Origin of the sequence: Streptomyces sp. NPDC052101 (assembly GCF_040680235.1) — a bacterium.
Lineage (GTDB): Bacteria > Actinomycetota > Actinomycetes > Streptomycetales > Streptomycetaceae > Streptomyces.
In genome coordinates this window covers 1-57,671 of record NZ_JBFAWH010000025.1, presented here as the reverse complement: position 1 = coordinate 57,671, position 57,671 = coordinate 1, and the positions used below count along the sequence as shown (strand labels likewise).

Below are 57,671 nucleotides of genomic sequence, written 5' to 3'. Positions count from 1 at the left end.
GCAGGGTGTGGCCGGGGTCCAGTTCGAGGGTGGAGACGGGGTATTCCAGCCGGCTGAACTCTGCGGACAGGCCGAGCGGCAGCCCGCCCTCGACCGGGACCCGGCAGCAGCTGCCGTCGCCGTACCGGATCAGCGGGTCGATGTGCCCGGCGCGGACCGCCTGTACGACTCCGGTGGACAGGTCGGCCTCGGCGTACAGGCAGGTGGCGAAGCGGTCGGTGTCGAGTTCGTGCAGGAAGACGGAGGCGCGGGCCATCACGGTGGCCGGGGTGTGGCCCTCGGCGGCGTAGGCGCGCAGCACGATCCGCAGCTGGCCCATGACGGCCGCGGCGTGTGTGTCATGGCCCTGTACGTCGCCGATGACCGCGCCGACCCGGCCGCCGGGCAGCGGGATCAGGTCGTACCAGTCGCCGCCGATGTCCCGGCCGAGGGTGCCGCCGGCCGTGGCGGCGCGGTAGCGGACGGCTATGTCGGCGCCGCGGACACTGGGGATGGTGCGGGGCAGCATGGCCTGCTGGAGGCTCTGGGCGAGGTCTTTCTCCTGCTCGTAGAGCATGGCCCGCTGCAGGCTCTGCGCGATGCTGCTGCCGAGCGCGATGAGAACGGCGCGTTCCTCGGTGGAGAAGCCGCGCCGGTCGCTGTACAGCAGTCCCATCGCGCCGATCGGGCGGGCCTGGGCGATCAGCGGCAGATAGGCGGCCGAGGTGATGTGCAGGTCGGTGAGGTGCGGCCAGAGGATCGGGTAGCCCTCGGCGAACTCCTCGGGGGACTCGATGAAGCGCGGAAGGAGGGTGCGGACCACCTCGCTCATCGGGTACGGCTCGTCGATGCGGGTGATCCGGGTGCCGGGCACGGAGGCGTAGGCCGGTCCCTCGGCGACGAGCCGGATCCGGCCGGCCTCGACCAGGCCCATCACCAGGCTGGCCGCCCCGAGATGGCGGATGCCGTGGGTGTCCTTGAGGGCGGCGATGACCTCCTGGACGTTGCGGGCGTGGGCGAGGGAGGCGGAGACGGCCTGGACGACGTTGGTCTGCTGGCGGAACGCCTCGTCCTGGGCGGCCCGCAGGCTGCGTGCCTCGCTGTCGGCGAGTTCCTCGGTGGCATCGCGGAGGATGCCGACGACCCGGCGCGGGCGGCCGGTGTCGTCCCGGCGGATGTAGCCCTGGGTGTGGGTCCAGCGCGAGGTGCCGTCGCGGCGGCGGATACGGAAGTAGGCGCCGTAGTTCTCGCGGCCGTCCTTGATGGCCCGGGCCACCACCGCGTCCAGCCGCGCCGCCTCGGGCCGCGGCACCCGGACGATCAGGGACTCGGGGCGTCCGTCGTACTCCTCGGGCAGCAGGTCGAACACCTGGTGCGCCTGGGCGTCCATGTGGAACAGGCCCGTGTCCAGGTCCCAGTCGAAGGTGCCCATGCGGTTGAGCGCCAGGATCGGGTCCGGGTGGGCGGGCCAGTCCTCCGGGAGTGACGTGGCACTCGCTCCCCGATCTGCCATGGGCCCACCTTGCCAGGATTCACGGGATTCTTCGACCTGATCGTTCAGTGGGATTCCGGGCGTGCGGCGGGGCGCCGTCCCACCGCTCGTCCGGGGTGTCGTCTCCCTGGCCGCCGACCCCGGTGCCGCCTCACCGGGCGTACGGTATGCCGTCCGGGATCAGTCCGCCGATGTCGGGCAGGTCGGGGGTGTCGGGCGGGCCGATCCCGTAGGGCGTGTCCGGTGGGTCGGGGGTGTCCCGGGTGAGGTCGAGGGACGGCGAGGGCCAGGGGGCGGTCGCGGCGGGGGCCGGGGGGCTTGGCCCGGCGGGCCGGCCCGGTGCCGTCGGGGTGGCGGTGCCCGCGGAGGCCGAATCCCGCGGGACCGGGGCGTCGTCGGGCGCGGTGGTGACCCAGGCGGGCGCCGGTACGACCTGGTCGTCGCGTACGTCGTGACCGATCCGGCGTTCGATCCAGGTGCGGGTCTCGACGTTGACGATGGTGATGCTGGTGACGGCGCGCGGCGCCGGTGTCACCGCGATCACCTGGCCCGGGCGGTAGCCGGACCAGGCGCTGCCCCGGGCGCCGAAGCCGCCGCTGGTCGGCTCGGGCGATGCCAGCGGATTGCCGCAGGCACAGCGCACCCGGGGCACGCCCCGGTTGTCGACCAGGACGGCGGTGCCGGCCTGGAGCACGGCCTGGTAGCCGACCGCCTCCCCGCCGCGGTAGCCGTGGCCGGTGACCCGGGTGTCGGCGCGCAGCGCGACCGGGGTCAGACCGTGCAGATAGCCGGGCAGGCCGCTGCCGGGGACGCCGGCCGCGCGGGCGAAGGCCGCGGCCCTGCCCCGGTCCGCCGTCAGACGGCCGATCTGCCGCTCGACGTCACAGCCGGCGACGCGTGCGGTGCCGCTGTAGAGGCCGGGGGTCGCGCCGGACAGGACGCGCATCGTCCGCAGGGGCGCGACGACCAGTGCGGCGGGCAGGGCCGGCCGGGAGGAGGCGGCGATGGGCGGTCCCGTGGCACCGGCGCCCGGTGTCACACGGGCGGCGGGATCGGCGGTGCCGGTGCGCGGGGGCGCGGTGGGATCGGCGCTGCCGGTGCCGGGCGCCGTCCGCGCGGTGGTCGCGGTGGTCGCGGTGACCATGGAGCCGGTGAAGGGGTCGGGGCCCTGCGCGGTGGCGGGCAGGAGGTAGACCTCCTCGCCCATCCGGGCCTCCTTGACGCCGGGGCGGGCGCAGCCGGCGACGAGGAGCGCCACCGAGAGGGCGCAGACGAGGGCGATGGAACCGGTGGGTATCCGCACCGTACACTCCGCATCACTGTGGGTGACTTCACCCTATTGTGTGCATTGCGCCCGTTTGGCTGGCAACTCGGGGGCAGTCCATGATGAAGGTGATCCCGGCGCTGTGGCCACGACGAAGGGCGCACAGGTGAACTGGTTCACCGCTCCCGACTACTGGCTGAGCCGGCTGGTCTTCCAGCGGGCTCTGGCCGCCTTGTACCTGGTCGCGTTCCTGACGGCGGCCGTGCAGTTCCGGGCGCTGCTCGGCGAGCGCGGCATGCTGCCGATCCCCCGCTTCGTGGCGCGGATACCCTTCAAGCGGGCCCCGAGCCTGTTCCATCTGCACTACTCCGACCGGTTCTTCGCGCTCTGCGCCTGGGCCGGCTGCGCGGTGTCGGCGGCGCTGCTGGCGGGCGCGGACTCCCTGCTGCCGCTGTGGGCCGGGATCCTGCTGTGGCTGGTGCCGTGGGCGCTGTATCTGTCGGTCGTCAACGTGGGCCAGACGTGGTACGCGTTCGGCTGGGAGTCGCTGCTGCTGGAGACGGGCTTCCTGGCCGCGTTCCTCGGCAACGACGAGGTGGCGCCGCCGGTCGTCGTCCTGTTCCTGCTGCGCTGGATCCTGTTCCGGGTGGAGTTCGGGGCGGGGCTGATCAAGCTGCGGGGCGACGCGTGCTGGCGGAAGCTGACCTGCCTGTACTACCACCACGAGACACAGCCCATGCCGGGCCCGCTGAGCTGGTTCTTCCACCATCTGCCGAAGCCGCTGCACCGGGTCGAGGTGGCCGCCAACCATGTCACCCAACTCGTGGTGCCGGTGCTGCTGTTCACCCCGCAGCCGATCGCCTCGGCCGCCGCCGCGCTGATGATCGTCACCCAGCTCTGGCTGGTGCTGTCCGGGAACTTCTCCTGGCTGAACTGGATCGCCATCGTGCTGGCCCTGTCCGCGCTGCGGCTTCCCGGGTCCGCGCCGTCCGTGCCGGCGGCGCCGCTGTGGTACGAGGTCCTGGTGCTGGCGGTCGCCGCACTCCTGGCCTGCCTGAGCTACCACCCGGTGACGAACATGATCTCCCGCCGCCAGATCATGAACCGCTCCTTCGACCCCCTGCACCTGGTGAACACCTACGGCGCGTTCGGCAGCGTCAGCCGGGTCCGCTACGAGGTGGTGGTCGAGGGCACGCTGGACGACCTACCGCGCGAGGACTCGGACTGGCGGGAGTACGAGTTCCGGGGCAAGCCCGGGGACACCCGGCACTGGCCGCGCCAGTTCGCCCCGTACCATCTGCGTCTGGACTGGCTGATGTGGTTCGCGGCGCTGTCCCCGGCCTATGCCGGCGACTGGTTCGGCGGCTTGGTGGAACGCCTGCTGGAGAACGACCGCGCCACGCTGCGCCTGCTGCGCCACTCCCCCTTCCCGCCGGACGCCCCGCCCCGCTACGTCCGGGCCCGCCTCTTCCGCTACCGCTACACCACCTGGCGGGAGCTGCGGGAGACGGGCGCGTGCTGGGAGCGGTCGTATGTGCGCGAGTACATGCCGCCGACCAGGCTGGCCGGGGTGGTTCAGAGGTCGTAGACGCGGGTGGCGGTGGTCTCGTACACGGCCGTACGCTCCGCCGCACCGAGGTCGGCGGTCAACTCGCCTGCGGTGTCGCGCACTTCGACATATGTGGCTGCCAGGGTGCACACCGGCCAGTCGGAGCCGAACATCAGGCGGTCCGGCCCGAAGGCCTCCAGCGCGACATCGGCGTACGGGCGCAGGTCGCCCGCGGTCCAGGAGACGGGGTCGGCCTCCGTGACCAGGCCGGAGAGCTTGCAGCAGGTGTTGGGCAGCGCGGCGAGGGCGCGGAGGCCGGCGGCCCAGGGTTCCAGGTGGCCTGAGGCGATGGGGGGCTTGGCCAAGTGGTCTAGGACGAAGGTGAGTTGGGGGAGGGATCGGGCCGCCTGCGCGGAGGCCGGGAGCTGGTGGGGCAGGACGAGGAGGTCGTAGACGAGCCCGGCCTCTGCGATCGCGGCGAGGCCCCGGTGCACGTCCGGGCGCAGCAGCCACTCCGGGTCCGGCTCGCCCTGCACCTGGTGCCGGATGCCCTTCAGGAAGGCGCCGCCGGGGAGTTCGCGCAGCCTGGCCAGTTCCTCGGCGATGTCGGGGCGGGTCAGGTCGGTCCAGCCGACGACACCCGCGACCAGGTCGTGGGCGTCGGCCAGGGCCAGGAACTCGGGGGTCTCCTCGGGCACGGTGACCGTCTGCACCAGGACGGTGCGGGTGACCCCCGCCGCCCTCGCCTCGGGCGCGAGGTCGGCGAGGGTGAAGTCGCGCCTGAGCGGGCTGTGTTCGGGGATCCAGTCCTGGTCCCTGACCGAGAGGTCCCAGACGTGGTGGTGGGCGTCGACGGTCACGGCAGCTCCCAGACGACGGGCAGCCCGGCGTCCGCGCCGGCACGCGAGTAGTCGTGGACGACGTCGAGCAGGTCGGCCATGCGGGCCTGCCAGACCACGTTGACCGGAAGCTGCTCCAGTTCGGCGAGCAGACGGGCGTAGTCCGCGCACTCCAGCAGATGGAACAGGTCGATGCCTCCCCCACGCTCGGCTGCGCTCGCGCGGGGGGACCCCCATCGCCAGATGGCCCAGGAGGTGGCGCCGGCGGCGCGGATGGCGGCGGTGAGTTCCTTCGGGACCTCCCGGTGCGCGGCCTCGTAGGCGGCGATGCGGTCGGCGCGGACCTTGGTGTGCAGGGCGACCCTCATGACGGGTCCTCCTCTCGGGGCAGCAGTCCGGACTCCCGCAGCTCTTGCCAGAACTGCGCCGGGACCGGGATCGCGAACTGGTCGGCGCAGTCGTGGACTTCGGGTGCGGAACGAAGGCCTGGCAGGACGCAGGCGACGGCCGGGTGGGCGGCGGCGAAGGCCAGGGCGGCGGCGCGCAGGGTGATGCCGTGCCGCTCGGCGACCGCCTTCATGCGCAGGGCGCGCTCCAGCAACTCCTGTGGCGCACGGGTGTAGTTGTACGTCGACTCGGGCTTCGGATCGGCCAGCAGCCCCGAGTTGAAGACGCCGCCGAGGACCACCGACACCCCGCGCCCGGCGGCCGCGGGCAGCAGCTCGGTCCCGGCGCTGCGGTCCAGCAGGGTGTAGCGGCCGGCGCACAGGACCACGTCCACATCGGTGTCGCGGACGAACCGGGTGAGCATCCCGGCCTGGTTCATGCCCGCGCCGATCGCGCCGACGACACCTTCGGCGCGCAGCTTCTCCAGGGCCGGGTAGCCCTCGCGGAAGGCCTGCTCGGCGTGGTCGTCGGGGTCGTGCAGATAGACGACGTCGACGCGGTCCAGGCCGAGGCGGGCAAGGCTCGCCTCCAGGGTGCGGCGGACACCGTCGGCGCTGAAGTCCCACACGCGCCGGTGGCTTGCGGGTACGGCGAAGCCGCTCGCCAGGTCGTCGCCGGTGCCGTCGGCGGGGTCGAGACGGCGGCCGACCTTGGTGGAGACCGTGTAGTCGGCGCGGTCGTACTGTCGCAGGGCCGCGCCGAGCCGGCGTTCGGACAGGCCGAGGCCGTAGTGCGGGGCCGTGTCGAAGTACCTGATACCGCGCTGCCAGGCGGCCCGCACCGCCTCCTTGGCCTGCTCGTCGTCCAGCGGCGTGAAGAGGTTGCCGAGCGTCGCGGCGCCGAAGCCGAGCGGGGTGACCTGGACGCCGCTGCGGCCGAGCCTCCTCACCGGACCGCCGGCCGCAGCCTGAGGCCCTGCATGCCGCCGTCGACGGCGAGGGCGGTGCCGGTGGTGGCACCGGACAGGGGGCCCGCCAAGTAGGCGATGGCGCCCGCCACTTCGGCGGCCGAGACCAGCCGGCCGGTGGGCTGGCGGGCCTCCAGCGCGGCGCGTTCGGCGGCCGGGTCAGGGGCCGCTTCCAGCAGCCGGCCGATCCACGGGGTGTCGACCGTGCCGGGGTTGACGCAGTTGACGCGGATGCCCTCGCGGACGTGGTCGGCGGCCATGGCGAGGGTCAGGGAGTACACGGCGCCCTTGGTCGCGCTGTACAGGGCGCGTTGGGGCAGCCCGGCCGTCGCCGCTATGGAGCAGGTGTTGACGATCGCCGCGCGGTCCGAGCGGCGCAGGTGCGGGAGGGCAGCGCGGGCGGCGCGGACCATGCCGAGGACATTGACGTCGAAGACATGGCGCCACTCGGCGTCGTCGTTGTCCTCGACCGTGCCCTGGGCGCCGATACCGGCGTTGTTGACGAGGATGTCCAGGCCGCCGAGGTCCTGGACGGCCTGCTCGACGGCCGCCCGTACGGAGGTGTCGTCGGTGACGTCGGCGCGGTAGGCGAGGAGCGGCTTGTCGATGTCCGCCGGATCCAGGTCGAGGACGGCGACCCGGGCTCCGCGGGCGGCGAGGAGGTCGGCGGTGGCCCGGCCGATGCCGGACGTGCCGCCGGTGACCAGGGCCCTCAGGCCCTCGAAGTCGCTCATGCGGCCTGTCCCTTCTGGGTGTCGGGGTCGGCGGCCCAGTAGGTGCCGCCGGGGAAGGTGTACCGCGCGAGGGACTCCGGGCGCAGGGCGGCGGAGAAGCCGGGCGCGGTGGGCGCCGAGTAGTGGCCGGCGCGGAGGACGACCGGGGTGACGAAGTGCTCGTGGAGGTGGTCGACGTACTCGATGACCCGGTCCTCGGTGGTGCCCGAGACGGCCAGGTAGTCGAACATCGAGAGGTGCTGGACGAGTTCGCACAGGCCGACGCCGCCCGCGTGCGGGCAGACCGGGACGCCGAACCTGGCGGCGAGCAGCAGGACGGCGAGGTTCTCGTTCACACCGGCGACGCGGGCGGCGTCGATCTGGACGATGTCGAGGGCGCCGGCCTGGAGGAGCTGCTTGAACATGATCCGGTTGTGCACGTGTTCGCCGGTGGCGACCTTGACCGGGGCCACGGCGCGGCGGATCGCGGCATGGCCGAGGACGTCGTCGGGGCTGGTGGGCTCCTCGATCCAGTACGGGCCGAACTCGGCGAGGGCCCGGGTCCAGCGGATCGCCTCGTCCACGTTCCAGCGCTGGTTGGCGTCGACGGCCAGGCGGATGCCGGGGCCGACGGCCGCGCGGGCGACCCGGCAGCGCCGGATGTCGTCGTCGAGGTCGGCGCCGACCTTCAGCTTGATCTGGGTGAACCCGTCGGCGACGGCCTGCGCGGCGAGCCGGCCGAGCTTGTCGTCGTCGTAGCCGAGCCAGCCCGGGGAGGTGGTGTAGGCGGGGTAGCCGCGCTCCAGCAGCCGGGCCCGGCGTTCGGCGGCACCCTGTCTGCCCCGCCGCAGCAGGTCGAGGGCCTCGGCGGGGGTGAGCGCGTCCGCGATGTAGCGGAAGTCGATCTGCCCGACCAGCCACTCGGGTTCGGCATCCGCGAGGAGCTGCCACAGCGGCTTGCCGGCCCGCCGGGCGGCGAGGTCCCAGACGGCGTTGACGACGGCCCCGATCGCCATGTGCATCACGCCCTTCTCGGGGCCGAGCCAGCGCAGCTGGCTGTCGCCGATCAGGTCGCGCAGGAGCGAGCCCGGGTCGGCGCACAGTTCCGCGACGTCCCGGCCCAGCACATGGTCCCGCAGCGCGTCGATCGCGGCGACCTGGACGTCGTTGCCCCGCCCGATGGTGAACACGAACCCGTGTCCCTCGTGCCCGTAGGCGGCGTCGGTGCGCAGCACGACGTAGGCCGCCGAGTAGTCGGGGTCCGGGTTCATCGCGTCGGAGCCGTCCAGCTCGCGCGAGGTGGGGAAACGGATGTCGTGGGTGTCGACCGCGGTGACGCGGGCGGGGGCCTGGGACACTGAAGTCCTTTCCGTCGGCGGATGATTGATGGAGCGTCAGTCCTGGGCGCGGCCCGTCGTCACGCGGGCGATCACGAGGGCGACGAGGATGATCCCGCCGTAGATGGCCTGGATCCAGAACGAGGGGACCTGGGCGAGGGTGAGCAGGTTCTGTACGACGCCCAGGAGGAGGACACCGGTCAGGGCGCCGAACATGGTGCCCTTGCCGCCGTCCAGGCTGATGCCGCCGATCACCGCGGCCGCGAACACCGTGAAGATCATGTTCTGGCCCTGGTTGGCGCTGATCGCGCCGACGTAGCCGGTCTGCAGCAGGCCGCCGGCCGACGCGAGTACACCGGCGACGACGTACACGCCGAGCATGACGCGGTCCACCCGGACTCCGGCCGCGCGGGCGGCGTCCGCGTTGCCGCCGATCGCGTACAGGGCGCGGCCGGTGCGGTGGTACTTCAGGACGAACCCGGTGACCGCGAAGGCGGCCGCGGCGAGCCACACCGACAGGGGCACATCGAGGAAGGTGGTGGTGGCCAGCGAGTAGAAGCTGTCGGGCATGCCGAACAGGGTCTTGCCCTTGGTGGCGCCGACCAGCAGGCCGCGCAGCACGATGAGCATGGCGAGCGTGACGATGAAGGCGTTGAGCCGGAACTTCACGACGAGGACGCCGTTGAAGGCGCCGATGACCGCGCCGACCACGGGGATCGCGAGCAGGGCGAGCCCGGCCGGGAAGCCGGTGCCCCAGCCGGACTGGCTCGCGGGCAGCACCAGCAGGGCACCGACGGCCGGAGCGATGCCGACCACCGATTCCAGGGACAGGTCGAACTTGCCGGTGATCAGCACGAGGGACTCGGCGAGGACGACCATCGCCAGCGCGGCGGAGGCACCGAGGATCGAGATCAGGTTCCGCTCGGTGAGAAAGGAGTCGTTGACCATCGCGCCGAGCACCATGAGCAGCAACAGGGCGGGGACCAGGGCCAGTTCGCGGGCCCGGCGGAGCAGGACGGTCCGGGCCGAGCGGGCGTCCTGGGTCTTCGGGTGCGCGAGCGGCGGGGCGGCCCGGGTGTCAGCCATGGTCAACTCCTTCGATGGAGGCGATCAGCTCGTGGTCGCGCCAGCCGGCCGGGTGCTCGGCGACGACACGGCCGTGGAAGAGGACGAGGACGCGGTCGCAGCGGCGCAGGTCGTCGAGTTCGTCGGAGACGACGAGGACGGCGGTGCCGTCGTCGCGGGCGCCGTCCACACGGGCGAGCAGCGACTCCTTGGACTTCACGTCGACACCGGCGGTGGGGTTGATGAGGACCAGCAGACGCGGGTCCGAGGCGAGGGCGCGGGCCATGACGACCTTCTGCGCGTTGCCGCCGGACAGGTCGGACACGGGCTGGTCGGGGCCTTCGGCGTGGATGTCGAGGCGTTCGATCAGCTCGGCGGCGAAGCGGCGTCGCGCGTCGGTGGCGACGAAACCGGCCCGGCCGAGCCGGTCCAGCACGCTCAGCGTGGCGTTGTCGCCGATGCTCATCGCGGACACCAGCCCCTGCTCGTGCCGGTCGCGCGGGACACAGCCGACACCGGCCCGCAGCACTGCCCGTACGTCGCCGAACGGCAGCCTTCTGCCGTCCAGTTCGGCGGTGCCGCCGGTCGGGGTGTGCAGTCCGGCGAAGGACTCGGCCAGCTCGGTCTTTCCGCTGCCGCTGGAGCCGGCGAGTCCGACGACCTCGCCGCGGCGCACGGTCAGGTCGACGCTCTCGTACGCCGGTGAGCTGAGCCCGTGTGCCGCCAGCAGGACGGGAGCGGCGTCGTCGACTTCCCTCGCCCGGACGGCCTGTTCGGCGATGGACTCCCCCGCCATGGCCTCCACCAGCGCGGTCCTGGGCAGCTCGGCGACGGGTGCGGTGGTGATCCAGCGGGCGTCGCGCAGCACGGTGACCGTCTGGCAGACCTCGTACACCTCCTGGAGGTGGTGCGAGATGAACAGGAAGGTGACGCCGGAGTCCTGCAGGGAGCGCATACGGGTGAAGAGCCGCTCGATCTCGCGGTTGTCGAGCTGGGCGGTGGGTTCGTCCAGCACGATGAACCGGGCACCGAAGCTCAACGCCCGTGCGATCTCCACCATTTGACGGTCCTCGACCCTCAGGTCGGCGGTGCGCGCCTCGGGGTCGACGTGCACGTCCCAGGTGTCGAGGAGTTCGGCGGCCGCGCGGCGCAGCCGGCGCCAGCTGATGATGCCGCGGCCGGTCGGCTGCCGGTTCAGGAACAGGTTCTCGGCGACCGTCAGCTCCGGTACCACCGTCGGCTTCTGGTAGACGCAGGCGACCTTGCGGCGCCAGGCGTCCCGGTCGGCGAGCGGGGGCGCGGGCTCCCCGTCGAAGCGGACGGTGCCCGAGTCCGGGGCCTGCAGGCCGGTGAGGACGCCGACGAGGGTGGACTTGCCGGCGCCGTTGCGGCCGACCAGGGCGTGGGACTCGCCCGGCCGGACGGTGAGCCGGCCGTCGGCGAGGGCGAGGGTGGGGCCGTACCGTTTGACGATGCCCTCGGCTTGCACGAGCGGTGTACTCATTTGACCGTGTTGCCCCACAGCTTGGGGTCGTCCACATTGGCCTTGGTGACCAGCGGCGCGGGCAACTGGTCCTCCAGGATGCCGCTGGGCAGCCGCACGATCGTGGAGCCGTGGTCGGTGGGCCCGGGTTCGAACGTCTTCCCGGCCATCGCCGCCTTGATGTAGTACAGGCCGTACTTGGCGTAGGCGTCGGCGGGCTGGGAGACCGTGGCGTCGATCTGGCCCTTGCGGATGGCGTCGAACTCCTGCGGGATGCCGTCGTTGGAGACGATGGTGATGTGGCCCTGCTGCCCGGCCGGCTTCAGCATGTTCTTGGACTTCAGGGTCTGCAGGGTCGGCGCGAGATAGACACCGCCCGCCTGCAGGTAGATGCCCTTGATGTCGGGGTGGGCGTTGAGGAGTGTGTCGAGTTTGGCGGCGGCGGTGTCGGACTCCCATTTGGCGGGGATCTCCAGCACCTTGAGCTTCGGGTATTTCTTCTTGACGCAGGACCGGAAGGCCTCGGAGCGGTCGCGGCCGTTGACCGAGGCGAGGTCGCCCATGATCTGCACGACCTTGCCGCTGCCCACCTGCTGTCCGAGGTAGTCGCAGGCCTTCTCGCCGTAGGCCACGTTGTCGGCGCGCACCACCATGGCGACCTTGCCCTTGTCGGGTGCGACGTCCACGGCGACCACGGGGACGCCCTTGCGTTCGGCCTGGTCGAGTCCGGCCTGGACGGCGGCGCTGTCCAGCGGGGCGACGACCAGACCCTTCACTCCCTGGTTGAGTTCGTTGTCGATGTCGGTGATCTGCTGCGACGGGTCGCTGTTGGAGTTGACCGTCTTCAGCACCTCGACGCCCTCGGACGTGGCCATCCTGGGCACGTAGTCGTTGTACGACTGCCAGAACGGCGAGGTCAGCAGCGGCAGGATCACACCGACCCTGCCGGTGCCGCCGCTGCCCGTGCTCGCGGTGTCCTTGGTGCTGCCGCAGGCGGCGAGCATGAGCGAGGCGCCGGCGGCCAGGGCCGCCACGCCGATGATCCGGGACCTGCTGCGCTTCCTGACCGTGCTGGCGGGCATCTCGCGGCTCCTCGTTGAGGGTGGTGTCGAGGGTGTTCGAGCAGACGCCGCATACTTATCAGACCACTGAGCCGAAACAACACCCTCGTGCAGCGGAAATTCCCGCGTAGCACCCATAGTGGTCGGACCACTTCGCTGGCTAGACTGCGGCGCACCCGGGGAGGAAGGAACGGCGTGGACGAGGAAGCCCCGCAGAAGGGCACGGTGACCCAGCGGGCCATCGAGGAGATCAAGGCGATGATCGCCGAGGGCCGTCTGGAGCCCGGCCAGCGGCTGCCCACCGAGCGCGATCTGGCGGCCCGGCTGGGCATCTCCCGCAGCTCGATGCGGGAGGCGATCCGCGCGCTGACGGTGATGGGCGTCCTGGAGGCCCGGCACGGCTCCGGGATCTACGTCACCGCGCTGGAGGCCGGCGATCTGCTGGAGACCTTCGGGGTGGTCGCGGACCTGTCCCGGGGCCCACGGCTGGTGGAGCTGCTTCAGGTGCGCCGGATCCTGGAGTCGACGGCGACCGCGCTGGCCGCCGCACGGATCACCGAGGACCAGCTGGCCGCCGTCGGACAGCACTTGGCGGCGATGAACGCCACCGACGACCCCGAGGAGATCCTCGCCCACGACCTCGCCTTCCACCGCGAGATCGTCGCCGCCGCGGGCAACGAGACCATGGCCGCCATCCTGGAGGGACTGTCCTCCCGCACCTTCCGCGCCCGCGTCTGGCGCGGCTACCAGGAGGAGGGCGCCTTCGCCCGCACCCGTCGCGAACACGCCGCCATCCACCGCGCCCTCACCGCCCGCGATCCGGAGGCGGCACGGGCGGCGGCGGCTGCCCATGTGGGCGAGGTCGAGGAGTGGCTGCGGGCACAGCTGGCGGAGCAGGGTGGCGAGGCACCCAGGCAGTCGCCCGCCGGGAAACCCGGGAGGTAGTGCGCACCGAGACGGGCGGGCATTCCCCGGTCCCGGTGCGCGCCGGTCAGGCAGGCCGCAGCCGGAGCGTCACCAGTTCGAACGGCCGCAGGCGTACGGTGATCCGGTCGCCGTCCCGCGTCGGCGGCTCCTTGTCGCCGGACGGCCGCTCCAGCAGGTCCGTCGCGGTGACCTCGGCGACCTCGAAGCCGGCCGTGAGGGTGGCGCGGGCCCGGCCGCCATGGGCCTCGTGGAAGCGGACCACCACGTCTCCGCTGCCGTCGTCGGCGAATTTCACCGCCGTGATCACGACGGCGTCGTGGTCGACGGTGACCAGCGGGGCGACCTCGTGGGCGCCGGTCAGGCGGCGTTCCGGCAGGTTGATCCGCCAGCCCTCGCGGACCGCGTCGGCGAGGGAGGCGCCCGGGATCAGGGCGTGCCGGAAGCGGTGGAGGCCCTGGTCGGTCTCGGGATCGGGGAAGCGCGGGGCACGCAGCAGGGACACGCGAACCGTGGTCGTCGTACCGCGATCGCCGTCGGTGCGCACGGTGCGGGTCACATCGTGGCCGTACGTCGAGTCGTTGACGACCGCCACGCCCCAGCCGGGCTCCTCAAAGTGCACGAACCGGTGGTTGCACGCCTCGAACTTGGCGGCCTCCCAGGAGGTGTTGGTGTGGGTGGGGCGGAACACATGCCCGAACTGGGTCTCGGACGCGTACCGTTCGGCGTGCAGGTCGAGCGGGAAGGCCAGCTTCAGGAACTTCTCCGTCTCGTGCCAGTCGACCTCAGTGTCGATCACCAGCCGCCGCTCGCCGGGCGGCAGGGACAGCACCTGGGTGACGCGCGAGTCGCCGAAGGAGCGGGTGACCCGCACCGACAGGCCGTCCTCGCCGGCCTGGACCGAGTCGGCGTCCGTGAGATCGGTGACGGTGTTCCGGTAGAACGCGTCCACGTCCCAGGCGTCCCACATGTTCGGGAAGTCCTGGTGGAGCTGGAGGAGGCCCGCGGCCCTGCCGGGGGCGACGGTCTCGCGGTCGGCCTGGATGTCGCGGGCGGAGACGATCAGGCCCCGGGCGTCGATCTCGACCCGCAGCAGACCGTTGCCCAGGACGAATCCGCCGACGGCACGCGGAGCCACGCTCGTCCCGTGCGGAAACCGCCGCGCTCCGGCACCGCCGGCAAGGACCCCGGCGCGGCTGTGCGGCGCCGCGTTGAAGACCAGCTCCCGGTCCCCCGCTCCGGCCAGGGCCCGCTGCGCCGCGTCGATGATCCCCTCCAGTTCCGCGGCGAGACGCTCGTACGTCGCCCGGGCCTCCCGGTGCACCCAGGCGATGGACGAGCCCGGCAGGATGTCGTGGAACTGGTGCAGCAGGACCGTCTTCCAGATGCGGTCCAACTCCTCGTAGGGATAAGGGAATTCCGTGCGTACGGTGGCCGTGGCCGCCCACAGCTCCGCCTCCCGCAGCAGGTGCTCGCTGCGCCGGTTGCCCTGCTTGGTCCTCGCCTGGCTGGTCAGGGTGGCGCGGTGCAGTTCGAGGTACAGCTCACCGACCCAGACGGGCGGCTCGGGGTACTCGGCCTCGGCCTTCTCGAAGAAGGCGCGGGGTGTCTCCCAGGCGACGGCCGGCGAGCCCTCCAGATCGCGCAGCCTGGCCGCCTTGGCGACCATCTCGCGGGTCGTGCCACCGCCTCCGTCGCCCCAGCCGGTGGGCGCGAGGGAGTGCCGGGCCCGGCCCTTGTCCTTGAAGTTGCGTTCGGCGTGGGCGAGTTCGCTGCCCTTCATGGAGCAGTTGTAGGTGTCGACGGGCGGGAAGTGGGTGAAGATCCGGGTCCCGTCGATGCCCTCCCACCAGAAGGTGTGGTGCGGGAACTTGTTCGTCTGCGACCAGGAGATCTTCTGGGTCAGCAGCCACTTGGAGCCGGCCGCCTTGATGATCTGCGGGAGTCCGGCGGCGAAGCCGAAGGTGTCGGGCAGCCAGGCCTCCTCGTTGTCGACGCCGAACTCGTCGAGGAAGAACCGCTTGCCGTGCACGAACTGACGGGCCATCGCCTCCGAGCCCGGCATGTTGGTGTCCGACTCCACCCACATCCCGCCGGCCGGCACGAACCGCCCCTCGGCGACGGCCTTCTTCACCCGCGCCCACACCTCGGGCCGGTGCTCCTTCACCCACGCCCACTGCTGCGCCTGGGACATGGCGAAGACGAACTCCGGTTCGTCCTCGATCAGCGCGGTCATGTTGGACGCCGTACGGGCCACCTTGCGCACCGTCTCCCGCAGCGGCCACAGCCAGGCCGAGTCGATGTGCGCGTGCCCGACGGCACTGATCCGGTGTGCCGAGGGCACGGCGGGGGCCGACAGCACGCCGGTGAGCCGCTGCCTCGCCCGGCCGGCCGTGCCGTTCACGTCCTGGAGGTCGACGGCGTCCAGCGCCTGTTCGACGGCGCGCAGGATGTCGTACCGGCGCGCGGAGTCCACGGGCAGCTCGGCCATCAGCTCGTCGAGCACCTCCAGGTCCATGACCAGCTGCCACACCGACTCGTCGAAGACGGCGAGATCCATGCGGGTGAGCGTGTACTGCGGCTCGTGCCCCGCGGTGTCCTTGTCGCCGAGCGGGGTGGGCCGGAAGGGGTGGTAGTCGAGGATGACGGGGTTGGAGGCGGCCTCGATGTGCAGGACCACCTCCTCCCCGCCCGCCACCGGGGCGCCGATGCGCACCCACTGGTTGCGCGGGTTCAGCCCCTTCACCGGGGTGCCGTCGGGCCGGTGGACCAGGCCCTCGCACTGGAAGCCGGGCATGTTCTCGTCGAAGCCCAGGTCGAGCAGGGCCTCGACGGTCCTCCCGGCCCACGCCTTCGGCACGGTCCCGGTCACCCGGAACCAGCTGGTGCCCCAGGGAGCCCCCCACCGTGCGCCGACCTCGATGGGCTCCGGCTGGGCGGCGAGTCCCTCCGCGACCGGTACGGGCTCGCCGGGCGCGTGCCAGACCGCGACCCGCAGCGGCACGGACTCGGGATGGACGGCGGGGCGGATGCGTTCGTCGAGGACACGCCGGAGGCGGGCTTCCACCAGAGTGCGGTCGTCATGCATACGGGGTGCTCCCTGCGGAGTTATGGGTTCCGGGTGCTTACCAGGGGTGGGTGACGGTCACGGGGGTCGAGGCGTTGTACAGCTCCCCCACGGCGCGCAGTTCGAACCGTGCGGCGCTCTCGCCCTGCTCGGGCCGCAGGCCGGCGAGGTAGCAGGCGCGCTGGCAGGTGCCGCCGAGGAAGCGGCGGGTGCCGTCGGGCAGGAGGCGGTGCAGCTCGTAGTGGCGCACGGCGCCGGGAGCGGCGTTCCAGGCGAGGCGGAGGTCACCGCCGGTCGCGGCGGTGACGCGAGCGCCCGTGGGCGCCGCGGGCGTGCCGGCGGTGTCCCGGACGGCGAGGCCGCCGAGGCGCCAGCGCACTGGGCCTTCCGTGGCCGTGAGCCGGACGCCGAGGGCGTGGACGGTGCCGGTGAGTCCGGTGAGCGGCAGTGTCACGGTCTGCCAGCCGTTGACCGAGTTCACGCACGCGTGCCTGTTGACCGAGTTCACAGCCAGATAGCTGTACGGCGGGGGCGCCCCGGCCCCGTTCGGCTCGGCCGTCGCCACGGCCGCCTCGATGTTCACAGCACCGGCTTCGGTCCGGTACGTCAGCTCGACAACCGTGTTCACACCGATCGGCAGCCGGGTCGCGTACAGATCCAGCACCACGGGTTGATCCGGTTCACCGTCCACCAGCACACTGCTCCCGCCCCGCCAGGCATCGGCGAAGTCGAAGGTCACCGTCGGCCGCTCCCCCGCCGTGCGCACGACCCAGCGGCGCGCCGGCAGCCGGTCCTGGAGCCCGAGGTGGTTCCAGGGCGTGTCCGAGGTGACGGCCCCGTCCTCGTACCAGCGCTGTCCGTGCCCCGTGTTGAACACGGTCGCGAACGGCAGCGAGGTCACCGTCGAGCGGTCCGCGACGGACACCGCCGGCGCCCGCCAGGGATCGTTCGTGTCGGGCCGGGAGGGGTCGAGCGAGCGCCCGGTCCAGAACCGGTCGTCGGCGGCGTGGAAGTCCTCGGGGGCGCGCTGGTCGGCGGGCAGGTGGTTGCGGGTCCACTCCGGCCGGTAGAAGCCGATCGAGGTGACGTGCGGCCGGCCGGCCGGCACGATCGCGTCCCAGTTCACGGACGTGTCGGACCCGTTCGACTCGACGTCGACGCCCGCCCACAGCTGATAGCGGCTGCGGCCCAGTCGGTCCGCCTTCGTACCCGAGGAGGCAAGTGTGGCCGCGCTCCAGCGGAAGTCCACGAACATGTCGTCGGCGGCCTGGAAGAACGCCTGGTTCTGGCTGTCGAGCGCACCCTGCCAGCTGACCGTGCCGTTCACGGTCATCGCGTCGTACCAGGTCACCCGCTGTCCCCGGGCCGCCGCGAGCGCCTTCAGCTCCTTGACGAAGCCGAGCACGGCCTGGCCGAGGGCCGTGGTGCCGCCGCCGGTCTCGGCGTTGACGAACCAGCCGTCGAAGCCGTACGCCGCCGCCACCGCCACCAGTTGGGCGGCGAGCGGACAGTGCCCGGAGGCGTCCTTCTGCACCAGGTCCCGGGTCCACTGGAGCTGACCGCCGTACGCCGTCGGCGGCAGGAAGATGTTGCCGAGCACCGGGACGCCGTTCCGGTGGGCCGCGTCCACGATCGGCGCGTTCGGCGCGAGGATCAGGCCCTCGCCGGCCGAGCCGCCCCAGAAGACCAGCTCGTCGAGGTAGGCCCAGTGGGTCAGGGCGTAGTAGTCGGCGGTGGCCGAGCCCTGGGAAGGGTTGCCGGAGGTGGGCCCGAAGGAGACGAGAGCCTGGACGCGGGCCTGGCCGGAGCGGGCGGTGGTGTTCGCGGGGGTCGGGGTGAAGCGGGCGGCGAGCGGCACGGACGCGGCGTTGAACGCGAGGTCGGGGTCGTCGGCCGCGCGCCAGCTCTTCAGGCTGCGCCAGGTGATGCCGGTGCCCGGGCTGCCGGAGGGGAGCGAGTCCGGGTACCAGTAGGAGGCGTACGGCGGGGTCGCCGCGGCCTTGGGGCGGGCGGCGGCGAAGGCGGGCAGCGGCGACAGGCCGGCGGCCGCGCCGGCCACGAGTACGGTGCGTCTGCTGGGGTTCACGAGCGGGTGCCTCCGTGTGGGGTGGGGAGTACCTGGTCGGGAGTGACGACGTCGGTGATGCCGCGCGCGGCGAGGTGGTCCTCGTCCTGGGCGCGGGTGTCGAGGACGGTGGTGGGGCGGGCGCCGTCGGCGACGAGCCGGAAGAAGGCCTCGAAGACGTCTCCGCCGGGGGCGCAGCGGGAGCGCAGGGCCGGATCGCCGGGTACGACGAGGGCGGTGCCGCGTGCGGCGGGGGCTTCATGGGGCCGGTGTGCCGCCTCGGCCAGCACGCGGGCGATGTCCTTGGGCTCGCGGTCGTTGGTGAACACCCCGAGCCCGTACTCCAGTTCTGGGAAGTCGGCGAGGTCACGCGCCACGTCGTGGGAGCACCACCAGGTGATGCCCCACAGGTCGGGGCAGTCGAGGGCATGGGCGACGGTCGCCTCGGCGAAGGCGGCGGCGTGCTCGGCGGGCACGAGCGGCGCGGGCGCCCCGACCTCCTGCAGCCACACCGGACGGTGGGGTGCGTCCGCCCAGGCCTTGCTCAGCTCGACGAGATAGGCGGCGTGGTGCTCGGCCGACACGGAGGTACGGCCATAGCGCTGGGCGGTGCCGTTGAACACCCAGGAGTGCACGGCGGTGACGTCGCCGAGACGGGCGGAGAGGGCGGGGGTGAAGGGCTGGTCGTCCTGGTACCAGGCGGCGTCGTAGGAGGCGTGCAGCCGGAGCCGGTCCGGGGCGCCCTCGGCGCAGGCGGCGAGCATCTCGGTGAGCCACCGCTCGGCGTCCCCTTCCGTGATCCGGTCGGGGTCGGGGTGGGGACCGGCGGCGAACTGGTTGACCTCGTTGCCGACGGTCATGCCGATGAAGTTCGGCCGGTCGGCGAGGGCGGCGGCGAGGGTGCGCAGATAGGCGGCCTGGCCGCTCAGGACGTCCGGGTCGGTGAAGAGGTTACGCCGGTGCCAGGTGCGGGTCCACGCGGGCAGGAAGTCGAAGCTGCTCAAGTGGCCCTGCAGACCGTCCACGTTGACGTCCAGGCCGCGTTCGGCGGCCGCGTCGGCGAGGGCCATGAGCTGTTCGACGGCGCGTGGGCGGATCAGGGTGCGGTTGGGCTGGAAGTAGGGCCACAGCGGGAAGACGCGGATGTGGTCGAGGCCGAGTGCGGCGATCGCGTCGAGGTCGGCCCGCACCGAGTCGAGGTCGAAGTCGAGCCAGTGGTGGAACCACCCTTCGCTCGGGGTGTAGTTGATGCCGAAGCGCACGGCTGGAGGCATGAAGTGTCCTTGTGGCGTACGGGTGTTCAGCCCTTGACGGCGCCCTCGCCGACCCCGCGGAAGAAGTACCGCTGCAGGCAGGCGAAGAGGGCGATGAGCGGGGCCACGGCGATCACGGTGCCGGCGGCGACGATGCGTTCGTCGTCGGCGAAGGTGCCGTGCAGATAGTTCAGGCCGATGGTGAGGGTGAACCTGGACGGGTCGCTGAGCACGATCAGCGGCCACAGGAAGTCGTCCCAGGCCCCCATGAAGGCGAAGATCGCGACGACGGCCACCGTGCCCTTCACCGAGGGCAGCGCGACACGCAGGAACCGCTGCCAGACGTTGGCCCCGTCGACGTACGCCGCCTCCTCGATCTCGTACGGCAGGTTGCGGAAGGCGCCCCGCATCAGCAGCACGTTCATCGCGCCGATCGCGCCGGGCAGCACGACACCGATGAGGGTGTTGTTCAGGCCGAGTTCGCGCATGGTGGTGAACTGGGCGATGACGATGCCCTCGACGGGCACCAGCATCGCGAGCACGAAGACCAGCGTGGTCACGCGCCGGCCGCGGAAGCGCAGCCGGGCCAGGGCGTATCCGGCGAGCGCCGAGCCGACGCAGTTCGTCACGACGTTGGCGGTGGCGACCTTCAGGGAGTTCAGGGCGTAGTCCCAGACGGGGATGGTGTCGGCGACCCGCGTGTAGTTGTGCAGCGTGGGATGGGCGGGCAGGAGGCTCGGCGGCGAGCTGTAGATGTCCTCGGTGGGACCCTTGAGGGAGGTGGACAGCTGCCAGAGGAACGGGCCGACGGTGAGGGCGAGGACGGCGAGCAGCAGCAGATAGCGCCAGACCAGCTCGGCGACGCGGATGCGGCGGCCCTGCTCGTCGGTGACGCGGGGCTCCCGGCGCGTCGTCACGGGCGCCTCGGGCCGCACCTTCTCCAGGACGCTCACGACTCCTCCCCGCGGTCGGCGCGCAGCACGAGCAGCATCAGCGCGACGGTGACGGCGAAGACGACGACGGACAGCGCGGAGGCATAGCCGACGCGGCCGGTCAGGCCGGTGCCGGTGCGCTGGACGAGCATGACGAGGGTGGTGTCCTCGCCGGCCGGTCCGCCGGCCGGGCCGGCCATCAGGTACACCTCGGAGAACACCTTGAACGCGGCGACCGAGGAGAGCGCGGCGACGAGCACCATCGTGGAGCGTACGGCGGGCACGGTGACCGAGAAGAAGCGGCGCACGGGGCCCGCGCCGTCCACGGAGGCGGCCTCGTGCAGTTCACGGGGCACGTTCGCCAGCGCCGCCAGGTAAATGATCATGTAGTAGCCGAGGCCCTTCCACACCGTGACGGCCATCGCGCTCAGCAGGAGCAGCCACTGGTCGCTGAGGAACCCGACCCGGCCGATCCCCACGCTCTCCAGCAGGGAGTTGACCAGTCCCCGTTCGTCCAGCAGCCACACCCAGATCAGCCCGACGACCACGATCGAGGCGACGACCGGGGTGTAGAAGGCGGAGCGGAAGAAGGTGATGCCGGGGATGTTCTTCTGCACCAGCAGCGCGAGCAGCAACGGCAGGACGACGAGGGCGGGTACGACGCCGACGATGTACAGGGTGCTGTTGCGCAGCCCGGTCCAGAACATGTCGTCGTGGAGCAGCTCGCGGAAGTTGGCGAGGCCCACGAAGTGGCCCGGCAGCAGGGTGCGGCGGTCGGTGAAGGAGTTCGCCAGGGTGGAGAGGAACGGGTAGAGCACGAAGGCACCGGTCACGAGCAGTCCGGGTGCGGCGAACAGCCAGGGACTGAAGGGGAGTTGGCGCCTGATGCGGAGGGGCGCGGCCATGTCCCCTCAGCCCTGCCGGAGCAGCCGGTTGACGGCGTTGACAGCGTTGTCGAGGGCCTGCTCGGGACTCTCCTTGCCCTGGAGCGCCTTGGCCACCTCGTTGCGCAGCGCGGTCTTCATCTGGTCGCTGAACAGCACGGGCGTGTAATTGACCGCGCTCTTCAGGGACTTGGCGGCGGCGATGCGCACCCGGGTCTCGTCGGTGCCGTCCTCCTTGGTGAAGTACGGGTCGTCCAGGGAGCCGGCGGTGCTCGGGAAGATGGCGACCTTCTTCGCGAACGACATCTGGTTCTGGGCGTCGGTGACGAAGTGCGCGAAGGCGACCGCGGCCGGGGTGTGCCTGGTGTGCGAGTTGACCATCACACCCATCACGTACATGTTGACGTGCCCGGTGCTGGTGATCTGGTCGGTGATGCCGATGTTCCTGTACAGGCTGGGCGCGTTCTTCTTGAAGTTGTCGAGGTCGAGGGCGCTGCCGGGGTTCATGGCGACGGCGCCGGTGAGGAACTTCTTGCCGGAGGACTCCGGGGTCGCGGTCAGCGCCTGTGGGTCAAGGGCCTTGGCGTCGTACAACTCCTTGTACTTGGTGAGGAGTTCGACGCCCTTGGTGTCGTTGAAGGCGAACGCGGTGCCCTGCTTGTTCATCAGGGTGACGCCGTAGCGCCCGAAGTCCTCGATGGTGGGGACGTTGGCGAGGGTGGCGACCTTGCCGCCGCTCCTGCTCGCCGTCTGCAGGGCGTCGGCGAAGAGTTCGTCGTAGGTCCTCGGCGGCTTGTCCGGGTCGAGTCCCGCCTTCTGGAAGAGGGCCTTGTTGTAGAAGAGCGGCCCGGTGTTCAGGTACCAGGGGAAGGCGTAGGTGCCGCTCATGCCCGGCACCTGGTGGCCGGCCCAGGCGCCGGGCAGGTACTCGGACCTGTACTTCGCGGCGGCCTTGTCGAGGTCCATGGCGAGTCCGGCCCTGGCGAGGGGGGCGACCAGGTCCGGGGAGACGTTCACGACGTCGGGCAGGGTGCCGCCGGCGGCGTCGGCGCTGAGCTTGTCGGGGTAGCCCTCGGCGGGCTGGTCGACCCATTTCACATGCGTGCCGGGGTACTTCTTCTCGAAATCGGCGATGAGGCCCTCGAAGTACGACTTGAAGTTCGCGCGCAGGTTCCAGGTCTGGAAGGTGATGTCACCTTCGACCTTTCCGGAGGCGTCGGTCGAGCCGCCGTCGTCCCCGCCCGAACCGCAGGCGCTCAGCGGCAGGACGAGGGCGGCAACGGCGGCGGCGAGGGCTCTGCGGGGCATGGGCACGGTGACACGGCTCCCTTGCTGTGTCGGGCTGTCGGGGTGCCAGAGACCTTGCCCGTGCCGTTCGGAGAAAGTCAATGCGGTCATCCGGACTAAAGAAAAAGGCAGTTCATTAGTGCAGGTCAGAGAGGTCCGCAAAGGAACTTGTCTCGATCACTAATGCGCTTTAGGGTCTTGACACTCAAGCGCATTAGCGAGCACTGTCAGGAAGGGAGGAGAAACGTGCCGACCAGACGGTCCCCCGCACGCCGGCCCACGATGAAGGACATCGCCCGGCGCGCCGGAGTCTCCGAGAGCGCCGTCTCCTTCGCGCTCAACGGCCGCCCCGGCGTCTCCGAGACCACCCGCGCACGGGTCCGCCGGGTCGCCGAGCAGCTCGGCTGGCAGCCCAGCACGGCCGCCCGCGCGTTGTCCGGCGAGGGCGCGGCGACGGTCGGCTTCGTGCTCGCCCGCCCCGCGCACACCCTGGGCGTCGACTCCTTCTTCCTCCAGCTCGTGTCCGGGATCCAGGAGGTGCTCGCCGAACGGCACCTGGGTCTGCTGTTCCAGGTCGTGGAGGACGTGGCCGACGAGTGTGCGGTCTATCGCCGCTGGTGGGCGGAGCACCGGGTCGACGGCGTGCTGGTGGTCGACCCGCGCGCCGACGACCCCCGCCCCGACCTCCTCGACGAACTCGGCCTGCCCGCCGTGGTGATCGGCGGCGCGCCCGACGAACGCCATCCCGAGGTGTCGGCGGTCTGGGCGGACGACGCGGGCGCGATGGCCTCGGTGGTCGACGAGTTGACCGCGCTCGGCCATCGCAGGATCGTGCACATCGCCGGCCTGCCGGGCCTCGCCCACACCCAGCGCCGTATCCGCACCCTGCGCGCCGAGGCCGACCGGCGCGGCCTGACCGAGGTCCGCTCGGTCACCACCGACTACTCCGACGCCGAGGGCGCGGCCGTGACCCGCCGTGTGCTGCGGGCCGCCGCTCCCCCGACGGCCCTGATCTACGACAACGACGTGATGGCGGTGGCCGGGGTCTCGGCGGCGGCCGAACTCGGCTGTTCCGTACCGGAGGACGTCTCGGTCGTCTCCTGGGAGGACTCGGCCCTGTGCCGCATGGTCAAGCCCTGGCTCTCCGCGCTCTCCCGCGACAGCGCGGAGTTCGGACGTACGGCGGCCCGGGAGCTGACGGCGCTGCTGGACGGCGGTTCGGCACGGGCCGTACGCGTTCCGGTGCCACGCCTGACGGTGCGGGGCAGCACGGCGGCGGTGCGCCCCGACGAGCCGTCTGCCTGAAGGAGGCTCCTCTCGCGGTCAGTTGCACGACCGGTACAGGCCGAACTCGGCGATGTGCACGGCCGACCGGGCCGCCGTGACCCGCACCCGCCAGCTGCGGGCCCGTACCGGCGCCGGCAGCACCAGGATCCGGCTCGCGCCCACCGTCCCGGCGGCGGCCACCTGCGGCCACGCACCGCCGTCCGCCCGGGCCTCGACGACGAAGCCCTCGATCTGCTGCCCGTGCCGGAGGTCCTCCGCCAGCCGGATCCGGTCCACCTCCCGCTCCGTGCCGAGGTCGACGGTCAGCCGCCCCGGCGCGGCGGTGGTCCGGGCGCCGCGGGCCAGGTCCTCGGGCAGTTCCCGGTCGATGCGCCCGCGGAACTCCCGCAACCGTGCCACGTCCGCCGCGGGCAGCAGACCGTGGGTGTCCGGCGGGATGTTGAGCAGCAGCACCGAGTTGCGGCCCACGGACCGGAAGTAGATGTCCGTCAACTGCTCGACGCTCTTGGGCTGTTGGTCGGGGTGGTAGAACCAGCCGTCCCGGATGGACACATCGCACTCGGCGGGCCACCACTGCAGGAAGTCGGCGACGTCGCGGGCCGCGAGCAGCGCGGCCCGGCTGCCCTCGTCGGGGGCGTCGTACGCCAGCGCGTAGTCGGTGCGGCCGCCCGCCCTCTCCGTCACCGGCACCACGCTCCACTCGTCCTGCCGGGCGAGCCCGCCCTCGTTGCCCACCCAGCGCACGTCCGGGCCGGAGACGGCGATCGCGGCGTCCGGGGCGAGCGTGCGGACCAGGGTGTACCAGCTGTCCCAGTCGTAGGGCTCCACCTTGTCCGGAGGGATGCGGCCCTGGGCGCCGTCGAACCACACCTCGTCGATCGGACCGTACTCGGTGAGCACCTCGTAGAGCGTGTTGAGCATGTGCGCGCCGTAGTCGGTGGCGTCGAGGGTGAAGACGTGGTCCGGGGAGCGGTCGTCGCTCTGGACCGGCGTGGGGATGGTCCGGGTGGTGCGGGTGCTGCCGTTGGCGTAGACGCCGTGCAGGTACTGGTTCTCGTCGGCCGGCGAGATGTAGACGCCGGCCTTGAGGCCGTGGCGTCGCATCGAGTCGGCGAACGAGCGCAGCACATCGCCCCGGCCGCCCCGCCAACTGCTGCTCGCCACCGTGTGCTTGGTGTAGCGGGACGGGTAGAGGACGAAGCCGTCGTGGTGTTTGACGGTGAGGACGGCGAGCCTGAAGCCGCTGTCGCGCAGGGCGCGCGCCCACTGGTCGGTGTCGAGGCCGGCCGGCTGGAAGACATCGGGGTCCTCGTCGCCGGTGCCCCACTCCAGGCCCGTGAACGTGTTCACGCCGAAGTGCAGGAAGGCGGTGCGTTCCCGTTGCTGCCAGGCGATCTGCCGTGCGGTGGGCCGGAGTCGGGAGGCCTTGCGGACCAGGTCCGCCTCGGTGTCGCCGGGGCCGACCGGGATGCGGGAGCGGTCGGTGTCCTGCGGCGTGGCCAGGGCCTGGGGTGCGGGGACCGCTCCCGTCACCGCCAGCGCGGTGGCCGAGGCGACGAAGACGCGTCGGGAGAGAACCATGCTCGGGGCTCCTCGGGTCTCAGCCATGCCACTCCACCTTGAACACCCAGGCGTACCTGCCCGCCTTGCGGGCCGCCTCCGGTACGTCGATCACGAGTGCGCCGCCGGTGACCGTCCAGGTCAGGGGCCGGTCGTGGCCGAGCATCGTCACCTTGTCGCCGGGGCGCACCGGCACCGGGGCCTCGACGGTGAGCTTCGGGCCGGGTGCGGCGAGGGAGTGGATGTAGAAGGCCTCGTCGGGGCGGACGGTGAACCGCAGGTCGTCGCCGAGCTGGGCCATCCGTGACCAGTAGGTGGTGTCGTAGATCGCCTCCCCGTTGGTCTTCAGCCACGCGCCCGTCTCGCGCAGGCGGGTCTGCATGATCTCGGGGATCGTGCCGTCGGCGCGCGGGCCGATGTCGAGGAGGAAGTTGCCGTTCTTGGAGACGATGTCGACGACGCTGTGGACGACCTCCTCCGCGGTCATGTAGGCGGAGTCGGGCGTCGCCTGGTTGTAGCCGTACGAGAACGGGTCCAGGCCCCTGCTGGCCTCCCACTTGGCGACCACCGTGTTGGCGTACGTCGTGTACTCGGGGGTCGTGAAGTCGTGGAAGGCGAGGCCCGAGCGGTCGTCGACGGTGACGTCGACGGGGCGGGCCCGGTTCTTGGCGTGGTTGAAGTACTCGGCGAGGACACGGGCGCTGTCGTTCACTCCGCCGATGTCGCACCAGATGATCTCGGGGTCGTAGCCGTGGACCAGTTCGAGCATCTGGGCGGCCTGGTAGTCGTGGACGTAGTCCTTCCCAGCCGTGTAGCCGGTGTACGGCACCGGCTGGAGGGTGTACGGGTTGCGCGGGGCGTGGCCCATCCACGGGTTGTCCGGGTTGAACCACTCGGGCATGGAGAAGTACAGGCCGCGGTGGAGTTCGGGGGTGTAGCGGCGGCTCGCTTCGAAGAGTTCCCTCACCAGGTCCCGTTTGGGGCCCATCCTGACGGCGTTGCGGTCGGAGACCTTGGTGTCCCACAGGGCGAAGCCCTCATGGTGCTTGGAGGTCAGGACGTGGTACTGCGCGCCCGCGTCACGGAACAGCTCCACCCAGGCCCGCGGGTCGAACCGCTCGGCGGTGAAGCGGGGGATGAAGTCGTCGTAGGCGAAGTCCTCGCCGTAGGTGTCCCGGTGGTGGGCGTACACGGCGCCCGCCGGATCCTGCATGTGGTCCCAGTACCACTCGGCGTACTGCTTGCCCACCGGCGACCAGGCGGGCACCGAGTAGACACCCCAGTGGATGAAGATGCCGAACTTGGCTCCCTGGAACCAGTACGGCGCCTGGTGGGCGGCGAGGGAGGTCTCGGTGGGCTGGTAGTCGGCGGTGCCGAGGGTCAGCGTCGCCTGGCCCGCGGCCGCCTGTGCCCCTCGGCCGGTGACCGTGACCGTGCCGTCCCGGCGGGTGCCGGGTGCGGTGCCCGGGCTGTTGCGGATGCCGATGCGGACACGGGCCTGTTCGCCGGGGTCGAGACGGCGGATCCGGGCCGGCTGGACCGTGCGGGCGCCCGGGGCGTCCACGCTCACCGCCACGCCGTCCGCGGCCAGTACGGCCATGGTGCCCGCGTTGACGACCGTGGCCTCCACGCTCTGCGCGCCGGACGGTTCCAGCAGGGAGGGCGTGGAGTGCGGGGCCCGCAGGGTCAACGCCCGGCCCTCGGCCACGGGTTGCAGGGTGAGGGCGAAGAGGTGCAGGGACGCCTTGTTCGCCTCGGCCGGGTTGGTGACGGGGAGGGTGAGGGCGACCGCCTCCCGGCGCGGGTCGATCCAGATCTCCGAGACGCCGATGCCGACGCCGTGCTCGTCCTTGCCGCCGTCGGGGCGGTAGCGGTACGGCGCCGACAGCGGGCCGCCCGACGCGTACCAGTCCGTGCCGCCGAGGCCGGCGGTGGTGGTCGTGCCGTCGGCGTAGTGCACGGTGGCGGTGCCCGAGGCGTTGCCGTAGCTGGCCGCGGCGAGGAAGAAGGCGGACAGATAGCGGCCCTTCGGCAGGTCCAGCCGCTGGCCGAGGGCGACGACGTTGTTGCGGGTCCCCGCGGTCGAGGCGGGGAACTGGAACGGCACCCCGTCCACCTCGACCCGGCCGGCGGCGAGTTCCTCACCGGGGAAGGTGTAGCCGGAGCCGTCGAAGTCGCCGCCGCGGGCGGAGGTGGTGTCGATGCCGTCGTTGTCGTAGAGGGCGTCGAGCGGGACGGGCACCGGATCGGGGACGGCGGCCCATGGCCCCTCCCCGTCGGCAGCCCCTGGTCCCTGCTGGTCGGCGGCCCGCGCGGGGGTCGGGGTGGTGAGCGGCAGGGCGGCCGCGGCGGTCGCGCCGGCGGCCGCGCCCAGGATCAGACGTCTGGGGCACGTGCTCATGAGCGGCTCCCATAAACTCCGATTCATCGGACGTCTGATGATTGTGGGGCGGTTGCAGGACTGTCAACGGGGCTGCAGAGGACGGAACTTGATGCATTGATCGGACGATCAGCGGGTTGCCGGGAAGGGCCTCTCGACGTACCGCGCCGGACCGGGCACAGTTCTCCGTGCGCCGTGATGGATACCGGCGAGTAGCCTACGACCGAGCGAGGAGTGCCCGTGGGTGACTGGGCCGGGCGGACCGCCGCCGAGACAGCTGCCGCCGTACGCGCCAAGGAGGTCACGCCGCGAGAGGTGGTGGCCGAGTGCCTCGCGCGGATCGAGCGGCTCGACGGACGGATCGGGGCGTTCCGGAAGGTACGCGCCGAGGCGGTGCTCGCCGAGGCCGACGCGGTGGCCGCCCGCACCGATCTGGCCCAACTGCCGCTCGCGGGCGTGCCCGTGGCCGTCAAGGACAATCTGGCGGTGCGCGGCGAGTCCCACCGTGACGGCTCCGCCGCCACCCCCGACACCCCGGCCGCCGAGGATCACCCCACGGTGGCCCGGCTGCGGGCGGCCGGCGCGGTGGTCGTCGGCCTGACGAACGTGCCCGAACTGTGTGTCTTCGGCACCACGGAAGGCGTGTTCGGCACCACCCGCAATCCTTGGGACACCTCCCGCACGGCGGGCGGCTCCTCCGGCGGCAGCGCGGCCGCGGTGGCCGCGGGCCTGGTGCCGGTCGCGCTCGGCAACGACGGAATGGGCTCGCTGCGCATACCGGCCGCGAACTGCGGCCTGGTCACGCTCAAGCCGGGGCTCGGCGTGGTGCCGGCGGGGATCGGCAACGGCGACTGGTTCGGCATGGCCGAGAACGGCCCGCTGGCCACGACGGTCGAGGATCTGCGGCTCGTGCTCGGCGTCCTCGCGGGCGGTGCCGATGGACCGCCCGCACAGGAGGCCTCGCCCCGGCGGATCGCCGTGGCCCTGCGCAGCCCGCTGGTCGGCGTCGGCGTGAGCAGGCCGTATACGACCGCGGTACGGGAGGCGGCCGGGGCGCTCGCGCGGGCCGGGCACCAGGTGCGGCGGGCCGAGCCGCCGTATCCGCTGTCGCTGGGCGTGACCGCTTTGCGGCACTGGACCGCCGGGACGGCGGTGGACGCCGCGGGCCTGGACCGGGCGCGGCTGGCCCGGCGGACCCGGGTGCACGCGGACCTGGGCCGGCGGTTCGTCCGCTCGGTGCGCACCTCAGACAGCCGCGAGCGGCTGCGCGCCCGGCTGACGCCGTTCTTCACCGAGCACGACGTCCTGCTCACCCCGGCTCTGGCCCGGCGCTCCCCCGCCGCCGGGCCGTGGCACGAACGCGGCTGGCTGCGCAACGTCCTGGCCAACACCGCGTACTCCCCGTTCACCCCGCCCTGGAACCTGACCGGCTGGCCCGCGATGTCCGTCCCGTTCGGCGCCCTTCCCTCGGGCGCCCCCTGTGCCGTGCAGCTGGCCGGCCGCCCGGGTACGGAGGCGGTACTGCTGGAGCTGGCGGAGGAGCTGGAGAAGCTGCGCCCCTGGCGGCGGACGGCACCGGTGGCCGGCCTCTGAGCCCCGCCTAGTCGAGTGCCCGGTACATGATGTGCAGTCCCACCCTGCCGTGCAGGGGATGGTCGTAGGCCTCGGGGATGGTGCCGAGCACGGTGAAGCCGAGGGAGGTCCACAGGGCGACGGCGGGGTTCGTCTCGACGACGGCGTTGAAGACCATCGCGCGGTAGCCGTGAGCGCCGGCCTCGGCCAGGACGTGTTCGGCGAGGGCGCGGCCGATGCCCTGACCTGCGCATTCCGGGTCGACCATGAAGCCGGCGTTGGCCACGTGCGCGGCGGGGCCGGCGTAGTTGGGAGTCAGGTACGCCGAGCCGACCACGCGTCCGGCCCCGTCCTCGGCGACGTAGACGCACTTGGCGGGACTCATCCAGAGGGCGCGGGCGTCCTCCTCGGAGGTGTCCGGGTCCCATGCGTAGGTTTCGGCAGCGGCGACGATACGGTGCCAGAAAGGCCAGATCCGCGGCCAGTCCTCGGCCGCGGCTTCTCTGATCAGCATGGGCGTGAGTCTGTCAGGTCACGCCCATGCGTGCGGCGATCGCGAAGGGTCCGACTCGGGGTCAGTCCACGCTGGGCAGGATGTGCGGCTCGGCGAGGTCGTCCTCGTAGCCCGCGAGGCGGATCGGAGCGGACCGGGCCCACACATCGAGGCTGCCGAGTTCTCCCGGCCGCCGGCCCAGGCGCTCCGTGCGTTCCTTGGGGCGTTCTTCGCGATTCGTCTTCTCCGGTGTCACCGCGCACTCCTTATGTGTCGGTCACCCTCGAGGGCCTGCCGGACAGCCTGCGCTTCGGCACTCGACGCCCGCTCGGGTCTGGTTCGAAAGGCCAGTTCGGACGCGGTGGCGCCGGTACGAACGTTGGGTCTGGGTGGGACCCGGTACTGCTGCCCGTCTCTCCAGATTACCCAAATGAGCGGACGTCCGCTCGATCGGGAGTGCAAACAAGGTGTAACTATGAGAAGTCGTTTGGCCCCCAATACCTCTCAATATGCAGCTATTTACCATGCGCCGCTCACTCAACCGCCGGAGCGAATCACCCATTCGGACTACATGTGGCTCAGTTCAGGTGCCGTTGGCCGGACCGCAAGGTCGCCATGATCTGCTGATGAGCGGCAACGGCTGTCTCGCGGAAGGACTGACGCATGGAGCTGCGCAGCGTCGAGGAGCTGATGGATCTGCTGTACGCCGGCCGGCACCAGCACGCGCTGCGCACCGCCGCGCTGCTGCGCCGCAGCCGCCCCGCCGACAAGGAGCTGCAGGTCGCGGGGCTGGTGCACGGCATAGGGCCGGCGCTGCGCCCAGGCAGCGGCGAGACGGGCCGGGCGCCCAGCGCGGCCGAGGCGGTGCGCTCGCTGCTCGGGGAGCGGGTGTTCCGGCTGGTGCGCGGGGAAGCGGGCGCCGCCGACGACGATGTGCTGCGGCTGCGCCAGGCCGACGAGGAGAGCCGTACGACGGGCTTCGACGCGGGTGTCCTGGAGGACTGGCGGACGGTGCTGGAGCTGGTGGCGGCCCGCCATTCCCGACTCGGCGCCGTGGACTGACGTCCGAGCGGCGCCCAAGGTACGGCACATGACGCGCCGTCCGCCCGGGGTCCGGACGGCGACGCGCTCCGGCACGACCGCTTCACCCCGGGACGGGGGACGGCCGCGCCGGTCACCGGATCGGCGGGGTCACCACCTGCTGGGCGCGTAGTCCTTCAGGAAGACGCCGTAGAGGTCGTCGCCCGTCTCGCCGCGGACGATCGGGTCGTAGACACGGGCGGCGCCGTCGACCAGGTCGAGGGGCGCGTGGAAGCCTTCCTCGGCGAGGCGCAGCTTGTCGTAGTGCGGGCGCTCGTCGGTGATCCAGCCGGTGTCGACGGAGGTCATGAGGATGCCGTCGGAGTCGAACATCTCCTGGGCGCTGGTCCGCGTGACCATGTTCATGGCGGCCTTCGCGGCGTTGGTGTTCGGATGCCCGGCGCCCTTGTAGCCGCGGCCGAAGACACCTTCCATCGCCGAGACGTTGACGACGTATGCGCGCCCGCTGTCCGCCTTCTTCGCGGCGTCGGCCATGGCCGGGCGCAGCTTGCTGATGAGGATGAACGGCGCCGTGTAGTTGCACAGCTGGGTCTCCAGCAGCTCCACCGGGGAGATCTGCTCGATGGTCTGCACCCAGGTGTTGCTGTCGACGACGTCGGGGACGAGGCCGCCGGCGTCGATGGCGGTGCCGTCCAGGTGCCGGGCGACGCTGGCGTTGCCCGCGACGAGCGCGAGGTCGGCGACCTTCTGTGCGTCGAGGCCGCTGGTGCCGAGGGGCAGCGCGGCGATGCCGTCGACGGCGCCGGAGTTGAAGGCGCCGATGACATGGTGGGCGGGGAGTTCACCGGCGGGCAGCGGGGCGGTCTCGCCCTCGACCAGGGCCGCGTACGCGGTGGGCAGCCGGCGTACGGTCTGCGTCGCGTTGTTGATCAGGATGTCGAGCGGACCCGCCTCGGCGACCTGCTCGGCGAGGGCGACGGCCTGCGCGGGGTCGCGCAGATCGATGCCGACGACCTCCAGCCGGTGGATCCAGTCCGCCGAGTCCTCCATCGCCTTGAACCGGCGGATGGCGTCCTTGGGGAAGCGTGTGGTGACGGTGGTGTGCGCGCCGTCACGCAGCAGCCGCAGCGCGATGTACATGCCGATCTTGGCGCGGCCGCCGGTGAGGAGGGCGCGCTTGCCGGTGAGGTCGGCACGGGCGTCGCGCTTGGCCCGGTTCGTGCGGGCGCAGTCCGGACAGAGCTGGTGGTAGAAGTAGTCGACCTCGACGTAGCGGGTCTTGCAGGTGTAGCAGGAGCGCGGGCGCTGGAGTATGCCCGCGATCTTGCCTTCCTCGATCTTGGAGGAGGGCAGGATGCCCTCGGTCTCGTCGTCGATGCGCTCGGCGGAGCCGGTCGCGGTGGCCTCGGTGACCGCCTTGTCGTGGGCGGTCTTGGCGGCCCGGCGCTCCTGGCGGCGGCGCTGCTTGACCGTCCGGTAGATGTGCGAGGTGGCTCGGCGCACCGTGATCGCGTCCGGGTGGTCGACGTCGAGGTCGTCCAGCTCCTCCAGCACGCTCAGGCAGACGGCCAGCCGCTCGGGGTCGATACCCGGGCCGTGGACGACCTCTTCTGCGGCCATGGAGCCGTCCTCTGTCACCGTCATCGCGCTGCCGCTTCCCTGATCACCCGCGCGGCGCTCCGACTCGCGCCCGCTTTCGAACAGCGAATTTTACGGAGCACACCGGCCACCCGCCAAACCCGTCCAGCCCCTGGCCCGGACCGACCCCCCGAATCGGCTCGACGCCCCAGCCGAGCCACACGCCACCACTCACCCCGGCCGCCGCACCCGATCCACCCGGACCGCCCCGGCAACCGACGGGCCCGGAGCGACTCGCCCAGGCCGGTCGGCCGGGCCCACGCCGGACTCACCCGGCCGCACCGCCGGGGCCACACGCCACCACTCACCCGGCCCGTCACACCCAATCCACCCGGGCCAGCCCGGCCCGCCCGGCAACCGACGGGTCCGGGAGCGACTCGCCCAGGCCAGCACCATCAATCCGCCCGGCCACTACCCCGGACCACACGCGACATTCGGCCGGGCCCACGCCGGACTCACCCGGCCGCCCAGGCCTCAAGCCGCCACTCGCCCGGGCCAGCACACCTCATCCGCCCAGCCACCCACCCCGGCCGTCCCGGGAACCGCCCGCCCCGACAGGCCGGCACGCCCCCATCCCCCTAGCCCCTCACCCGGACCACGCACCACCACCCTCCCGGGCCCGCGCCAAATCCGCTCGGCCACTCACCCAGGCCACGCACGATCGTCCGAGCCGCACAGCACCACCCACCCGAGCGGTGCACCAGCCACCCGAGCCGCACACGACCCTCCCAAGCGGCACGCGAGCACTCGTGCAGGCCGCGGGCCGGATCCGTTCGGTCGCTCCGCCGAGCCCGTCCCAGCAAGGCCACCCCGCGCCCGCCCTGTCCAGCGGGCTCCAGCCGTCGTCAGTGGTGACGGTGTGGTGCGAGGGGCACTCGTGTCCGATCGTGAAAGAAGGGGTACGGGGTTAGGGGTCCTTGCAGGTCGCCGGTTAGAGGTCGCAGGTCGACAGGAGGGTCTCCACCTCTGTCGACACCGCGTGGGCGAGCCGGTCGAGGTCCGGTACGGCCTGGGCGTCGGCGACGAGGCCGTAGTGCACGCGGCCGCGATACGTCGAGATCGCGACCGCCAGTGCCTGGCCCGGCGCGAGCGGGGCCAGCGGGTAGACCTCGTTCAGCTCGTGTCCGCCGAGCCGCAGCCCCAGCCCCGGCAGCGGCACGCTGGTGACGAGGATGTCGAACCACAGCCGGGCCGCCTGGCCGACGAGCGGCCCGCCGAGCCGGTGGCCGAGAGCCGGGACGTGGTCGGCGAGCAGCGCGACGGCGCCGGCGCCCCGGTCGGGCCCCGCGTCCTTGTTGCGGACCATGGCCGTGCGCACGGCGTCGAGGCGGCCGAGCGGATCGGGCTCGTCCACCGGGAGCCGTATGAGATAGCCGGAGAGCCGGTTGCCCTGCGGATGGGCGGTGCGCGGGCGGCGCCGGGAGACGGGGATGAGGGCCCGGGGCGCCACCCCCTTGCTGCCGTCGCCACGCTCCTCCAGCCAGCGGCGCAGCGCGCCGGCGACGACGGCGATGAGCACGTCGTTCACGGTGCCGCCGGCGGACTTGCGGACCCGGTGCACATCGTCGATGTCGACGACGACGCCGGCGGTACGGCGGGTGCCGCTCGGGGCCGCGGCCAGCGCGGAGACGGGCCGCATGCCGAGGGTGGACCGGGCGAGGGAGGCACCGATGTCCAGGGCCCGGCCCATGTCCGACAGCGCGCCCCTGACCAGGCCGGGGACGAGCCCCGGCAGCTTGCGCACATCGGGCAGCAGGCCGCGGGGCGGCTCGATGGCGCGGGGCGCCCGCTCGGGCAGGTCCACCGGGTCGAGGACGCCTGCGGCGAGTTTCAGCGCGCGCAGCCCGTCGGCCAGTGCGTGGTGGAACTTGAAGAGCACGGCGAAGGACACCCCGTCCTCGCCGGGCATCACATGCGCCTCCCACGGCGGCCGGCCGCGCTCCAGCGGGCGTTCCATGAGCCGGCCGGCGACCGCATGGAAGTCGGCGGTCGGGGCGTGCAGCCGGACATGGTTCAGCGGATCGAAGTCCGGGTCGGTCTCCCGGGCGGCGCCGCCGAAGGCGAGCGGCTGCCACACGTCGCGGATGCGCAGGCGCAGCCCGGGCACGGCGGCGGCCCGGGCGGCGAGGAGGTCGGCGGCATGGGCGCCGGCGGTGGGCGAGTGGGCGCCGAAGACGCCGAGCGCGCCGAGGTGCATGGGGTGCCGGTCGGACTCGATGTTCCAGAACGCCAGGTCGAGGGGAGCGAGCAGGTCGGAAGTCAAGGGCTTGCCTCACGCGTCGACGACGGGTGGATCTGCAGTCACTCGCAGTCAATCGCCGCGACCTGATTACGGTCAAGTACGATCAGGCTACGCTCAGTTAACAGCAGATTAAGTCCCGCCCCTGCAACAGGGGCGGGACCCAGTGATACGTGAGGTCACTTCAGGACCGGTTGCGCCGCCTCGGGTGACGTACCCCACTCAGACGGGCGCGGGCCGACCGTGAAGGTGAGCGAGCCCAGCGTGCGCAGCGCACGCGTCGTCAGATAGGTCCGCCCCTGCGGTGTTCCGTCGGTGTGGACGCTCTGGATGTAGCGGTGGGTGGCGGAGGTGCCGGGCGCGGTGATCGTCAGATGGCCGCCCGGCCAGTACCGGCGGTCCAGGGCGATGTCGACGCGGTCGAAGACGGGCGTGGACAGGCCCCAGGTGTCGTAGCCCGGCTGGATCGGGAAGAGACCGATGGACGACAGGACGTTCCAGGCGGACATCGTGCCGAGGTCGTCGTTGCCGGTGATGCCGGCGGGTCCGTCGGTGAAGAGGGTCAGCGCGGCGTGCACCACGTCGGTGGTCTTCCACGGCTGCCCGGTGGCGAGGTAGGTGTACGGGGCGATGAGGTCGGGCTCGTTCATCGGGTTGTACTTGTCGGCGTTGTAGTACGCGTACGCGTCGCCGTGCACCCACACCTCGCGGGCGGTCTTCGCGGGGTCGGCCACCAGCTTGTCGTAGGCGAAGAAGGAGTCCAGCCGCTCGTTGGCCGCGCGTTCGCCGCCGATCAGCCGGACCATGCCGGGCACGTCCTGCGGCACGAGCCACTGGTACTGCCAGGCCGTTCCCTCGTGGAAGCCGGTGCCGCGGGTCGGGTCGGCCGAGCCGGTGAAGGCCCCGGAGGCGTCGCGGGCGCGGAAGAAGCCGGTGGCCGGGTCGAAGATGTTCCGGTAGTTCTGCGCCCGGGCGGCGTAGCGGGCGGCGTCGGCCCCGTGGCCGAGGCCGCGGGCCATCTGCGCCAGCATGGCGTCGGCGAGCGCGTACTCCAGGGTGACGGAGGCACCGTGGTGGTAGTCGGAGTCGCCCATCTTGGCGTACGGCCGGTCCTGGACGAAGGGGGCGAAGCCGCGGGCGAGGTACTCGGCGTTGGCCTCCCGGCCGATGCCCGGCAGGCCGGCGGGCGGGATACCGTCGGCGTTCTTCTTCAGCGCGCGGTAGGCCCGCTCCTCGAAGCCCTTGAGCAGGCCCATCTGGTAGGCCGTGGTGAGGAAGGGGGTGACCGGGTCGCCGCTCATGATGTTCGTCTCGACCGGGCCGTAGCCCCACTTGGGCAGCCAGCCGCCGTCCTCGTCGATCGCCACCACCGACCGGGCCATGTCCCGTGCCTCGGTCGGCGCGAGCAGCGCGAGCAGCTGGGCCTGGGTGCGGTAGGTGTCCCACAGCGACCAGTTCTGGTAGTACGTGAACCCGTCGGCGTGATGGACCCGGCGGTCCCAGCCCAAGTAGCGGCCGTCGGTGTCACCGCCGATGTTCGGCGCGAGGAACGAGCGGTACAGCGAGGAGTAGAAGGTCCGGCGCAGCGTGCTCGCGCCGCCGTGCACCTGGACGCCGGCCAGCCGCTTCTCCCACTCCTCGCGGGCCCGCTCGCGTACGGCGTCGAAGGACCGGCCGCCCTCGGCGCGCAGGTTTCCGGCCGCGCCGGCCGCGTCGACGTACGACAGGGCGGTGGTCGCCTCGACCGTACGGTCCTTGGTGGTGTCGAAGCGGACATAGGCGCCGCCGGGTCCGGTGCGGGAGCCCGGGGTGACGGTCTGTCCGTTCCAGGTGCCGTACGCGGTGAAGGGTCTGCTGAAGCGGGTGATCGTGTGGACGGTGTAGGGGCCGGTGTCCCGGCAGAAGCCGTGCCCGGTGATCGAGGTGCGCACGGTGTGGTCGTCCAGGATCTCCACGGAGGTGGAGACCGTCTTGTGCAGCGACTGGGCCGCGTTCAGCAGGACGTTGGCCTTGTCGGTGGCGGGGAAGGTGTAGCGCTGCACGCCGGTGCGCGCGGTCGCGGTCAGCTCGGCACGGATGCCGGAGGCGAGACCGACCCGGTAGTAGCCGGGGCTCGCCGTCTCGTCCTGGTGCGAGAAGCCGGCCGCGTACTTGGCGTAGTCCGTCTGCGTGACGTCGCCCGTGGTGGGCAGCACGGGCAGGTCGCCGCCGAGGCGGCAGCCGACGCCGGAGAGATGGACCAGGGAGAAGCCGCGGATCCGGTTCTGCGTGTAGTCGTAGCCGGTCATGTGACCGGTGTCCGGGGAGAGCTGCACCATGCCGAAGGGCACGGCCGCGCCGGGGAAGGTGTTGCCCTCGTCCTGGCTCCCGATGAACGGGTTGACCAGATCGGTGAGGTGGCCGTCGGTCCGCTCGGCGGCCGGTGCGGCGGGGGTGGCGATCAGCGCGGACGCTGCCATCACGCCGGCAAGGCACAGCCGCGTGCGCCGGGTCCCTCTCATGTCGGATGACCTCCGCAGGTTCGACATCGTTGTCTGCATCCTGAAGGTCGAACGACCCAAATCCGGGCAAGGTACGGCCAGCGCGCAGAACGCGTCGCGTACGGCGGGTCCGGCTGGTGACGGACCGTCAGAGAGTAGGCCTGCACTCCTGGTGGCGCGGGCCCGGGAGGCGGCGTGCTCCATCAGGGTCCGGCCGGGCGCACCACCGACATGGCTCAGGCGCTAACCCGGGCTGTCCGAGGGGCCGTAGTGATGGGGTGCGGCGTCCTCGGTCTCGATCAGCTCGTCGGCCGCCTCGTCCAGTTGCCGCCGGTCGTACTCCGTGAGGAAGGGGAACAGGGCCCCGCAGTCGCGGCAGGCACGCGCGCGCGAGGCCTCGAAGGTGGGCTGGGGCTTGAAGAACCCCGGCCGGCGAAAGCGCAGCCGCAGCCGCTCGAACGACCGCTCCCCCGAGGTCAGCTCACCGACCGGGCTCAGCCGGGCGGAGCCGCATATCCCACATCGCATGCCGGGGACCCTATCCCGCGGGGCCTAGGACACCCGCTGCCCCTTGCCCAGGGCGATCACGCCGCCCTGGGAGACGGTGTACAGCTCCGCGTCCCGGTCCGGGTTGACGCCGATCGTCGCGCCGGGCGGGACCTCCACGTTCTTGTCCAGGACCGCGCCGCGCACCACCGCGCCCCGCCCGACGCGCACGTTGTCGTGCAGCACGGAACCCTGGACCACCGCGCCCGGGTCGACCCGTACGCCGGGAGAGAGGACCGACCGGGTGACCTGACCGCGGATCAGGCAGCCCGCGCTGATGATGGACTCGCTCGCGATGCCGCCCGCGTTGAAGCGGGCCGGTGAGAGCTGGCCCGAGTGGGTGTAGATGGGCCACTGGCGGTTGTAGAGGTTGAACGCCGGGCGCTCGGCGATGAGGTCCATGTGTGCCTCGTAGTAGGCGTCGAGGGTGCCCACGTCCCGCCAGTAGCCCTGGTCACGGGTGGTCTCACCGGGCACGTGGTTGTCGCCGAAGTCGTACAGCTGGGCCTCGCCGCGCGCGGTGAGCTGGGGCAGGATCGAGCCGCCCATGTCGTGCACCGACTGCTCGTCCTCGGCGTCCCGGTGCAGCGCCTCGACCAGGGCCTTGGTGGTGAAGATGTAGTTGCCCATCGAGGCGAAGACGCACTCGGGGTCGTCGGCCAGTCCGGGCGGGTCCGCGGGCTTCTCCAGGAAGCGCTCGACGGCGCGCCCGTCCGAGCCCGGTGTGATCACCCCGAAGGAGGAGGACTCCGTGCGCGGCGCCCGGATACCGGCCACGGTCACGCCCGCGCCGCCCTCGATGTGCTGCCGGAGCATCTGCCGCGGGTCCATGCGGTAGACGTGGTCGGCGCCGAACACGGCCACGTACTCGGGCTGTTCGTCGTGGACCAGGTTGAGGGACTGAAGGAGCGCGTCGGCGCTGCCGAGGTACCAGCGGGGGCCGAGGCGCTGCTGCGCCGGGACCGGGGTGACGTAGTTGCCGAGCAGGCTGGACATCCGCCAGGTGGTGGTGATGTGCCGGTCCAGTGAGTGCGACTTGTACTGGGTCAGGACGCAGATGCGCAGGACGTCGGCGTTGACGAGGTTGGACAGGACGAAGTCGACGAGCCGGTAGGTGCCGCCGAAGGTGACGGCTGGTTTCGCGCGGTCGGCGGTCAGCGGCATCAGACGTTTTCCCTCGCCGCCCGCCAGTACGATCCCGAGTACGGAAGGCCCTCCACGACGCATGGCCGCTCCCCTCACCCTGGTTGAACCATGGCTGCCCCGAGCAGACGGGACTAAGCCTGCTTGAGGATCTCCTCGTACAGCGCGGCCGTGCGCCGGGCCACCGTGTCCCAGCCGAACTCCAGGACCGCCCGCCGCCGTCCGGCCTCCCCCATCCCCCGAGCGGTCTCCCGGTCGCCGAGCACGGTGTCCAGGGCCCGGGCGAGGCCCTCCTCGAAGGCGTCGTCCACGTCGACGAGGAGGCCCGTCCTGCCGTCCTCCACGACCTCGGGGATGCCGCCCACCCGCGAGGCCACGACCGGCGTGCCGCAGGCCATTGCCTCCAGGTTGACGATGCCGAGCGGCTCGTACACCGAGGGGCAGACGAACACGGCGGCACGGGTGAGGAGTTGGATCACCTCCGGGCGCGGCAGCATCTGCGGGATCCAGAACACGCCCGCGCGGATCCGGCTCAGCTCCTGGAACAGCTCCCGGAACTCCCGGTCGATCTCCGGGGTGTCGGGCGCGCCCGCGCACAGCACGACCTGGGCGCCGGGGTCGATGTCCCGTACCGCGCGCAGCAGATGGGGCACGCCCTTCTGGCGGGTGATCCGGCCCACGAACAGGACGTACGGGCGGTCGGGGTCGATACCGTGCCGGGTGAGGGCGTCGGTGCCGTGGTCGGGCCGGTAGAGGCGGGTGTCGATGCCGTTGTGCACGACGCGCACGGCGGCCGGGTCGAGCGCCGGGTAGCAGGCGAGGACGTCCTCGCGCATGGCGCCGGACACGGCGATCACCGCGTCGGCGGCCTCGACTGCGGTGCGTTCGGCCCAGCTCGACAGCGCGTATCCGCCGCCCAGTTGCTCGGCCTTCCAGGGGCGCAGCGGCTCCAGCGAGTGGGCGGTGACCACGTGCGGGACGCCGTACAGCAGCTTGGCGAAGTGGCCGGCGAGGTTCGCGTACCAGGTGTGGGAGTGGACGAGTTCGCGGCCTTCGAGGGCGGCGGCGACGGCCAGGTCCACGGAGAACGTGCGCAGCGCGTCGTTGGCGCCGTCGAGCGCGGACCAGGGGCGGTGGCGCACGACGCCGACGCCGCGGCCCTCGCCCCAGCAGTGCACCTCCAGGTCCACCAGGGAGGTCAGCTCCCGGGCGAGGAACTCCACATGGACGCCGGCGCCGCCGTAGACATCCGGGGGGTACTCCCGGGTCAGCAGTCCCACTCGCACCCGACAACCCCCTTGTCCCGGCGGCAGGTTCCTCTCATGGTCACCCAGATGCGGCGTCCGGGGAAGAGCGCGGCGGGCGCAGGAAGCAGCAGTCGCCGCAGACTCCGCCGCCGGGCACCCGGTAGTACAGGCAGCAGCTGCGGCGGCGGAAGGCGGTGCCGGTGCGGGTGCCGGTCGTGCGCAGCAGTGGGTGGGCGAGGAGTTCGTCCGTCAGGGCGCCGGCCCGGCGGGCTTCGTCGGTACGGCCGTGCGCGCGGGCCCAGCGGTCCAGTGCCCCGGCCGCCCCGGCGAGCGCCGAGCCCGCGTTGCCCCACAGCAGCCCGGGTGCACAGCCGAAGCGGGCTCTCAACGCCTCCCCCAGGGGCTGCAGATGACCGTCGAGTACGGTCGCGGCGAGGGTGGCGGCGTCACCGGGCAGCGGGCGCACCTCGGTCAGGTACAGGTCGTCGGGGGCGGCGGCGGAGGGGTCCCAGCGCAGCAGGCGCGGGTCGAGGTCGGGCAGGCGGCCGTACAGGACGGCACAGCCGAGAGCGGCGGACCACAGCCGGGCGGCCAGTGACTGCTGGGCGATGGAGGCGGCGACGCGCGGCTCGGCGGTGCGGAGCCGGCCGGCGACCAGGGCCACCCGCCCCGTCAGAGCGTCATGGGAGGCATCCGCCGTCACCCTTTCGTAGGCCTGCGCGAGTGTCGGCAGCCGGCCGGGATCCGGTGCGCCGGCGGCTTCGGCCGGACCCGGGTGCGTACGCAGACGGAAGAAGCCGCCCAGCGGGCGGAGGGCGTCGAGAGCGGGGTCGAGGTCCACGACATGTACTGGTACCAGGCCCGTTGCCGGTCCGCCGCACAGGGTGCCGGGCCTCGCGGCACCCGTCCCGAGGATGATCGCACGGCTGGTGTACTCCATCGGCAGTAGGAGGCATTGCGTGCTCAGGTACGACGACGGGAAGAGCGCGGGCGGGCAGAGTGTTGCCCATGGATGCCGACCGTACGCCGCGCCGGGCTCAGGGCCCCGGCCTCACGCAGGGGAGACGCGGATGAGCGCCCTCGCGTTGTCCGTGCTCCTGTCGTTCGTGTCCGCCCTCGCCTACGCGGGCGGCGCGATCGTGCAGGAGCAGGTGGCGGTGTCCTCCCCGGACAGCGCGTACATGCCGCTGCGCCGCCCGAGTTGGTGGGGGGCGCTGGCGCTCAACGGTCTCGGCGGTGTGCTCCACGTAGTGGCCCTGGCCTACGGCCCGTTGAGCCTGGTCCAGCCGCTCGGCGCGCTGACCATCGTCTTCGCGCTGCCCATGGCCGCGCTGTTCGTCGGCCGCAGGGCCGGGGCGACCGCCTGGCGCGGCGCCGTCATGGCCACGGTGGGCCTCGCCGGTCTGCTGTCCCTGGTCGGCTCCTCCGACACCCATTCCCTCGACACGGCCCAGCGGGTCGCTCTCGCGCTGGTCACCGGCGGCGCCGTAGCGGCGCTGATGTGCGCCGGCCTGGCCGCGCACCGGCACCCCGCGGTGCGCAGCGTGCTGCTCGCCACCGCCTCCGGCGTGGCGTTCGGCATGTCGTCGGTGTTCACCAAGACCGTCGCCGAGGACTGGACCCACGGCATCGACCTCGACGATCTGCCCTCGCTCGCCGTGATCGGCCTGTTCGCCGTGGCCGGCGTCGTGCTGTCCCAGGCCTCCTACCGGGGCGGTGGCCTCGCCGCCCCGCTGGCCACGCTGACCGTGGCCAACCCGGTGCTGGCGGCGGCGGTCGGCATCCTGATGTTCGGAGAGACGTTCCGCTACGGCGCTATGGGCAGCGCGCTCGCCGTGTGCTGCGGCGTCCTGGCGGCGGGCGGCCTGATCATGCTGACGACCGAGCGGATCGAGCACACCGAGGCACCTTCCCTGCCGGACGCCGCCACGCCCGGCGCCGCACCGGCTGCCGCGGCAGCCCCCGCCGGGAGGGAAGCCCTGCGGGGCCTGCCGCGGCAGCGGGCGGCGAAGGAGACCGAGGCGGAGCCGGCCGAGCGGGCCGGGCTGCCCGAGGCAGCCGGCGCGCTCGACGCGCACGTGCCGTGGGGCTTGCTGGCTCCGGAACCGGACGGCGCCGGGGAGGGCGCCGACGGCGAACCGCCGCCGCCCAGCCGTGTGCTCCCCATGTACACCACACTGCCCGCGGGCATCCAGGTGCCGCTGCCGGTCCCGGCCCGCCGCCCTGTGCGGGTCCGTACGCGGGTCAGATCCTGACGCCGCCGGCCCGCAGATAGGCGAGCGGGTCGATGTCCGTACCGAAGTCGGGTCCGGTCCGCACCTCGAAGTGCAGGTGCGGGCCGGTGACGTTTCCGGTGGCTCCGGAGCGGCCGATGCGCTGGCCCGCGCCGACGCTCTGCCCGATCCGCACCGAGATGGCGGACAGATGGCCGTACTGGGTGTAGTGGCCGTCGGCGTGCCGGATCACCACCTGGTAGCCGTACGCGCCGCCCCAGCCCGCGTCCACCACGTGCCCGGCCTCGGCGGCCTTCACGGAGGTGCCGGTCGGCACGAGGAAGTCGATGCCGGTGTGGTAGCCCTTCGACCAGTGCGCGCCCGCGGCGCGGTAACCGGTGCCGATGGGCGCGTCGACGGGCGCGACGAGCGTACGGCCGGTGCTCGTGGTCCGGTGCGTTGCGGTCTTGTGCCCCGAAGAGGCTTTCTTCTTCGGTGACTTGGTGGACGCGCCGCCGGGCGTGGCCTTGCCGTGCAGGGTGAGCCGCTGACCGGGCAGGATCAGGTCGGGATCGGCGCCCACGGTCTCGCGGTTGCCCGCGTAGAGCCCGTGCCAGCCGCCGCGGACGTGGTGTTCCTCGGCGATCCCGGAGAGCGTGTCGCCGTGCACCACGGTGTACATCTCGGCCCGGCCCGCGCGGGACTGCGGGGTGGTCTGCGGCCGTACGTCCGGTACGGCCTTCTTCTTCCGGACCGGAACGGCCCGGGTGGCGGCGCTGTCCGTATGCACGCTCTCCGTGTGCGTGCCCTCGGTGTGCCCGCCGGGGTCGGCGTCCCCGCGGGTGAGTCCGGCCCGCAGCGAGCACACCGGCCATGCGCCCGGCCCCTGCCCGTCGAGGACCTTCTCGGCGACGGCGATCTGCTGGCTCCGGGTCGCCTGGTCGGCGCGCGGCGCGTACCGGGTGCCGCCGTACTCCTCCCAGGTGGACTGGGTGAACTGCAGCCCGCCGTAGAAGCCGTTGCCCGTGTTGATGCTCCAGTCGCCGCTGGACTCGCAGGCGGCGACCTTGTTCCAGGTGGAGGCGTCGGCCGCGTCGGCGGTGCCGGCGGCGACCAGCGGGATCGCGAGGCCGGCGCCGCCCGCCGTGACGGTGAGTGAGGCGCGGTTGATCCTGTTCGGCTGGTACCGGCGGTGCCGGCCGCGTACGGCCATGTCCGAATTCCCCTCGGCATGCGTCAGGAGGGGCAAAAATAAGCGCGGCGAACAGGCCATGACAAGACGGAAAACCGGCCTCCCACGCCAACCAAGTGGCCGGGAACGGCCCTTGCTTGCTCTTCTTCGCTTGCTCTTCTTCGCGGAACACTGAGGCTTCCGGCGCCGCCACCGCGTACTCGAGCCTGGCGGGTCGGATGTGCGCTCGCCACAGCGGCACGCAAGGATGGGCGAGTACCCGTACTGACGGAGCCGTAGTCACCAGGCAGACCAGGGAGCAGGCGGCATGAGCACTTCAGCGCAGATCGGCGTCACGGGCCTCGCGGTCATGGGCCGCAACCTCGCCCGGAACTTCGCCCGCAACGGCTACACCGTCGCCGTGCACAACCGTACGGTGGCGCGGACCAAGGCGCTGGTGGAGGAGTTCGGCGACGAGGGCGACTTCGTCAAGGCCGAGACCGCCGAGGAGTTCGTGGCGGCGCTGGAGCGCCCCCGCCGGCTGGTGATCATGGTCAAGGCCGGTGAGCCGACCGACGCCGTGATCGAGGAGTTCGCGCCGCTGCTGGAGCCCGGCGACATGATCATCGACGGTGGCAACGCGCACTTCGCGGACACCCGCCGCCGCGAGAGGGCGCTGCGCGAGCAGGGCATCCACTTCGTCGGCATGGGCGTCTCCGGCGGCGAGGAGGGCGCGCTGCACGGGCCGAGCATCATGCCGGGCGGCCCGAAGGAGTCGTACGACTCGCTGGGCCCGATGCTGGAGAAGATCTCCGCCAAGGCGGCGGACGGCGCGCCCTGCGTCACACACGTGGGCCCCGACGGCGCCGGCCACTTCGTGAAGATGGTCCACAACGGCATCGAGTACGCCGACATGCAGCTGATCGGCGAGGCCTACCAGCTGCTGCGCGATGTCGCCGGATACTCCCCCGCCGAGATCGCGGAGATCTTCCGCACCTGGAACAGGGGCCGTCTCGACTCGTACCTGATCGAGATCACGGCCGAGGTGCTGTCCCATGTGGACGCGGCGACGGGCAAGCCGTTCGTGGACGTGGTCGTGGACCAGGCGGAGCAGAAGGGCACGGGCCGCTGGACGGTCCAGATCGCCCTGGACCTGGGCGTTCCGGTGTCCGGCATCGCCGAGGCCGTCTTCGCGCGCTCGCTGTCCGGGCACGCGAAGCTCCGCGAGGCCTCGCAGGGGCTGGCCGGCCCGAAGGCGGCCCCGCTGGGCAAGGCGGAGGCGGCGGCCTTCGCCGACCGGGTCGAGCAGGCGCTGTACGCGTCCAAGATCGTGTCGTACACCCAGGGCTTCCACGAGATCGCCGCGGGCAGCGAGGAGTACGGCTGGGACATCGACCTCGGCGCGGTGTCCTCGATCTGGCGGGGCGGCTGCATCATCAGGGCCGCGTTCCTGGACCGCATCCGCGCCGCGTACGACGCCCGCGCCGATCTGCCCAGCCTGCTGTCGGACGAGACGTTCGCCCGCGAGATCGCCGACGCGCAGGACGACTGGCGTGAAGTGGCGGTCGCGGCGGTGCGGCAGGGTGTGCCGACCCCGGGGTTCGCGGCGGCGCTGGCGTACTACGACGCGTTGCGGGCCTCTCGCCTGCCGGCGGCCTTGACGCAGGGGCAGCGGGACTTCTTCGGGGCGCACACGTATCGGCGGGTGGACCGGGAGGGGTCGTTCCACACGTTGTGGGGCGGTGACCGGTCGGAGGTGTCCGCCTGAGGCAGCGGAGAACTCACGCCCACGCCCCTTCGCGGCGGCCGGTGTCCCTCAGGTGAGGGGTGGGCCCGGCTCGGGGTTCGGTACGGGCTCCGGGCCCGGCGGAATGGGGGACGGGGAGGGCTCCGGCGGGCCCGGGGCCGGGGGTGCCGGCGGGGGCGTCGGCTCGGGGCCCGGTGGGGGCGGAGTGGGCTGCGGACCCGGCTCGGGAGGAGGGACCGGGCTCGGGTAGGGGTCCGGCGGGGTCGGGCCGGGGCCCGGCGCCGGGCCCGGCGGGACAGGGTCGGGGAAGGGATTCGTCATGACAGTCCTCCGGGCAGTCGCGGGGCGTCACCTCCGGGCTGTCGCGGGGCGTCGCCTCTGGACTACTCCCCCGCCTACCCGACGCCCGCGCCGCCACTCACCCGACAGGGCGAGCGGACGGCCCGGACACCGGCCGGGACACGCCCGCACACCCGCTCGCACCCGGGCGCGGCGCGCTCCCGGTCCGGTCCGCCGCGTCCTCCCGGTCAGGCCCCGACGGCCTGCGGGCTGCGCCGCTGGTCCGAGCCCGGCACCGGCTCCGAGGGGTCGGCGCCGAGGGACACGATCCGGTTGTCCGCGTCGACATGCACGACGCGCGGCTTCAGCTCCCGCGCCTCGGCGTCGCTGACCTGGGCGTAGCTGATGATGATCACCAGGTCTCCGGGATGCACGAGGTGGGCGGCCGCCCCGTTGATCCCGATCACCCCGGAGCCGCGCTCGCCCTCGATGACGTACGTCTCCAGGCGGGCGCCGTTGGAGATGTCGACGATGTGCACCAGCTCGCCGGGCAGCAGATCGGCGGCGTCGAGCAGGTCGGCGTCGATGGTCACGGATCCCACGTAGTGCAGGTCGGCCTGGGTGACGGTGGCACGGTGGATCTTGGACTTGAACATGGTACGAAACACGAAGAGACTCCCGATTCGTCTGCTCCCTGCCTGCTGGTGCAGGTCAAGGGCGGTCTCCGGAGGCTACAACGTTTCGCATGTCCGGGTGACGGTGTTCGCTCGGGTGTGGCGATCTCCACGGTGCGCCTCCTCGGGCGAGGGTGCCGGGGCATGCCGCCGGTCGCGACGATCACGACGTCCCACGGCTGTTCGAGAAGCGTCGGGCCGGTGACGTAGGTGTTCAGCGGGATCGGAACGCCCGGGCGGGCGAGTTCGTCGGTGCGCCAGTCGATGATTCCGCGGAGGTCGCGGCGGCGAGGGGCGAGCGAGGCCGGCAGCGGTTGTCCGCGCGCCTCCGCCCGCCTTGTCGGCGGAGCGCGCCGCGCCGGAGGCGTTGTCGGTGCAGTCGCCGGTGCGCTGTCAGCGTCCGTGGTTGTGCATGACGTGCTTGGTGCGCGAGTAGTCCTCCAGGGCGTAGACCGACAGGTCCCGGCCGTAGCCGGAGCCCTTGAAGCCGCCCCAGGGGACTTCGCCGGCCAGCACGAGGTGCGAGTTGACCCAGACGGTTCCGAAGTCGAGGCGCGCGGCGATGTCGTGGCTGCGGCGGGCGTTCTCGGTCCACACCGATGCCGACAGGCCGAAGGGGACGTCGTTGGCGCGCCGTACCGCCTCCTCCTCGTCGGTGAAGGTCTCGACCGCCTCGGCTCCTTCGGGGACGTCGACCAGCACGGTCGGGGCCACGAAGTAACCGGGCCCTTCCATGGCCCCGCCCCCGGTCGCGGCCCGGATGCCCTCCTTCTTCGCACGCGCCAGGTACCCCGTGACACGGTCGAAGTGGGCCTTCGAGACCATGGGGCCGACCTCGACGTCCTCGCCGGCCTGCGGCTCACCGACGACCAGAGCGCGGACCTCGCCCACGAGGTGGTCGACGAATCGCTCGGCGACGGACTCGTGGACGAGGACGCGGCAGGCGGCCCCCCGCACTCCTGCCCGGAGTTCCAGAAGCCCGCGACGCGCAGGGACGAGGCAGCAGCAGCGAGATCGGCGTCGGGGAAGATCACCACCGGGGCCTTGCCGCCGAGTTCGAGGTGCACGCGCTTGAGGCTGTCGGCAGCGGCGCGGGCGACGGCGCGACCGCTGGCGGCCGAACCGGTCAGGGCGATCATGTTCACGTCCGGGTGCTCGGCAAGCCGGGCACCGGCGGCTGCGCCGTATCCGTTCACCACGTTCAGCACTCCCGGCGGCAGGAGATCGGCGACGAGTTCGGCGAACTTCAGAGTAGTGGCGCGCCCGCTTCCTCGCCGAACGGCTGGACGGCCTGGATGAACAGCCCCGTCCCGGCCGGCCTCCCACGGCCGACGACGACACCGTCGCCCACGTCCTCGTCCGCACCCTGACCCCGCCCCCGCCTGGTGCCCGGCAGTCCTGGTCGACCCGTTCCATGGCCGCCGAGACAGGCCTGAGCCAGAGCACGGTGAATCGCATCTGGCGCACCTACCGCGTCCAGCGGGAGGACCGCGCCACGGTGGGGCCGCGCCGGACGTGGTCCCTGACGGACCATGCCGAGGAGGCGGTCGGCCTGTTCATCGCCCCGCCCCTGTGCGTGCTCGCGGTGACGGCCCGGACGGGACGGGGCAGAGCCGCACGCACCGCTGCGGCGGCCCCGGCGGACCGGCTGTTCGGCCAGGACCAGGAGGCATCGCACGTGCTGGCCGTGGCCTGCGCCTTCGCGGCCCTGCGGGGCAAGCAGCACGGCGCGGACACGCCCGGCACGGACCACGCCACGCTGGGCGCGTTCCTGGAGCAGGTGCGCTCGGCGGCGGTGGGGAGCGGGACACGGGTGCACTTGCCGGCGTACGGCGTACCCACTCACGCCTGCGCGGCCCTCGGCGGACCGGATGCGGCCGTGTCCCCGCGGCTGCGCTGGCACCACGCGCCCAGCCCTGAGGCGTGGACCGAAGAGGCCCAGCGTCTGCTCGCCGCCCATGCCCAGCTCCCCCGTGACGTCACACCCGGCGTGCCCCGCCTCCGCGACGCGCTGCTGACCTGGTCGAGCACCTGGACCCCCTCCGCAGCCGCCTTCACCCGGATCGCCGCTCCGCGCCCGTCGTACGACAGCCCGACCATCTGTGGGCCTGACAATGACTCGAACGCGCAGGATGTGCGCGCCCTCGACCGTCACGCTCCGCCCAGGGCGGCACAGATCACGTCCCCCGACGTCGCGCCCGGTGCCCCCGTCACGGCCGACCCTGTCGTCGGTCTGCTGCGCGAAGCCCTCCTCACCGGCGGCTACCGGCCAGGTGACCGCATTCCGGAGGCCCGGCTCGCCCTCCGCCTCGGCCTGTCACGCCGAGGGGTGCGCGCGGGCCTGCATGCCCTGGCCGAAGAGGGCATGCTCGACCTGCTGCCCGGCGGGGCGACCGCGGTGCCCGCCGTCACGGCGAAGGACGTGCTCGACCTCTACGCCCTGCGCGCGAGTCTCGGCGCGCTGCTCATGCGCCGCATCGCCATGCTCGGCCGCGAGAACCTCGCCCCGGCCTCGGCGGCGCTGGCGGAGGTCCGCGCCGCCGCCAGGGACAACGACCATCTCCGCATCCGCGAAGTCGACTTGAGGTACCAGGACGCCCTCGCCCGCATCGCGGACCTGCCGCAGGCCGCGACCACCTTCGAACGCCTCACGGCCCGTCTGCGCATGTTCGTCACGGTCCTGGACATGGACTACAGCCAGGCCTGCGACACCATCACCGACGAGGACACCGCCGTTCACGACGCTTTGCGCAACGCCGACGGGAACGAGGCGGCCCGTTTGTGGCGGGTGAAGATCGAGCGCTGTGTCCGGTACATGATTGCCCAGCTCCCGGAGGACGACGTCGCTCCGCACATGTGGACGACCTTGGCAGGCAGGCCTCGCCTGGCTGGACTGCCGCGACCTCGGCCTGGGCGACGACCCTGCGGCCGTCTTCCTGGAACACGGCAAAGTCGCCCTCAACTCCGGGCCTGCCTTCGGGACGGGGGGCGCGGGACACGCCCGGCTGAACCTGGCCACCTCCCCCGAACTGATCACCGAAGCGGTCCGCCGCATGGCCGCGGCGACGCGCCGGGCCATGACGAGCCAGGCCCGGCACCCGGCCGCAGGCGATGCAAGAGCTTCTTCCCATACGCCCGTGACGCAGGAACGGCCAAGCGTTCCCGTACACCCGTGACGCAGGAACGGCCAAGCACACTTCCAGGTACGGGACAAGCGTCAGATGACGCTGCGGATCGCCGCCTCGAACCCCTCCACGTGCCCCGCGGCGAGAGCGGTGGCCTTCTCCGCGTCGCCGTCGATGATGGCGCGCAGCAGGGGCCCGTGCTCGTGCACATGGCCCGCCAGGCCCGGCAGCCGGTCGAGGAACAGGCACCAGATCCGCGTGGCCAGGTTGTCGTACCTGATCAGGGTGTCCTCAAGGTACGGATTGCGGGTCGCGGCGTAGATGGCCCGGTGCACGGTCATGTCGAGCCGGATGAGGTCCGTGCCGCCGTTGGACGCGTCCGCCAGGTGCGCCAGCAGCCGGTCGAGGGCGGCGCGGTCGTCCTCGCCGGCGCGTCGGGCCGCCAGGCCGGCCGCGAGAGGTTCGAGCTGCTTGCGGACTTCTGAGATGTGTCCGAGATCGGCGATCTGCACCTCGGTGGCGAACGTTCCGCGCCGGGGGTAGGCGACGATGAGACGCTCGTGCTCCAGCCGCTTGAGGGCCTCCCGGACCGGGGTGCGCCCGAAGCCGAGTTCGGCGGCGATCCGCTCGTCGTTGATGGGCTCACCGGGGCGGATCTGGAGGGTCACCAGACGGTCCGAGATGGAGCGATAGGCCTGATCGGCCAGCGTTCCATCGCCCTGACCAGCGACGGTCGACGCACTCACCCGGAATCCTCCCTTGACGCGACCCGATCCGTCCTCTTAGCGTATCGCAGCAGCAGGTTGATATATCAGTTGACTTTCAGTCGCTCCCCAGGGAGTTCTCATGACTTCCCACACCTCCGACCAGCGAGCGGCCCGATCCGCGCATCTCAGCGCTCAGCTCGACGACTTCGACCCGGAGATCGCCACGGCGATCGCGGCGGAGCTGGCTCGGCAGCGCGGCACCCTGGAGATGATCGCGAGCGAGAACTTCGCGCCGCTCGCCGTCCTGCAGGCCCAGGGATCGGTGCTGACCAACAAGTACGCCGAGGGCTACCCCGGACGCCGCTACTACGGCGGCTGCGAGCACGTCGACGCCGTGGAGCAGATCGCGATCGACCGCGTCAAGCAGCTGTTCGGCGCCGAGTCCGCCAACGTGCAGCCCCACTCCGGCGCGCAGGCCAACGCGGCGGTCATGGCCGCCCTCCTCCAGCCCGGCGACACGATCCTGGGGCTGGACCTGGCACACGGCGGCCACCTCACCCACGGGATGCGGATCAACTTCTCCGGGCGCCTGTACAAGGCGGTCGCCTACCAGGTCGGCGAGGACGACCACCGCGTCGACATGGAGCAGGTCCGCAAGCTTGCCCACGAGCACCGGCCGAAGCTCATCGTGGCCGGCTGGTCGGCCTACCCCCGCCACCTCGACTTCGCGGAGTTCCGCCGTATCGCGGACGAGGTCGACGCCTGTCTGATGGTCGACATGGCCCACTTCGCGGGGCTGGTCGCCGCCGGACTGCACCCTTCGCCGGTACCTCACGCGCATGTGGTGACCACCACCACCCACAAGACGCTCGGCGGTCCCCGCGGCGGTGTGATCCTGTGCACCGCCGGACTCGCCAAGAAGATCAACTCCGCAGTCTTCCCGGGCCAGCAGGGCGGCCCCCTCGAACACGTCATCGCGGCAAAGGCCGTGGCCTTCAAGATGGCCGCCCAGCCGGAGTTCGCGGACCGTCAGCGCCGCACCCTGGAAGGAGCGGCGATCCTGGCCGAGCGGCTGCTGGCCGAGGACACCAAGGCGGCCGGAGTCAGTGTGCTGACCGGCGGCACCGACGTGCACCTGGTGCTGGTGGACCTGCGCCATTGCGAACTCGACGGCAAGCAGGCCGAGGACCGGCTGCACCGGATCGGCATCACCGTCAACCGCAACGCCGTCCCCTTCGACCCCCGCCCGCCGATGGTCAGCTCCGGCGTCCGCATCGGCACCCCGGCCCTGGCCGCCCGCGGCTTCGGGGCGCAGGAGTTCACGGAGGTCGCCGACATCATCGCCACGGCCTTCCTGCCCGGCTTCGACGACCGGACCGCCGCCGCGCTGCGCCGACGCGTCCAGGTCCTGACCGACCGCTTCCCGCTCTACCCCGTCGATCCGCACCTCGCGGCCCGGGAGGCCGCTCAGTGATGCATCCGCGCGACACCGTTCCCCCCACCCCCGGCGACGTCCTCCCCGACCACCCCGACTTCCTGTGGCGCAACCCAGACCCCGAGCCGTCCTACGACGTCGTCATCGTCGGCGGCGGCGGGCACGGCCTGGCCACCGCGTACTACCTGGCCAAGAACCACGGCATCACCAATGTCGCCGTCCTGGAGAAGGGCTGGCTCGCGGGCGGCAACATGGCCCGCAACACCACCATCATCCGCTCCAACTACCTCTGGGACGAGAGTTCCGGCATCTACGAGCACGCGCTGAAGCTGTGGGAGACCCTCGAAGAGGACCTCGACTACCCCATCCTCTTCAGCCAGCGCGGCGTGCTCAACCTCGCCCACAGCCTGCAGGACATCCGCGACAGCAAGCGCCGTGTCTATGCCAACCAGCTCAACGGCATCGACGCGGAGTGGCTGGAGCCGGACGAGGTCGCCAAGGTCTGCCCCATCGTCAACATCTCGCCCGACGTCCGGTATCCGGTGCTCGGCGCCACCTACCAGCCGCGCGCGGGCATCGCCAAGCACGACTACGTGGCCTGGGGCTTCGCCCGCAGGGCGGGCGACTACGGCATCGACCTGATCCAGGACTGCGAAGTCACCGGCCTGGACATCCAGGGCGGCCGCGTGCGGGGCGTGCGGACCACGCGCGGCCCCATCGCCGCGGGGAAGGTCGCGCTCGCCGGCGCAGGCCACTCCTCCGTACTGGCTTCCCTGGCCGGCCTGCGGCTGCCGCTGCAGAGCCACCCGTTGCAGGCGCTGGTCTCGGAGCTGCTCGAACCGGTGCACCCGACCGTGGTGATGTCGAACGCCGTGCACGTGTACGTCTCCCAGGCCCACAAGGGCGAGCTGGTCATGGGCGCCGGGATCGACAGCTACAACGGCTACGGACAGCGGGGCGCGTTCCACATCCTGGAGCGCCAGATGGCCGCCGCGCTGGAACTCTTCCCCGTCTTCGCGCGCGCCCACATGCTGCGCACCTGGGCCGGCATCGTCGATGTCACTCCGGACGCCTCGCCCATCGTCGGCCTGACCCCCATCGAGGACCTCTACCTCAACTGCGGCTGGGGTACGGGCGGCTTCAAGGCCACCCCGGGCGTCGGCTGGTGCTACGCGCACACCATCGCCACCGGTGAACCGCACCCCTACAACGCGCCTTTCACCCTCTCCCGCTTCACCACCGGCGCCCTGGTCGACGAGCACGGCGCGGCCGCCGTCGCCCACTGACCACCGCCCCAGCCAAGGAGATCCACATGCAGCTCATAGCCTGCCCCTGGTGCGGTGAGCGCGAGGAGATCGAATTCCACTACGGCGGGCAGGCACACGTCGCCTACCCCGACGACCCGTACGCGCTCGACGACGAGCAGTGGGCCCAGTACGTCTTCTTCCGCGACAACCCCAAGGGTCCGTTCGCCGAGCGGTGGGTGCATGCGGCCGGCTGCCGACGCTGGTTCAACGCCCTGCGCGACACCGTCACCCACGAGTTCCTCGCGGTCTACGGCATCCGGGCCCCGCGCCCCCTCACCACGAGCACCGCGCCCGCCGCTCCGCAGCGCACGGGCAGGGAGGCCGGCTGATGAACAACCCGTTCCGTGCCCGCGGCCACGGTCACATCGACCGCGGCACCACGCTCTCCTTCACCTTCGACGGCACCACCTACACCGGCCACCCCGGCGACACCCTCGCCTCGGCCCTGCTGGCCAACGGCGTGCACCACGTGGCCGACAGCATCAGGTACGGCCGGCCGCGCGGTGTCATGGCCGCCGGAACCGAGGAGCCCAACGCGCTCGTGCAGATCGAAGCGCCCTTCCCCGAGCCCATGCTCACCGCCACCACCGTGGAGCTGTACGACGGCCTCGTCGCGCGGGGCCTGTCCGGCCAGGGCCGGCTCAGCAGCCGGCCGGACTGCGCCCGCTACGACACCATGCACGCCCACTGCGACGTCCTGGTCGTCGGCGCCGGCCCGGCGGGGCTGGCCACCACCCTGGCCGCAGCCCGGGCCGGAGCCCGCGTGATCCTCGTCGACGAACTCCCGCGGCCCGGCGGGGCGTTGCTCGGCAGCCGGGAACTCCTCGACGACGCACCGGCGACCGCCTGGGTCGATGACGTCGTCGCCGAACTCGATGGCTGCGCCGACGTGCAAGTGCTGCAGCGCACCACCGCCTTCGGCCACTACGACGACGGACTCGTCCTGGCCCTGGAGAAGCGCACGGACCACCTCGGTGCCGCTGCTCCCGCCCATGTCTCGCGGCAGCGGATCTGGCGCATCCGAGCCAAGCAGGTCGTGTACGCCACCGGCGCCTACGAGCGCCCGGTCGCCTTCGACGACAACGACCGCCCCGGCATCATGCTGGCCGGCTCGGCAAGCACCTACCTCAACCGCTTCGGCGTGCTCCCCGGGCGGCGGGCCGTCGTGTTCACCACGAACGACAGCGCCTATCCGGCGGCACTCGAACTGGCCGACGCGGGCGTGGAGATCGCCACGGTGATCGACGCTCGCGAGGAGGTGCCGGCGCACTGGCACACCACATGCGCCCGGCGCGGTATCGCCGTACGCGCGGGCCACGTGGTCACCGGCACCAGCGGCACCGAACACGTCTCCCGTGCCCACGTAGCCGCCTTCAGCCAGGAACGCCTCGGCGACCGGCAGGGCATCGACTGCGATCTGCTGCTGGTCTCCGGCGGCTGGAACCCCGCGGTGGCCCTGTTCAGCCAGGCCCGCGGCACGCTGCGCTACGACGCCGCGACCGGCGCCTTCGTACCCGACCACGGGCCGGGCAACGTCCGTACGGCGGGATCGGCCGGCGGCACCTTCACCCTCGCCGGCTGTCTTTCCGACGGGGTCGACGCCGCCCGGCGGGCGCTGACGGCCATCGGCAGGACCGGCCGGACGATCGCCCTGCCGACTCCCGCCCCGCTCCCGCCCGGGGCACCCACCCGGGTGCTCTGGCGGGTCCCTAGCCCGCGGGACACCCAGGACGGCTCCCACCAGTTCGTCGACCTCCAGCGCGACGCCCTCGTGTCCGACGTGCTTCGCGCGACGCGGGCCGGCCTGCGCTCGGTGGAGCACGTCAAGCGCTACACCACGATCGGCACCGCCCATGACCAGGGCCGCACGTCGGGCGTGATGACCTCGGGCATCGTCGCCGAGGCACTCGGGGTGGACGTCGCCGACCTCGGCACCACAAGCTTCCGCCCGCCGGCCGTGCCGGTCGCCTTCGCCGCCCTCGCGGGCCGCAACCGCGGGGAGCTGTTCGACCCGGTCCGGGTGACCGCGCTGCATCCCTGGCATGTCGAGCACGGCGCCCTGTTCGAGGACGTCGGCCAGTGGAAGCGTCCCTGGTACTACCCCCGGGCCGGCGAGACCATGGAGGACGCGGTCCTGCGCGAGTGCCGGGCCGCCCGCACCGGCGTCGCGCTGATGGACGGCTCCACGCTCGGCAAGATCACTGTGCAGGGACCGGACGCCGGCGTACTGCTGGACCGGCTCTACACGAACATGATGAGCACCCTCAAGGTGGGCCGGATCCGCTACGGCGTGATGTGCGGCGTGGACGGCATGGCCATCGACGACGGCACCGTGATCCGGGTGGCCGAGCACGAGTACCTGCTGACCACGACCACCGGCAACGCGGCCAAGATCCTCGAATGGATGGAGGAATGGCTGCAGACGGAGTGGCCCGACCTGCGCGTGCGCCTCACCTCCGTCACCGAGCACTGGGTGACGATCCCCCTGGTCGGCCCGCGCTCCCGCGACGTACTGGCCCTGGCAGCCCCGGGACTGGACGTCGGCACCGACGCCTTCCCCTTCATGTCCTGGCAGGACGCCGAAGTCGCCGGCGTGTCGGCGCGCGTGTGCCGCATCAGCTTCTCCGGCGAACTCGCCTACGAGATCAACGTGCCCGCCTGGTACGGCATCACGGTGTGGCAGGCCCTCCTCGCGGCCGGCGGCGCGTTCGGCATCACCCCGTACGGCACCGAGACGATGCACGTGCTGCGTGCCGAGAAGGCCTACCCGATCATCGGGCAGGACACCGACGGCACCGTCACCCCGCAGGACCTGGGCATGTCGTGGGTCGTGTCCAAGAAGAAGCCGGACTTCGTCGGCAAGCGGTCCTTCGCCCGCGCGGAGAACCAGCGCGACGACCGCAAGCAACTCGTCGGCCTGCTGCCCGCCGACGAACGGACCCTTCTGCCCGAAGGCGCCCAGATCATCGCCACCAGCAGCATTCCGCAGCCACCGGTCCCCATGCTCGGCCACGTCACCTCCAGCTACCGCAGCGACGCCCTGAGGCGGACGTTCGCCCTGGCTCTGGTGCGGTCGGGCAGCGCGCGCATCGGTGAAACCCTCTACGTCCCGCTGGACGGCCGCACCGTCGCCGTGACCGTGACCGACCCTGTGCTCTTCGACAAGGAGGGAACCCGCCGTGACGGTTGAGACGCCCGCTCGCTTCAGCCCCCTGGCCGCGTGGCAGGACAGCTTCGCGCGGCTGCCCACCGGGCTACAGGTGCGGGAACTGCCCTTCCTGGCCCAGCTCACCCTGCGGGTGGAGCCCGGCAGCCCCGCGGCCGAGGCCGTCGAGGCCTGCCTCGGCATCACGCTGCCGGGCCCCGTGCGCGCCGAGCTGTCGGGCGACGTCAAGCTGCTGTGGATGGGCCCGGACGAATGGCTCCTGGTGGCTCCCGACGGCCGGCAGCAGGACCTTGTCGCGCAACTGCGGTCGGCCATCGGTGACGACGGCTTCGCCACCGTCACCGACGTCTCGGCACAGCGCACCACGCTGGCACTGTCCGGGCACCTCGTCCGCAAGGTACTCGCCCAGGGCTGTGCCATCGATCTGGATCCCCGGGTGACCCCCGTCGGCTCCTGCCTGAACACCCTGCTGGCGCAGGCCCCGGTCACGCTCGTGGTGCGAGGAGAAGGAGCATCCGGTGTCTGGCTGCTGGTCCGCGCCTCGTTCGCGTCCTACCTGGCCACCTGGCTGCTCGACGCCTGCACGGAATACCGGGGAAGCACCGGATGAGCGTCAAGAGCGAGTTCGTCCTCACCCTCAGCTGCCCCGAGCGTCCCGGCATCCTCCATGCCGTGACGTCGTTCCTCCTCGGGCACGGATCCGACATCACCGAGCACCAGCAGTTCGACGACGCCGACAACGGCATCGTGTTCCTCCGCACCGGCTTCGCCACCTCCGACACCAGGGTCACCCTGGGCGGTCTGCAGAGCGCCTTCGCACCCGTGGCCGCCGAGTTCGGCATGGAATGGCAGCTCAGGGACGCCGCGCACAAGCCACGTGTGCTGGTCATGGTGTCGAGGTTCGACCACTGCCTGGCCGACCTGCTCTACCGCTGGCGCAGCGACGCCCTGGACGCCGAGATCGTCCTGGTGGTCTCGAACCATCCCGATCTCCACCCGCTGGCCGCGGCCGAAGGCGTACGGTTCGAGCACATACCGGTGACGGCCGACACCAAGCCACTGGCAGAGGCCCGGCTGCTGGCGCTGGTGGAGGAACACCGTATCGATCTCGTCGTCCTCGCCCGCTATATGCAGGTGCTCTCGGACGACCTGTGCAAGCGCCTTGAAGGCCGGGCCATCAACATCCACCACTCCTTCCTGCCGAGCTTCGCCGGAGCCAAGCCGTACCACCAGGCCCACCGCCGTGGAGTGAAACTCGTCGGCGCGACCGCCCACTACGTCACCGCCGACCTGGACGAAGGACCGATCATCGAGCAGGAGATCATCCGCGTCGATCACCGATCCGGCCCCGACCGACTCGTCACCGTCGGCCGAGACGCCGAACGCCTGGCGCTGGCCCGCGCCGTCAACTGGCACTGCCAGGGCCGCGTCCTGATCCACGGCAACCGAACGGTGGTCTTCAGCTGACCCTGATACAGGGGTAGTTGTTGCCCATCTACTCAAGGGGGCGGTCCCGGTGGGACCGCCCCCGACACGCCGTCAGCCCACCAGGCAGGAGGGGCCGAGCAGTACCTTCAGGTCGCCGAAGAGCGCCGGGTCGGGCTTGACCCGGTGCCGGTCCAGGCGCAGCACGGTGGTCTTGCGCGGGCCCTGGAGTTTGATGCGGACCTCGC

General features: G+C 71.9%; 44 protein-coding genes and 3 pseudogenes (1 of these 47 running past the window's edge). 15 read left to right on the top strand and 32 right to left on the bottom strand.

From position 1 onward, the window contains the following. Both AB0L75_RS32970 and AB0L75_RS32965 read right to left on the bottom strand, forming a co-directional pair. Positions 1-1,492, bottom strand: the 5' portion of a protein-coding gene (locus AB0L75_RS32970; protein ID WP_365188439.1) for a SpoIIE family protein phosphatase. 590 nt of this gene lie to the left of the window's left edge; 1,492 of the gene's 2,082 nt are visible here — the first part of the coding sequence; its start codon is at positions 1,490-1,492; the stop codon falls past the left edge of the window. Positions 1,493-1,622: 130 nt separating this feature from the next. After that, positions 1,623-2,774 (bottom strand): DUF6777 domain-containing protein, encoded by a 1,152-nt coding sequence (locus tag AB0L75_RS32965; protein ID WP_365188437.1) that lies wholly within the window; start codon positions 2,772-2,774, stop codon positions 1,623-1,625. Between the two features lie 127 nt (positions 2,775-2,901). Here AB0L75_RS32965 and AB0L75_RS32960 point away from each other — a divergent pair, with 127 nt between their 5' ends. Continuing rightward, on the top strand, positions 2,902-4,323 hold the full coding sequence (locus tag AB0L75_RS32960; protein WP_365188572.1) for a lipase maturation factor family protein: 1,422 nt from the start codon (positions 2,902-2,904) through the stop codon (positions 4,321-4,323). Here the strand turns inward: AB0L75_RS32960 and AB0L75_RS32955 are convergent. Genes AB0L75_RS32955 through AB0L75_RS32920 form a run of 8 tightly spaced genes read right to left on the bottom strand, consistent with a single transcriptional unit; the run spans position 4,311 to position 12,157 of the window. After that, complete coding sequence (locus tag AB0L75_RS32955; protein WP_365188434.1) at positions 4,311-5,144, bottom strand: amidohydrolase family protein; 834 nt, start codon at positions 5,142-5,144, stop codon at positions 4,311-4,313. The genes AB0L75_RS32960 and AB0L75_RS32955 overlap by 13 nt on opposite strands. Further along, entirely contained in the window at positions 5,141-5,491 is a 351-nt protein-coding gene (locus tag AB0L75_RS32950) for an L-rhamnose mutarotase (RefSeq protein ID WP_365188431.1), read from the bottom strand. Before AB0L75_RS32950 ends, AB0L75_RS32955 begins: the two co-directional genes overlap by 4 nt. After that, positions 5,488-6,459 (bottom strand): aldo/keto reductase, encoded by a 972-nt coding sequence (locus tag AB0L75_RS32945; protein WP_365188429.1) that lies wholly within the window; start codon positions 6,457-6,459, stop codon positions 5,488-5,490. Before AB0L75_RS32945 ends, AB0L75_RS32950 begins: the two co-directional genes overlap by 4 nt. Beyond that, the gene (locus AB0L75_RS32940; RefSeq protein WP_365188427.1) at positions 6,456-7,211 is read right to left on the bottom strand and encodes an SDR family oxidoreductase; all 756 of its coding nucleotides are present in this window, start codon (positions 7,209-7,211) and stop codon (positions 6,456-6,458) included. The genes AB0L75_RS32945 and AB0L75_RS32940 overlap by 4 nt, the downstream gene beginning before the upstream one ends. After that, positions 7,208-8,548, bottom strand: coding sequence for an L-fuconate dehydratase (locus AB0L75_RS32935; protein WP_365188425.1), 1,341 nt, complete (start codon positions 8,546-8,548; stop codon positions 7,208-7,210). Before AB0L75_RS32935 ends, AB0L75_RS32940 begins: the two co-directional genes overlap by 4 nt. Positions 8,549-8,584: 36 nt before the next feature. Then, entirely contained in the window at positions 8,585-9,613 is a 1,029-nt protein-coding gene (locus AB0L75_RS32930) for an ABC transporter permease (protein ID WP_365188423.1), read from the bottom strand. Then, positions 9,606-11,096 carry a sugar ABC transporter ATP-binding protein gene (locus AB0L75_RS32925; protein WP_365188420.1) on the bottom strand — a complete coding sequence of 497 codons (1,491 nt, stop codon included), beginning with the start codon at positions 11,094-11,096 and terminating at the stop codon, positions 9,606-9,608. The genes AB0L75_RS32930 and AB0L75_RS32925 overlap by 8 nt, the downstream gene beginning before the upstream one ends. After that, a complete protein-coding gene (locus tag AB0L75_RS32920) occupies positions 11,093-12,157 on the bottom strand; it encodes a sugar ABC transporter substrate-binding protein (RefSeq protein ID WP_365188417.1) in 1,065 nt (354 codons plus the stop codon). Before AB0L75_RS32920 ends, AB0L75_RS32925 begins: the two co-directional genes overlap by 4 nt. Positions 12,158-12,331: 174 nt before the next feature. On the opposite strand from AB0L75_RS32920, the gene AB0L75_RS32915 reads away from it, so the two are divergent. Further along, positions 12,332-13,081 (top strand): FadR/GntR family transcriptional regulator, encoded by a 750-nt coding sequence (locus AB0L75_RS32915; protein ID WP_365188414.1) that lies wholly within the window; start codon positions 12,332-12,334, stop codon positions 13,079-13,081. Between the two features lie 46 nt (positions 13,082-13,127). On the opposite strand, the gene AB0L75_RS32910 is transcribed toward AB0L75_RS32915, so the two are convergent. From AB0L75_RS32910 to AB0L75_RS32885, 6 genes are read right to left on the bottom strand one after another with little or no spacing between them, the layout of a single operon-like run. Next, entirely contained in the window at positions 13,128-16,148 is a 3,021-nt protein-coding gene (locus AB0L75_RS32910; protein ID WP_365188411.1) for a glycoside hydrolase family 38 C-terminal domain-containing protein, read from the bottom strand. 37 nt (positions 16,149-16,185) lie between these two features. Continuing rightward, the gene (locus tag AB0L75_RS32905; RefSeq protein ID WP_365188408.1) at positions 16,186-18,213 is read right to left on the bottom strand and encodes an endo-beta-N-acetylglucosaminidase; all 2,028 of its coding nucleotides are present in this window, start codon (positions 18,211-18,213) and stop codon (positions 16,186-16,188) included. After that, positions 18,210-19,466, bottom strand: coding sequence for a glycosyl hydrolase (locus AB0L75_RS32900; protein ID WP_365188405.1), 1,257 nt, complete (start codon positions 19,464-19,466; stop codon positions 18,210-18,212). Before AB0L75_RS32900 ends, AB0L75_RS32905 begins: the two co-directional genes overlap by 4 nt. A 26-nt stretch (positions 19,467-19,492) precedes the next feature. Then, positions 19,493-20,398: a carbohydrate ABC transporter permease gene (locus AB0L75_RS32895; RefSeq protein ID WP_365188402.1), complete on the bottom strand. Its 906-nt coding sequence runs from the start codon at positions 20,396-20,398 to the stop codon at positions 19,493-19,495. Next, positions 20,395-21,282 carry a sugar ABC transporter permease gene (locus AB0L75_RS32890; protein WP_365188400.1) on the bottom strand — a complete coding sequence of 296 codons (888 nt, stop codon included), beginning with the start codon at positions 21,280-21,282 and terminating at the stop codon, positions 20,395-20,397. The genes AB0L75_RS32895 and AB0L75_RS32890 overlap by 4 nt, the downstream gene beginning before the upstream one ends. A gap of 6 nt (positions 21,283-21,288) precedes the next feature. Further along, positions 21,289-22,575, bottom strand: a complete 1,287-nt coding sequence (locus AB0L75_RS32885; RefSeq protein ID WP_365188397.1) for an extracellular solute-binding protein — start codon at positions 22,573-22,575, stop codon at positions 21,289-21,291. Between the two features lie 219 nt (positions 22,576-22,794). On the opposite strand from AB0L75_RS32885, the gene AB0L75_RS32880 reads away from it, so the two are divergent. Continuing rightward, positions 22,795-23,853 carry a LacI family DNA-binding transcriptional regulator gene (locus tag AB0L75_RS32880; RefSeq protein WP_365188394.1) on the top strand — a complete coding sequence of 353 codons (1,059 nt, stop codon included), beginning with the start codon at positions 22,795-22,797 and terminating at the stop codon, positions 23,851-23,853. 18 nt (positions 23,854-23,871) lie between these two features. Here AB0L75_RS32880 and AB0L75_RS32875 read toward each other — a convergent pair whose 3' ends face one another. Together AB0L75_RS32875 and AB0L75_RS32870 are read right to left on the bottom strand one after the other, a co-directional pair. Continuing rightward, entirely contained in the window at positions 23,872-25,416 is a 1,545-nt protein-coding gene (locus AB0L75_RS32875) for an alpha-L-fucosidase (RefSeq protein ID WP_365188392.1), read from the bottom strand. 19 nt (positions 25,417-25,435) lie between these two features. After that, the gene (locus tag AB0L75_RS32870) at positions 25,436-27,796 is read right to left on the bottom strand and encodes an alpha-L-fucosidase (RefSeq protein WP_365188389.1); all 2,361 of its coding nucleotides are present in this window, start codon (positions 27,794-27,796) and stop codon (positions 25,436-25,438) included. Between the two features lie 219 nt (positions 27,797-28,015). On the opposite strand from AB0L75_RS32870, the gene AB0L75_RS32865 reads away from it, so the two are divergent. Continuing rightward, on the top strand, positions 28,016-29,368 hold the full coding sequence (locus AB0L75_RS32865) for an amidase family protein (RefSeq protein WP_365188386.1): 1,353 nt from the start codon (positions 28,016-28,018) through the stop codon (positions 29,366-29,368). Positions 29,369-29,375: 7 nt separating this feature from the next. Here AB0L75_RS32865 and AB0L75_RS32860 read toward each other — a convergent pair whose 3' ends face one another. Further along, the gene (locus AB0L75_RS32860; protein ID WP_365188385.1) at positions 29,376-29,861 is read right to left on the bottom strand and encodes a GNAT family N-acetyltransferase; all 486 of its coding nucleotides are present in this window, start codon (positions 29,859-29,861) and stop codon (positions 29,376-29,378) included. A 61-nt stretch (positions 29,862-29,922) separates the two neighbouring features. Continuing rightward, the gene (locus AB0L75_RS32855) at positions 29,923-30,096 is read right to left on the bottom strand and encodes a hypothetical protein (RefSeq protein WP_107440855.1); all 174 of its coding nucleotides are present in this window, start codon (positions 30,094-30,096) and stop codon (positions 29,923-29,925) included. A 407-nt stretch (positions 30,097-30,503) separates the two neighbouring features. Between AB0L75_RS32855 and AB0L75_RS32850 the strand changes: the two genes are divergently transcribed. After that, positions 30,504-30,902: a hypothetical protein gene (locus AB0L75_RS32850; RefSeq protein WP_365188382.1), complete on the top strand. Its 399-nt coding sequence runs from the start codon at positions 30,504-30,506 to the stop codon at positions 30,900-30,902. Positions 30,903-31,031: 129 nt separating this feature from the next. Here the strand turns inward: AB0L75_RS32850 and AB0L75_RS32845 are convergent, their stop codons facing one another. From AB0L75_RS32845 to AB0L75_RS32815, 7 genes are all read right to left on the bottom strand, one after another. Further along, positions 31,032-32,525, bottom strand: coding sequence for an SDR family NAD(P)-dependent oxidoreductase (locus tag AB0L75_RS32845; protein WP_365188380.1), 1,494 nt, complete (start codon positions 32,523-32,525; stop codon positions 31,032-31,034). 925 nt (positions 32,526-33,450) lie between these two features. After that, the gene (locus tag AB0L75_RS32840; protein WP_365188377.1) at positions 33,451-34,782 is read right to left on the bottom strand and encodes a wax ester/triacylglycerol synthase family O-acyltransferase; all 1,332 of its coding nucleotides are present in this window, start codon (positions 34,780-34,782) and stop codon (positions 33,451-33,453) included. 155 nt (positions 34,783-34,937) lie between these two features. After that, entirely contained in the window at positions 34,938-37,259 is a 2,322-nt protein-coding gene (locus AB0L75_RS32835) for a GH92 family glycosyl hydrolase (protein ID WP_365188374.1), read from the bottom strand. Positions 37,260-37,481: 222 nt separating this feature from the next. Continuing rightward, complete coding sequence (locus AB0L75_RS32830; RefSeq protein WP_365188372.1) at positions 37,482-37,766, bottom strand: hypothetical protein; 285 nt, start codon at positions 37,764-37,766, stop codon at positions 37,482-37,484. Positions 37,767-37,790: 24 nt separating this feature from the next. Further along, the gene (gene glgC, locus AB0L75_RS32825) at positions 37,791-39,011 is read right to left on the bottom strand and encodes a glucose-1-phosphate adenylyltransferase (protein WP_365188370.1); all 1,221 of its coding nucleotides are present in this window, start codon (positions 39,009-39,011) and stop codon (positions 37,791-37,793) included. 50 nt (positions 39,012-39,061) lie between these two features. Then, on the bottom strand, positions 39,062-40,213 hold the full coding sequence (gene glgA, locus AB0L75_RS32820; RefSeq protein ID WP_365188367.1) for a glycogen synthase: 1,152 nt from the start codon (positions 40,211-40,213) through the stop codon (positions 39,062-39,064). A gap of 40 nt (positions 40,214-40,253) precedes the next feature. Continuing rightward, a complete protein-coding gene (locus tag AB0L75_RS32815) occupies positions 40,254-41,015 on the bottom strand; it encodes a (2Fe-2S)-binding protein (RefSeq protein ID WP_365188570.1) in 762 nt (253 codons plus the stop codon). Between the two features lie 229 nt (positions 41,016-41,244). Between AB0L75_RS32815 and AB0L75_RS32810 the strand changes: the two genes are divergently transcribed. Next, entirely contained in the window at positions 41,245-42,429 is a 1,185-nt protein-coding gene (locus tag AB0L75_RS32810; RefSeq protein WP_365188364.1) for a DMT family transporter, read from the top strand. Here the strand turns inward: AB0L75_RS32810 and AB0L75_RS32805 are convergent. Further along, the gene (locus AB0L75_RS32805; RefSeq protein WP_365188361.1) at positions 42,419-43,600 is read right to left on the bottom strand and encodes a transglycosylase family protein; all 1,182 of its coding nucleotides are present in this window, start codon (positions 43,598-43,600) and stop codon (positions 42,419-42,421) included. The genes AB0L75_RS32810 and AB0L75_RS32805 overlap by 11 nt on opposite strands. 286 nt (positions 43,601-43,886) lie before the next feature. On the opposite strand from AB0L75_RS32805, the gene gndA reads away from it, so the two are divergent. Continuing rightward, positions 43,887-45,326, top strand: coding sequence for an NADP-dependent phosphogluconate dehydrogenase (gene gndA, locus AB0L75_RS32800; RefSeq protein WP_365188358.1), 1,440 nt, complete (start codon positions 43,887-43,889; stop codon positions 45,324-45,326). Between the two features lie 506 nt (positions 45,327-45,832). Here gndA and panD read toward each other — a convergent pair. The 3 genes and pseudogenes from panD to AB0L75_RS32785 form a co-directional block, all read right to left on the bottom strand. Beyond that, positions 45,833-46,252 carry an aspartate 1-decarboxylase gene (gene panD, locus AB0L75_RS32795; protein WP_365188355.1) on the bottom strand — a complete coding sequence of 140 codons (420 nt, stop codon included), beginning with the start codon at positions 46,250-46,252 and terminating at the stop codon, positions 45,833-45,835. A gap of 399 nt (positions 46,253-46,651) precedes the next feature. Then, complete coding sequence (locus AB0L75_RS32790; protein ID WP_365188353.1) at positions 46,652-47,215, bottom strand: aldehyde dehydrogenase family protein; 564 nt, start codon at positions 47,213-47,215, stop codon at positions 46,652-46,654. A 56-nt stretch (positions 47,216-47,271) separates the two neighbouring features. Further along, positions 47,272-47,457 (bottom strand): annotated as a pseudogene (locus AB0L75_RS32785) (aldehyde dehydrogenase family protein); the annotation flags it as partial. An 83-nt stretch (positions 47,458-47,540) separates the two neighbouring features. On the opposite strand from AB0L75_RS32785, the pseudogene AB0L75_RS32780 reads away from it, so the two are divergent. Both AB0L75_RS32780 and AB0L75_RS32775 read left to right on the top strand, forming a co-directional pair. Continuing rightward, a pseudogene (locus AB0L75_RS32780) lies at positions 47,541-48,989 on the top strand (GntR family transcriptional regulator); the annotation flags it as partial. Between the two features lie 148 nt (positions 48,990-49,137). Next, a pseudogene (locus AB0L75_RS32775) lies at positions 49,138-49,323 on the top strand (pyridoxal phosphate-dependent aminotransferase); the annotation flags it as partial. A 152-nt stretch (positions 49,324-49,475) separates the two neighbouring features. Here AB0L75_RS32775 and AB0L75_RS32770 read toward each other — a convergent pair. Next, positions 49,476-50,129, bottom strand: a complete 654-nt coding sequence (locus AB0L75_RS32770) for a GntR family transcriptional regulator (RefSeq protein WP_365188350.1) — start codon at positions 50,127-50,129, stop codon at positions 49,476-49,478. A gap of 100 nt (positions 50,130-50,229) precedes the next feature. Between AB0L75_RS32770 and glyA the strand changes: the two genes are divergently transcribed. Genes glyA through purU form a run of 6 tightly spaced genes read left to right on the top strand, consistent with a single transcriptional unit; the run spans position 50,230 to position 57,465 of the window. Then, positions 50,230-51,564, top strand: a complete 1,335-nt coding sequence (glyA, locus tag AB0L75_RS32765; protein WP_365188347.1) for a serine hydroxymethyltransferase — start codon at positions 50,230-50,232, stop codon at positions 51,562-51,564. Continuing rightward, complete coding sequence (locus AB0L75_RS32760; protein WP_365188344.1) at positions 51,564-52,811, top strand: sarcosine oxidase subunit beta family protein; 1,248 nt, start codon at positions 51,564-51,566, stop codon at positions 52,809-52,811. The genes glyA and AB0L75_RS32760 overlap by 1 nt, the downstream gene beginning before the upstream one ends. Before the next feature lie 26 nt (positions 52,812-52,837). Then, a complete protein-coding gene (locus AB0L75_RS32755; protein WP_365188341.1) occupies positions 52,838-53,161 on the top strand; it encodes a sarcosine oxidase subunit delta in 324 nt (107 codons plus the stop codon). Then, complete coding sequence (locus AB0L75_RS32750; protein ID WP_365188339.1) at positions 53,161-56,022, top strand: 2Fe-2S iron-sulfur cluster-binding protein; 2,862 nt, start codon at positions 53,161-53,163, stop codon at positions 56,020-56,022. The genes AB0L75_RS32755 and AB0L75_RS32750 overlap by 1 nt, the downstream gene beginning before the upstream one ends. After that, positions 56,012-56,608, top strand: coding sequence for a sarcosine oxidase subunit gamma family protein (locus tag AB0L75_RS32745; protein ID WP_365188337.1), 597 nt, complete (start codon positions 56,012-56,014; stop codon positions 56,606-56,608). Before AB0L75_RS32750 ends, AB0L75_RS32745 begins: the two co-directional genes overlap by 11 nt. Then, positions 56,605-57,465, top strand: a complete 861-nt coding sequence (purU, locus tag AB0L75_RS32740) for a formyltetrahydrofolate deformylase (protein WP_365188334.1) — start codon at positions 56,605-56,607, stop codon at positions 57,463-57,465. Before AB0L75_RS32745 ends, purU begins: the two co-directional genes overlap by 4 nt. The last annotated feature ends 206 nt before the right edge of the window (positions 57,466-57,671 follow it).

Excerpts from the sequence above, each read along its gene's own strand:
- AB0L75_RS32920 (WP_365188417.1), bottom strand. The coding sequence starts at position 12,157 with ATGCCCGCCAGCACGGTCAGGAAGCGCAGCAGGTCCCGGATCATCGGC.
- AB0L75_RS32760 (WP_365188344.1), top strand. The coding sequence starts at position 51,564 with ATGCATCCGCGCGACACCGTTCCCCCCACCCCCGGCGACGTCCTCCCC.
- AB0L75_RS32910 (WP_365188411.1), bottom strand. The coding sequence starts at position 16,148 with ATGCATGACGACCGCACTCTGGTGGAAGCCCGCCTCCGGCGTGTCCTC.
- glgC (WP_365188370.1), bottom strand. The coding sequence starts at position 39,011 with ATGCGTCGTGGAGGGCCTTCCGTACTCGGGATCGTACTGGCGGGCGGC.
- AB0L75_RS32925 (WP_365188420.1), bottom strand. The coding sequence starts at position 11,096 with ATGAGTACACCGCTCGTGCAAGCCGAGGGCATCGTCAAACGGTACGGC.
- AB0L75_RS32890 (WP_365188400.1), bottom strand. The coding sequence starts at position 21,282 with ATGGCCGCGCCCCTCCGCATCAGGCGCCAACTCCCCTTCAGTCCCTGG.
- AB0L75_RS32750 (WP_365188339.1), top strand. The coding sequence starts at position 53,161 with ATGAACAACCCGTTCCGTGCCCGCGGCCACGGTCACATCGACCGCGGC.
- purU (WP_365188334.1), top strand. The coding sequence starts at position 56,605 with ATGAGCGTCAAGAGCGAGTTCGTCCTCACCCTCAGCTGCCCCGAGCGT.
- AB0L75_RS32835 (WP_365188374.1), bottom strand. The coding sequence starts at position 37,259 with ATGAGAGGGACCCGGCGCACGCGGCTGTGCCTTGCCGGCGTGATGGCA.
- AB0L75_RS32830 (WP_365188372.1), bottom strand. The coding sequence starts at position 37,766 with ATGCGATGTGGGATATGCGGCTCCGCCCGGCTGAGCCCGGTCGGTGAG.
- AB0L75_RS32860 (WP_365188385.1), bottom strand. The coding sequence starts at position 29,861 with ATGCTGATCAGAGAAGCCGCGGCCGAGGACTGGCCGCGGATCTGGCCT.
- AB0L75_RS32845 (WP_365188380.1), bottom strand. The coding sequence starts at position 32,525 with ATGACGGTGACAGAGGACGGCTCCATGGCCGCAGAAGAGGTCGTCCAC.
- AB0L75_RS32805 (WP_365188361.1), bottom strand. The coding sequence starts at position 43,600 with ATGGCCGTACGCGGCCGGCACCGCCGGTACCAGCCGAACAGGATCAAC.
- AB0L75_RS32850 (WP_365188382.1), top strand. The coding sequence starts at position 30,504 with ATGGAGCTGCGCAGCGTCGAGGAGCTGATGGATCTGCTGTACGCCGGC.
- AB0L75_RS32870 (WP_365188389.1), bottom strand. The coding sequence starts at position 27,796 with ATGAGCACGTGCCCCAGACGTCTGATCCTGGGCGCGGCCGCCGGCGCG.
- AB0L75_RS32810 (WP_365188364.1), top strand. The coding sequence starts at position 41,245 with ATGAGCGCCCTCGCGTTGTCCGTGCTCCTGTCGTTCGTGTCCGCCCTC.
- glyA (WP_365188347.1), top strand. The coding sequence starts at position 50,230 with ATGACTTCCCACACCTCCGACCAGCGAGCGGCCCGATCCGCGCATCTC.
- AB0L75_RS32755 (WP_365188341.1), top strand. The coding sequence starts at position 52,838 with ATGCAGCTCATAGCCTGCCCCTGGTGCGGTGAGCGCGAGGAGATCGAA.
- gndA (WP_365188358.1), top strand. The coding sequence starts at position 43,887 with ATGAGCACTTCAGCGCAGATCGGCGTCACGGGCCTCGCGGTCATGGGC.
- AB0L75_RS32930 (WP_365188423.1), bottom strand. The coding sequence starts at position 9,613 with ATGGCTGACACCCGGGCCGCCCCGCCGCTCGCGCACCCGAAGACCCAG.
- AB0L75_RS32875 (WP_365188392.1), bottom strand. The coding sequence starts at position 25,416 with ATGGTTCTCTCCCGACGCGTCTTCGTCGCCTCGGCCACCGCGCTGGCG.
- AB0L75_RS32940 (WP_365188427.1), bottom strand. The coding sequence starts at position 7,211 with ATGAGCGACTTCGAGGGCCTGAGGGCCCTGGTCACCGGCGGCACGTCC.
- AB0L75_RS32900 (WP_365188405.1), bottom strand. The coding sequence starts at position 19,466 with ATGCCTCCAGCCGTGCGCTTCGGCATCAACTACACCCCGAGCGAAGGG.
- AB0L75_RS32950 (WP_365188431.1), bottom strand. The coding sequence starts at position 5,491 with ATGAGGGTCGCCCTGCACACCAAGGTCCGCGCCGACCGCATCGCCGCC.